Origin of the sequence: Bifidobacterium angulatum DSM 20098 = JCM 7096 (assembly GCF_001025155.1) — a bacterium.
GTDB lineage: Bacteria > Actinomycetota > Actinomycetes > Actinomycetales > Bifidobacteriaceae > Bifidobacterium > Bifidobacterium angulatum.
The window spans coordinates 1,499,456-1,557,126 of the sequence record NZ_AP012322.1 but is presented as its reverse complement, the minus strand read 5'-3'; the positions used below and the strand labels follow the sequence as shown (position 1 = coordinate 1,557,126).

The window sequence follows — 57,671 nt, the reverse complement described above, 5'->3', positions numbered from 1 at the left end:
TGGGAATACTGGTCGGCGGATGGCCGGAGGGCATGCGTGAGGATCTGACGGTACGATTGTCCGGCCGAATCGACCGCAAGGAGATGCGGCGGCTACGCGATGGCAGCCAGACCATCCGTCTTATCGACTACAAAACAGGGCGGAAACGCCAGCTTGCGGAGATTTTCAATGATCTTCAGCTGGTCTGCTACCAGTTGGGGCTTATGTTCCCCGAGCATGGCAGGGCGGGGGAGCGGCCTCATATCGCGCAAAGCGGCCTGTTCTACGTGCAGGATGACGCCGCTCCGGCCTCCAGCTATTCACCGGAAAGCGCCTTCCAGCCGCCGTTGTTCCTCAACGGGGCGTTGAACGCCGAAGGATTCGTGGCGCGTGACCACTACCCGCGGTTGGACAAGTTCACGGATATTCCCCCATTGCCCGCGGGCAAGCCGAGTGCGCTGGATGCGGTGGACGACAATGCATGGCAGGGGTTCCTCTCATGGAACGGCACACAGGCCATGTGGTCGCTGACCATGATCGCACGCGTATTCTACGCGGCTGCGGCGAGCCGCTCGCATGTGATCGTCGCGCATCCCACAAGGCAGCATAAGGGGCATTGCCGTATGACGGATGTATGCCCTGCATGCGCGGGACAGGTCGATACCGTATTCGAAACGAGGCAGGCATGAGCACATTCACCGATAGTCCGGAACAAGCCAAAGTCATCAACGCTCCGGTCGGCAGCGACGTGCTTGTGGTCGCCGGTGCGGGATCAGGCAAAACCTACACCATGACGCGTCGCATCGTGTCGCTCATCGAGCATGGCGTGGCTCCCGAACGTATTCTCGGCCTCACCTTCACCCGTAAGGCAGCGGGCGAGCTGCTGTCCAGGGTCTCCGCGGCGGTGCTTGCCGATGACGAGCATGATCAGGATCGCATGTTCCTCAAACCTGCGGTGTTCACCTATGACGCGTTCTTCCAATCCATTGTGCGCCAGTACGGTCTGCTCGTGGGCTTCGACCAGAACACACAGCCGTTGAGCGAGGCCGGGGCGTTGCAGCTGGCGGCCAATACGGTCGAACGTCATATGGATATGCTGCAGGGCAAGGGACTCGGTTCATTCAGTCAGGTCACGGCGCATGTTCGCGCGCTAAGCGATGCCATTGCCAGTTCTATGATCGGCGGCGATGTCGCCGACATGCCTTCGGCCATAGCGAAAGTGCGCGCCTGGGATGACGCTTTCGTCAAGCAGGTGCGATCCGTCATCGAAGGCGAGGATATTCCCGAACAAGCGGTGAAACTCAAGCGTCAGAAGCGGTTGAAGAAAGACACGGACGAAAGCTGGGCGCAGAAGGTCGCCTCATATCAGCGTGACGCGCATGCGGCCTGCGTCTACACGTGCGCCTCGCTTGTGCAGACCGCCGAACAACGCAACGTGATGCTCGATCTGGTAGAGGCCTATGCCGCGGAGAAACGACGGCTGAATATGGCGGAATTCAGCGATTTCACCATCGCCGCATACCAGCTCGTCACTCGTTTCCCCTCCATCGGGGCCCGCTATCGCAAACGGTTCAGCCATGTGCTGCTCGACGAATACCAGGACACATCCACCACGCAGGCGGCGCTTATCGCCACCCTGTTCCGAGGCGAAGGCACCGCTGTGAGCGCGGTGGGCGACCCCTTCCAATCGATCTATGCCTGGCGAGGAGCAAGCCCCGGCGCTTTCCGCATGTTCCAACGCGATTTTCATCTGCCACCCGAACGCAAGCCGTATTCCCTAAGCGTTACCCGGCGCAATGCGAAGCTGGTACTGGAAGCCGCGAACAATCTCACCATGCCGTTGCGTGGCACGCCAAGCCGTCCTAGCAGTTCGCCGATGCGGGAAGTGGACGTGAACGAGCTCGCCCCCTTAGACAATGCCCCATCCGGCACGGTTGGCGTGCTCGGCTACGAGACCTTGGGGCAGGAGATCGACGGTGTGGTGCGATTCTGCCATGAAGCCATCGCGCGCAACACCCATGCCGGCCAGAGTGGCGAACATAAGGGAAGCGTTGCGGTGCTGTTCCGTTCGAAGGCAAAAATGCCGTTGTTCCAGCAGGCGCTGGAACAGTCCGGTCTGAGCGCTGTGGCGGTCGGATATTCCGCAATGCTCGAACGCCCCGAAGTGCGCGATATTCTCTCGCTGCTGCGCGTAGCCTGCGACCATAGCGACAGCGCCTCGCTGATGCGGCTGCTCGCCACCCCACGCTTCGGACTGGGAGCCACGGCCCTGGCCGCTCTTGCCGGTATTGCCAATACGCTGAATCTTGAATCCCAATATCGAGCCCTGGTCATGGCCGGTCTGGTCCCGGCGGACGCGCCGCGCGGGCAATGGGACGCTCTGGTCCGAGAACATCGCGATAGCGTGATCAACAGCGTGTTCGTAGCCGATCTGCTGCTGCGCGACGATCTGCCGGAACAGTTGGAACGCTGCTCCCGCATCGACGAACACGATGCTCGGACGATCATCCGCGCCGGCGCCGTGCTGCGCACGGTGTGCGACGCGATCGGCAGGCCCTTGTCGGATGTGGTGCGTACCGCGACGCAGGCGCTGGAACTGGACGTGGATGCCGTGGTCGCGCAGGCGTTGCATGGCGACGGCACGGTAAACCCCACTGTCGCCCGAATCCCCGTGGAGGCCATCATCGATCTGGTGGACACGTACCTATCGGAGATCGCGGCCGGTCAGGCGCCGACATTGCGCGGATTCATGGCGTGGACGGATACGCTGCGAACCATCGAAGACGAGACGTCCACCCTGAACGCCGATAGCGGTGCCGATGTCGAACTCATGACGATCCACCAGTCCAAAGGGCTTGAATGGGATGCGGTCGCGGTGGTGGAACTCGGCGAAGGCGTGTTCCCCAGCAAGCAAGGCGATTCGCTTGCCGTCAAGGTCGACGAACGCCATCCGGGCGGGTGGCACGACGGCGTGTGGGAAGCTCCGGAATACTGCGAGACCGCCACGTCATGGCTGACGACAATCGACGCGGTCCCCGTGCCGGTGCGCGCCGATGCCGGCATTCTGCCACGATTCCCGCATGATGCGCCCGGCGAAGCGGATCCCATCGAGTCCTTGGAACTGCTGGACGCGGCGGAAACCATCGATGACGAAGTGTTTGGCACACTGCGTGCCTTCGATGATGAGATCGGAGCCATGGATCCGGATTCCCTGTACCTTACACAGGTCGAGGAATACGGGCGCCGCTACCATTGCGATGAACGACGACTCGCCTACGTGGCGCTCACCCGAGCTCGCAGGGATCTGCTGCTCACCTATTGCCAGACTGGAGAGGAAGGGCGCGACCCGCGCGTATTGGGCGCCAAAACGCGAAAATCCAAGCCGTCGGTGTTCTGGCAGGAAGTGCATGACTCGTTGCGCATCCATAACGATATCGCGACAACTCCATCGAACCTGCCGGAAGGGGCCGATGAGCAGATCGCCTTGCCGGAAGGGTACTTTGTGGGCGATCACGCCCGCGAATACGAGGATATGGTCGTTGGCGCGGCCTGGCTGGAAGAACCCGAAACGCACGATGCCCAAACCAGTCTTCCCTGGCCGGCGCGTCTCAGCCGGGAAGTGGGCGACTCGCTGCTGCAAAGCGCAAAACAGGTGCGGCAGGCCATGACCGGAGCTGATGCAGACGACGCCGCATCCAATGCCACATCGGATGTGGATTGCCATAATCCTGAAAACAATGGGCAAAGCCTATACGACAAGGCCCGCATGTTGGTAGCGGACGAGGATCTGATGACCGGCATGCTGGACGGTGACGCCCTGGATGCGGCGGTCAGACGGAAAGCCCAACGCGTCATGGCCGCTTCCAGGCAGAGCGTAACCGGATTGCAGGCGCTCGCCGGCGGGTTGAGCGGTCGGGATGAGACACGGTTCTGGCGTGGCATTATCCGCCCGATACCATCCGTGGCGTCCCCCGCGGCCTCGGCCGGCACGAGATTCCATGCCTGGGCGGAGCGTTTCATGAACGCCATGCACCCAGAGGAAAGCGGAGAATCCAGAAGTGGCATGCTGCAGGAGCTGGATAAAGCCGTACAAGCCTGCCAGAGCGGCGACGCGGATTCGTCCGTGCTGGAATGGGAGCGTCGCCTTGCCTCGTCGGCTTGGGCGCAACGCGTGCCGGTCTGGGCGGAACGCCAGATCGTCGTATCCATAGGCGATCTGAACGGTCAGGTGGTTAACGGCAAGCTGGACGCCGTGTTCTTTGGCGGGCTTGACCCGCAGGATCGGACGAAACGGTTCACCATCGTCGATTGGAAGACGGGGCATCGCCCGACCAGTAGTGAAGACACCGCCCGCAAACTCCTCCAACTCGACATGTACCGTCTGCTGCTCGCCGAAATCGAGAACGTACCGTTGGAAGCCATCGATGCCACGCTGTATTACGTGAGCGAAGCCGACGAGTCGTTACGCGAGTTGCATGCTGAAATGAAGCCTCGCAACGCCATCATCGCCGAATTGGGGGCAGGTGTTCCGCAAGCGTCGGACGATGACTAGCCCGGGATGCCGAACGGTTCGGAATGCCGATGATCCTGCTGTCGGGAGAACACATGACAGCATGGCTGTGGGCGGCGATCGCCGTTGCGATTGCCGCCCACAGCCATTGGCGTTCTATTCGAACGGGTACTTCAACCCCCAACGCCCGCGGATCTCATCCATAAGCTCCATAATGCGCAGCGTATCGGCGTGAGGCATTTCCGGGCATTCCGTCCGGCCGTCAAGAATCGCGTTGGCCGCAGCCGCAACCTCATACTCGTACCCGGTGAGCTGTTCGGGCACCGCGATGCTATGGCGAAGGGAATGATCCGTGTTGTACACGTCGATGCGTTCCGGATTGTTGATATTCGTCACCACCGCATACCCGTTATCGCCGCAGATCACGCCGGAACGGTCCGACGCCACGGCTCTGGAACTGGTCGCGGTTGCCAACAGGCCATCGTCATAGGTCAATACCGTGGTATTCGTGGCATCCACGCCGGTGCTGTACGGCACCATCGTGGTAACGATGTCGGCAATGGAACGTCCATGGTCGGCACCCACCGCCATGTCGATGAAATTCAATGTGTACACGCCCACATCGAGCAGTGCGCCTCCGGCGAGATCCGGATTCGTGATACGGTCACGCCCATGCAGCTCATAGCTGAGTTCCGCGCGTACCGATCGTATGGTGCCCAATTCGCCGCTATGCACCAGTTCGTTGATAAGATCACGACTCGGCTGGTAGCGTGTCCAAATCGCCTCCGTGGCAAGCAGTCCGGTCTCCTCCGCCACATTGAGCAGTGCCCGAGCCTGCGCAGCATTGGCAGTGAACGCCTTCTCCACCAGCACGTTCCTGCCGGCCTTAAGACACATGATCGCCTGTTCGGCATGGAAATTGTGCGGCGTGGCGATATACACCAGGTCGACATTGTCGTCCGCGGCCATATCCGCATAGGATCCATACGCCGTATCGAATCCGTATTTCGCGGCGAATGCCTCGGCTCGCCCCTTGTCGCGCGCCGCCACGGCATACGGGTGGATCCAGCTGGAATACCGGCTGTCTTCCGCCATCTTCACCAGCGTTGTGGCCATGGTGTTGGCAATCGAACCTGCGCCCAGAATGGCGACATTCACTTTTCTGCCGGTGCGTTCCGCCTCGTCACGTCTGCCGTTGAGCATACTCATGGTGTTCCTCCTATACGAATGGATGCCGATGCTCTGCTTATTGTATGAGGATTCGCCGATGCATGGCTACCTGTGTGTGCTGCGATCCGCCGTGCCATCATCACGTATTCACACGTATTGCGGTTGCGTTCGCTTCGTCATGCGGATAGTCATGCGGATAGTCTGCGGATACCGGCGGCCCGGAGCGGCAAGCGGCATGGACAAGCGGGGCTCGGTGTCGCATGGTGTGAATACAAGGTGTCGCATGGTGTGGATACAACGGGACTATGAGTGAAGCAATGCAGCCTGTTATGTCCCGTCGTGCCCGTGAGGTGCAACCCTTCCGCGCCATGGTGTTCGGCGAACAAGCCGATCGAATGATCGCCAACGGCATCGATGTCGTCAAACTCAGCCTGGGCGAACCTGATTTCGGCGCGCCACCAGCCGTTCGAGACGCCATGCGCGAACAATATGACGGTCGCGCCCTGCCATACACCGCGGCCATGGGATTACCGGAACTACGCCAGGCCATCGCGGATTTCTACCGTGAACGTCACGGTCTGACCATCGACCCCAAGCGCATCGTCATCACCTCAGGCGGCTCGGCGGCACTGTTGCTCGCCACCGCCCTCACCGTCGATTCCGGCGATGAGGTGCTTATCGCCGACCCCTCATACCCCTGCAATCGCGAGCTGGTGAAAAGCTTCGAGGGAACCGTGGTGGACGTGCCCACCAGCGCCGCCACCCGCTTCCACCTCACCCCGGAACTCGTCGCCCAATACCATACCGACCGCACCAAGGCGGTTATGATCACCTCGCCGTCCAATCCCACCGGCACCACCATCGACTTCGATGTGCTCAAGGGCGTGTGCGAGTATGCGCGCGAGCATGGCATGTGGCGCATCGTGGACGAAACCTACCTTGATCTGGCCGATCGCGAACCGGATGGCAGCGAAGTCAAATCCGTGCTCGAATGCGACGACGAGGCGATCGTGTGCAACAGCTTCTCCAAGTTCTTCGGCATGACCGGATGGCGTCTCGGCTGGGCCGTCATGCCCGATGACGATGACGTGCTCGAAGCCGTGGACGACCTGGCCACCAACTACTACCTGTGCGCACACACCCCCACGCAGCACGCTGCGCTCGCCTGCTTCACCCAGGACAGTCTGGATGAATGCGAGCGCCGCCGCCAGGAGCTGCTGACCCGTCGGCGCATTGTGGTCGACGGGCTCAAGCGCATCGGACTGCCGGTGGAGGTGGAGCCGAATGGTGCGTTCTATGCGTATTTCAACATCACGTCCACTGGTTTGGATGCGTGGACGTTCTGCGAGCGCGCGTTGGCCGAGGCGCATGTGGCGTTGACGCCGGGGCGTGATTTCGGTGCCGCGACGGCTGACACGCATGTGCGGTTGAGTTATGCCGCTTCCCAGGAGGCGTTGAGGGAGGGGCTTGATCGTTTGGGGCGCTGGCTGCCTACGCTGTGAGCCGGTTGCGAGCCGGTTGTGATTCGGTTATGAGGGTGTGGCGCGTGGTTTGTTCCGTGCGTCGCACCCTGTCTCGTTCTTGGGGATGAGCCTTGTGGGGCGAATCGTTCCGTTGACTGATGATGGTCGCTGGTGATTCTCGGTACTGTTCACATCAATACGTCGGTAACGACGGTGATGGTGGGGCGTCTGATGGCGTTCCTGTGAGCGAACCGAGGAATGATGAAGAAGGCGTTTTCCGCGTTGGCGATTGCGTTGGCGATTATGGCGGGCGTGGTGTTCGCCGGGTATCAGTGGACGAAGTACCAGTATGGTGGCGAGACCTATTATGCTTTGGTGGGCGAGTCTTGGGCTGGCGAGGGGCGGAACCGTGTGGTTGTGCAACGGCGTGGCGGCAAATGGGTGGAGCCTGTCGTGAAGTCTGCGGCGGGGCGTGTTGCGCATGTGCGTGATCTGGTTGTCTACGATGGTGAGGGGCGGCGGAAGGTGTGCAGGCTGCCGTTGCATGCCAAAGTCGGTAAGGCTTTGCGGCAGGGTGGTTATGTTTCCGTGGTGCAGTGCCGTCGTGGTTTGATTTGGAAATGCGTTGATAGGAGCGCTGTTCCGTATAAGGCGTTGGAGAGGATCGACGCCTGAATCGATTCGCCGTGTGATTTGGCCGTGCAGCCGTTTGCGTAGTCGTCTGTGCTGTCCGTTCGCACGCGTGCGGTTGCCTGCCATGGATAAGCTGAATGCGGACGCCCGCCGATAGCGGTCGACGGCAGCCAGAGGCGATCATGCGAACAGGCGTGCGATGGGCCGTTGTTACGGTCGGCCCATCGCACGCCTGTGCTGCTATCTACTCGGCTTTGCCGAGTCCGGTGGAGCTGCTCACTTCGTGTCGAACTTCTGCGCTTCGGGCACGGATCCCAGCGATTCCTCGTTGTTGGCCCATTCGGTGCTCCAGCCGTCCACGAACGCGGACTTGACCTTGTCCCATGTGCCGGTGCCTTGCGCGTATTCGACCAGTGCGGCGGCAATGTCGTCCTGCCACTGCTGGTCCGGAATCGTGAAGCTGCGGACCTCGGTCTTGCCGGCGTCGGTGTAGGCGCGGGCGGCTGCGGTCAGCGGGTTGTTCGGTTGGAACTTGTCGGTGAAGGTGGTGAACGGCACGGAGAAGCCCATGTCCTGGGAGAGGATCTTCTTGGCGGAATCGTCGGTCACCATCCACTTGATGAAGTCGAGCGTGGCCTTCTTGTCCTTTTCGGAGGCGTTTTTGTTCACCGCCCAGCTGGCGTCGTACACGCCTGCGGGTCCACTGTTCTCCTCGCCCTTGATGCCCATGTAGTAGGGCAGCATGCCCAGGTCGTCGTCGGCCACCTCGTTGTTCTTGATCTGGGAGTATGCCCATACGCCGTTCGGGTAGAAGGCCACCTTGCCCAGGGCGAACTCGGAGGTGACATCGTCGTAGGTCTTGGAGCTGATCAGGCCGGATTCGGTCGGGCTGTTCTTCAGTTCAAGGTCGAACAGATCCTTGTATTGGGCGAGATGCGTGCCTTTGATGGTCTTGGAGAACGTGGTGTTCATGTCCTTGTATTCGTAGTACAGCGGAATACGCCCCATATGCGCGGTGAACCGGTAGGTATCGGACGAGTCGAGGCCGGGCGTGGCGAAGGCGCCTTCAAGGCCGAGATCGTCCTTGTGCTGCTGGATGGATTGGGCGACGGCCTTGAGTGTCTTGTAGTCCTTGATGTCGTCGGCGCTCTTGATCACCGCATAATCCTTGGCGCAGTAATCCTTGATGATCTTCTTGTTGTAGATGATGCCGTACCATTCGGCGGCGTACGGCAGCGTGTAGGACTTGCCGTCGATGGTGTAGGAGTAGGCCTTGCCTTCGTCGTTGAGCATCTTGAACACTTCGGTGTCCTGCAACGGTTCGATATGCTTCTGATACTTGGCGAACTGGTCGAAGCCGGACACGTTGAACATGGTCGGCGCGTTGGATTTGGCCAGTTCGGAGGTCATGGTCGCATCGTAGGTGCCGGCGGCGCCGGTCTGCACGTCGACCTTCACGCCGGTTTTCTTGGTGTACATGGAGGCGAGCTCCTTGTACTGGTCCACCACTTCGGCCTTGTTGTTCATAAGGTACACGTGGCCTTTGTCGGAGTCGGCGCTGGTGCCGCCGCATCCGGCGAGCGAGAATCCCATGGCGAGGGACGCCGCCACTGCGACGATCCTGGTGGCATTGCGGTTCATGATGTTCTCCTTTTTCCTTGTTGGCTGAAGACAGTCGTTGTCTGTGTGGGGGAGAGGCCGGGCGTGCGTCATTGCAATGCCCGAACCTCGGGTTCCCTCCGTGTGTGGGGTGTGTGTCGCCCTGCGCCGGAGGGAGCGCAGGGCGGGGAGTGACGATCAGTTCAGCGACATCCAGACGGTGGTGTCTTGCGGCAGGAGTCCGTCGTCGGTGAGCGGGCCTGATGCCAGCAGAATCGTGCCTTCTGGCAGGTCCGCCGGCGACATGCTGAAGTTGGTGATGGAAGCCCAGCCGTTGGAACGACGGTAGGCGATCACGCCGCCACGCTGGCCATCCGCGCCGTCCGGCAGGTCGGATGAACGATCCTCGTCAAGCCAGGTCAGCGACGTGTCGGTGGGCATCATCGTGTGACGCAGCTGCAGGGCCTTGCGATACAGGTTGAGCATGGATGCCGGATCGGAGTCCTCCTTGTCGGCGGCGTAGTCGGCGAACCATGCGGGTTGCGGCAGGTGTGGTTTTTCGGCTGGCTGGCCGGCTTCGCTGGCCGTCACGCCGGCTCCCGCGACCTTGGCCGCTGGGGAGAATCCGAAGGTCCCGCCGTCTGCGCTGGTGTCCGCAGCCACCCAGGGCAGCGGCACGCGGCAGCCGTCACGACCCTTCTCCGACTGGTTGCGCACACGGTGGAACGCGGTCGGGTCCTCGAGTTGATCCCACGGAATGTCGGCCACTTCGGGGAGTCCGAGTTCCTCGCCCTGATACACGTATGCGGATCCGGGCAGCGCAAGCTCCATCAGGATGGCGGCGCGAGCGCGACGAGAACCCTTCTCCCGATCCTCGGTGTAACTCGTGCCGTCACGTAGCAGCCAGTCCTTGGCAAGCTGATGGTGCGACGACGAGGGCACCTGCGGCAGGCCGTAACGGGATGCATGACGGGGAACGTCATGGTTGCTCATCACCCAGGTCGAGGTGGAGCCGGAGCGTTCGGCCGCGGCCAGGCCCTCCTCAATGGCGGTGTGGAAGCTGTCCCGGATCCAATCCATCTTGGCGAACTCGAAGTTGAACACCTGGCCCAGCTCGTCCGTCGAGGCGTACAGGTACTGGCGGGACGGGTGCACCCACGCTTCGGCCACGGCGAATGCGGGCGGGTTGTACTCGTTGAACACCTTGCGCCATTCGCGGTAGATGTCGTGCACCTCGTTGCGGTCGTACAGCGGGTGGGTGCCGTCAGTGGCGGACATGTCATCGCCGATGATCGTGAAATCGTCGAGGTCGTCGCGCTCGAGGTCCTTGGCCAGGCCGTGCGCCACGTCCACGCGGAAGCCGTCGGCGCCATGGTCGAGCCAGAAGCGCAATGTCCTGATGAAGTCGGCGCGCACCTCGGGGTTCTTCCAGTTCCAGTCCGGCTGTTCCTTGGTGAACATGTGCAGGTACCACTGGCCGTCGGGCACACGGGTCCAGGCGGGGCCGCCGAAGCTGGCGATCCAGTCGGTCGGCGGCTGGTCGCCGTTGGGGCCTTTGCCGTCGCGGAAGATGTAGCGGTCGCGTTCGGGGGAGCCCGGGCCGCCTGCCACTGCCGCCTTGAACCATTCGTGCTGGTTGGAGGAATGGTTGGGCACGATGTCGACGACGATTCTGATGCCGGCCGCGTGCGCGGTTTGGGCGAGCTCATCGAAGTCGGCCATGGTGCCGAGCTTGGGGTCCACGTTGCGGTAGTCGTCCACGTCATAGCCGCCGTCGGCAAGCTGGGAGGGGTAGAAGGGGCTCAGCCAGATGGCATCCACGCCCAGTTCCTTGAGATAGGGAATCTTTGCGGTCACGCCGGCGATGTCGCCCAGGCCGGAACCTGTGGTGTCCTTGAAAGAACGTGGGTAGACCTGGTAGACCACGGCCTGCTTCCACCAGAGTGACGGGTCTGTTGCGGCGGTATTCGTATCGATGCTGGTCATTGTCGGCTCCTTCCTCGTTGACGGTGCATGCTGCGATGCGCGTGACGATGACGTTGTGACAACGCTTACACCACGTCTGCCTGAAAATACGGGGGTTGCTGTGGGAAGTTCCGTTGTCGTGCTGTATTTTGTTGGTACTATGAATGATAGCGCTTACATTTTTTGTATGCAATACAGTACGTATATGGCGTGTTTCCCAATGAAATCAAGGGTTTCATTATCATGGAAGCGATGAACAATGGTAGGAGGTGACGGTATGGCACGAGCCACGATCGCGGATGTGGCCAAACTGGCAGGAGTATCGCAGGCGACGGTGTCCCGCGCTTTGCGCGGCGTGGACAAGGTCGCGCCAGCCACACGCAGGAAGGTCGAGGAGGCCGCAGACCGGCTGAGCTTCACGCTGTTGAAAAGCGCTTCCGCATTGGCCTCCGGCAAGACCATGCGCATCATCCTGCTCTGCTCGGGCGGGCTCAACGAATGGTTCAACGCCAATGTGCTGCAGGGCGCGTACGAGGTGCTGTCGCCGGAGGGCTATGACATCTGCCCGTCGTTCATCCGCGGCAGGGATGAGATGAACCGGTATTTCGCCCAGCTTCCCAAGGACCGCAATGCCGACGCCATCATCATCGCGTCGTTCCAGCTGGACGAGACCCAGCGCGAGCAGCTCAGATCCATCGACATGCCTGTGATCGGCGTGAACATTCCCGCCGAGTCCTCGTGCGACGCGTCGGTGTGCATCGACAACTTCAGCGGCATGGCCAAGGGCGTATGCCTGCTGAAATCGCTTGGACATGAGCACATCGCCTTTGCCGGCGACTATATTCCCGGGAATATGGTGTATTCCGCAAGCCAGCGCGTGGAGGGCTTCCTCGAAGCGGCCGAACGGAACGGGTACGGTGAGGACGATGCCTCGATCGTGATGTGCAGTGAGCATTCGGCATCGTATGGCAAGCCGCAGCTCGCCGCCGAGCTGGTCGCCAAGATACTGTCGTCGCCGAACCGCCCGACCGCGGTGTGCGCGGAGACCGACCAGATGGCGATTGCCCTGATCAAGGAGCTGAAACGGCAGCATCTGCGCGTGCCGGATGACATTTCGGTGATTGGCTTCGACGACGCGGACATCGCCGAGGTGGCGGATCTGACGACCATCCGTCAGGACCCGCTTGAGCTAGGTCGCGTCGCCGCATATAAGACGTTGCAGCTGTTGAAAGGCGAAAGCCCGGCCGAACCGCACGAATCGCAGGAACCGATGCTGGTGTTGCGGGATACCACGAGCCGTGTGCCGTTGTCCGAAGCCTGACGGTGCGCCTTGCGCATTATGCCGTGTCAGGGGGTGGCCGTGCCGATGGTTGCATCAATGCGAATACGGCGGTACGGCAGATATGAAAAAGTGCCCCAGATAGGAATCGAACCTACGACACCTTCTTTAGGAGAGAAGTGCTCTATCCACTGAGCTACTGGGGCAACAGCGTTTACATTGTACACGCTTCGGAGCGAAGTCAATGCCGCGTCGTGTCTTTTCTGTTGCCGAATGAGCGCAACCGCGGCTTGGCGGTTGTGCTCAGGGCGTAATCTCGTGCACATTGCTGGCAGGAAGGCGAGCGTGGGTGGTGCTCGGCATTCGGCGCGGGTAAAGTGACGGTGCAGTAGGCGGCCGTTGCGGGATGAATCGCTGGCCGGAGCGGAAAGGGAAGCATGGTTTCCTCTCAAGGTAAGCGGAAGAACGACGGTCGGCCGGCGAATGCGAAAGCGGCGAATGCGAAGGTCAAAACGGTGAGGCATAAACACAGGCTGGCTGGTGCCCTAAGCGGCGTGCTGACGGTTGCGGTGCTGGCGGAAATCGTGATGCGTCTGCTTCCCGCCGATCTGCAGGCGTTGCCGTATGTGCCGCTGGTACTGTTCTTTGTGCCGTGGTTCATAGGCGTGGCCGCGGTGGCGCTGGGGCTTGCGGTTCTCTCACGTCGTATGGTGGTGGCGCTGCTCGCCCTTGCCTGCCTTGTGGTGAACTGCTGGTGGCAGTACCCGTTCTTTGCGCCGTCGCGTCCGGTGTCGGTGGCCGCCACATCCGCTGTTGCGCATTCCATTGCGGATACCGACGATCAGTATGCGCGTGTGATGACATTGAACGTGTATAAGGGCGAGGCGGATGCGCAGGCGATTGTCGATCTGGTGCGTAACGAGCGCGTCGAGGTGCTGGCGTTGCAGGAGACGACGAGCGAGTTCATCGAAAAACTGAAGAACGCTCATATCGAAACGTACCTGCCGTATTCACAGGTTTCCACGATGGACGGGGCATACGGCAACGGGTTGTGGTCGGCGACCCCATTGGCCGATCCCGTCGATGACGCGGTGAATTCCAGCGCATCGTTCATGCCCGGCGGCACGGTGGCGTTTGTCGGAGGGCAGAAGCAGGTGCGGTTCGTGTCCGTGCACACCACCTCACCGTGGCAGGGGGATTGGCGGCAATGGAAGCGCTCCCTGGACGAACTCGGACTGAAACGTGCCGACGAGGGCACGCGATACGTGTTCATGGGTGATTTCAATGCGACGATGGATCATGCGTCGATGCGTGAGTTTTTGGGCACGCGGTTCCATGACGCCGCCTACGGGTCGGGGCATGGGTTCGCGTTCACCGCTCCGGCGAATCTGTTTGCGGTGCCGACGCTGACCGCTGCCGATCATGTGGTGGTCGATAGCGATATGACGGCCGGTCAGGTGCAGGCGAAACGGGTCAGCGGTTCCGATCATGCCGCCCTGCTTGCCACCATCGATGTGGGTCGCTGATCGGTCGTGGCTCTTTTCGGCCTCTGTCCGCATACGGCTACGCTGACCCTGTCCCTTGTGTGACGATTTCCGTTCGGCCTGCGCATTGAGCTACGCCAATGGCTCTTGTGCGTTGCTGTTTGTGCACATCGTCCGTATTTCGCCACGCTGGATGACTCCTCGGTGTAGTCGGATCCCATATGCCACCCGTATTTGGCTACGCAAATCCGCACAAGAAGAGAAGCAGGGGGCTTCCATATGACATGTGAGACCGTAGGCTTGGCTGCTGAGCCGTGAAGTCTGTGCAGCGGTGCCTTGAGTACGTCGAACATGCCGCGAGTGCAGGGAAGCAGGGGCTTCCGTATGATGCGTGAGACCGTAGGCTTGGCCGAACGGCCTTGAGTGTGTCGAACGCATCATGCGGAAGTCCCGCCATATCGCCTGCGTCGGGCGAGCTGATTACACAAGCTCAGTCATATTAGGTTGCACAAGCGAAAATACGCCGTTCAGTCCAGGTTCGACTGCGTGCCCGCGGTGTCGGCTGTGGCAGCCTGGGCGTTCTGCGCCGCGTCGAGCTTGGCGCGTACCTCATTGAGCAGTGTCTGTGCGCGCTGGGCCAGTGCCTCGCCGACCTCCCATTGGCGCATGGACTGGTCGAGGTTCAATCCTCCTGCCTCCAGCGCCTGCACGGCTTCGATAAGCTTGTCTCGCGCCTCTTCGTAGGGCATCTGCGCGATGGCCTTGCGCTCGTCGTTGGTGAGTGTGGATGCTGCGGTGTTCTGGTCTGCCATGGTTTCGTTCCTTTATGGTTGCGTCGGCTGTGCCGGGTGTTTGTGTTGTGTCTGTTACGGAGGTGCGGGTGGATGCTATTCGGCGCTGTCCACGGTGGCGGTGACGATGCCCTTCTTCAGGGTGAGCGTGAGCCTGCTGCCGGGCGAGGTGCGTTGCGCATCGTCCAGAACATGCCCGTCCGCATCCTGTACGACGGCGTATCCGCGATTCAGCGTGGATTGCGGACTGAGCGCGGTGAGCGAGGCGTGCGCCTTCTCAATGGTGAGCGAGGCGTCGTCGATGATGCGGCGCATGCCGATATCCATGCGACTGCGCGCATCGTCGATCAGACGCTGATGCGGCTCGAGCATGGTGAGCGGCTGCGTCAGGCTCGGACGGTTCGCGTAGCCTTCGATGAGTTTGAGTTCGGCGTCCACGCGCCCGGAGATGCGCATGTGCATCTGGCGGATGGCGTTGTCGATGAGCTGGCATTGCTCGCGGATGTCGGGCACCACTTTTTTGGCGGCGTCGGTCGGTGTGGATGCGCGCAGGTCGGCTGCAAGGTCGATGAGCGTCCAGTCGTCCTCGTGCCCGATGGCCGAGACGAGCGGCGTATTGCAGGCTGCCGCGGCACGCACCACGCCTTCGTCGGAGAATCCTACGAGGTCTTCGAAGGCGCCTCCGCCGCGCGCCACGATGATGACGTCCACATCGGGGTCGGCGTCCAGTTGGCGAATCGCGGCGATGATGTCGGGCGGGCATTGCGCACCCTGTACGTGCGCGTGGAGCACGGTGAAGCGTACCGCCGGCCATCGCAGGTTCACGTTGGTGATCACATCGCCTTCCGCACGCGCCTGCGGCGCGCAGATCAGGCCGATGCACCGGGGGAATTCCGGCAGTGGTTTTTTGCGGTCGGCGTCGAACAGGCCTTCGCCCTTGAGCTTCTTGCGCAGCTCGTCGATCTGCTCTTTGAGCCCGCCTGCGCCGATTTTGCGGATATCGTCGCCGATGAAGCTCAATCTGGTCTGCTTGACCCAGATGTCGGCGCGTCCGTGGATGACCACGCGGTCGCCTTGGCGGAACTGTGAGGCCGCTGCGGCGAAGGCGCGCCAGCCGGATACGGAGATGGCGATGTCTTCGAAATCGTCTCGTACCGTGAGGTAGGCGGATCCTGCGCGTCTGGTGTTGATTTCGGTGATCTGGCCGCAGATCCATGCCGCCGGCCATTTCTCCACGGCGGTGTGGAATTTCTGGCTCAGCACGCTTACCGGCCAGGGGTTTTCCGCAGTGGTTTCGCGTGCCAGTCGTGGCAGTTGGTCGAACGGACGGGGTATCGGTGCGCCGGTCATGTTCGGGTCTTGGTTCATGGGAACCACTATAGATGCGGGGTCGAATCGTCCTGTGATTCGCTGGCTGCAATTGGGGTCGTCGACTGCCTTTTCGGGGTGTACCGCGTGTCGCGTTCTGCCGCCTTGCGTCGGGGTCGATCGGGCGGCTGCCGCGGGTGGATTGTTACGTTAATCACACAATCTTCTTTTTGGCGGTATTATGCCGAAAAACACTAGCCCTAGTGTTTATCCGGCGTGCCGGAACTATATGTAGGGGTACAGTACATGAGGCAATACAAACGAGACGCTAAGATGCAAGGCGTGAAAGGGCGCATAGGCGCCCGGGAAAAGGCAGGAAGATGACGATGGAAACAACCGGCACGACAACCGTTACACCCTCTACCAGCACGGTGCAGGTGGAGAAGCGTGATGGTCGTATCGTGGATTTCGATCCGATCAACATCATTGCCGCCGTAAAGTCCGCATTCGCCGATCTCGATAAGGAGGTCGGCCCGGAAGAGGAGGCTCTGATCCGTGATCTCGCCAATCAGGTCGAAGGCGAGATCAAGGAACGGTATGCGGGACCGGCCAAGATCGAGGATATCCAGAACCTTGTCGAGCATGCGCTGATTGAGGATCACCTCTACGACGTGGCCCGAACCTACACCAACTACCGACTCGACAAGGACATCCAGCGTGCCAAGGCCACGGATGTGAACGAGGCTGTCGCCCGCTTCATCAACAACGATCCGACGCTGATTCATGAGAACGCCAATAAGGATTCCAACGTGTACGCCACGCAGCGCGATCTGCTGGCGGGCGCGGTCAGCAAGGCCGCGGCGCTCAACATGCTCCCGCAGGTGGTGGCCAACGCGCACATGAAGGGCGATATCCACTTCCACGACGCCGACTATTCGCCGTTCACCGCGCAGTCCAACTGTTCGCTGCCGAACTTCTGGGACATGCTGGCCAACGGCTTCACCCTGGGCAACGCCCCGATGGCGTCTCCGAAGTCCATCGCCATCGCGGCTACGCAGATCACGCAGATCATGAAGGATGTGGCTTCCAGCCAGTACGGCGGCCAGACCGCGAACCGCGCCGACGAGCATCTTGCCCGGTATGCGAAGAAGGATTACGAGAAGTTCCTCGAAGAGGCCCGTGAGAACATCCCCGACGGCATGCCGGTCGAATTCGCCCGCCGTCAGGTGGAGAACGCCAAGCGCAACGAGCCGAGCAAACTGCATTTCGGCTCCCGTGAACCGCTGCCCATGGATACGCCGTTCCACACTGATGTCGACGAGTTGGAGCAGGAGCGTGAGATCCTGGCTAAGATCCGTACCCGCAAGGCCATCTATGACGCCATGCAGACCATGGAATACCAGATCAACTCCAATCGTGTGTCCAACGGCCAGACCCCGTTCGTCACGGTCGGCTTCGGTCTTGGCACCGATTGGTTCGCCCGCGAGATCCAGCGTGCGATTCTGCTGAATCGTATTCGTGGCCTCGGCAAGGACCACCATACCGCGATTTTCCCGAAGCTTGTGTTCACCATCAAGCATGGGGTGAACTGTGAGCCGGAGGATCCGAACTACGACCTCAAGCAGCTCGCCCTGGAATGCGCCACCAAGCGTATGTACCCGGATGTGGTGTTCTACGAGAACATTGTCAAGATCACCGGTTCCTTCAAGGCGCCGATGGGCTGCCGTTCCTTCCTGCAGGGCTGGGTCAACCCCGAGACCGGCAAGGACGAGGAGGACGGGCGTATGAATCTTGGCGTGGTTTCCGTCAATGTTCCGCGTATCGCCTTGGAATCCCACGGCGATAAGGACCGCTTCTGGAAGCTGTTCAGCGAGCGTATGGAGGTCGCCCATCAGGCGTTGCAGTTCCGTATCATGCGGTGCAAGCAGGCGACCCCGGTGAACGCTCCTACGCTGTTCCGTTACGGTGCGTTCGGGCGTCTGGGCGCCAACGACAATGTCGATGTGCTGTTCAAGAACGAGCGTGCCACCGTATCGTTGGGCTATATCGGCCTGGCCGAGGCGACCGCCGTGTTCTATGGCAAGGATTGGATCCGCGACCATGGCTGGGATCCGGAAGGCAAGGAGTTCGCGCTGTCCATCGTCAAGCGCATGAACGAGCTGTGCAAGCAGTGGAGCAAGGCGGAGGGCTACCACTATTCGGTGTATTCCACGCCTGCCGAGTCGCTGACCGATCGTTTCAACCGTATGGATCGTGAGAAGTTCGGCAGGGTCGATGGCGTAACCGACCACGACTTCTACACCAATTCCTTCCACTATCCGGTGTGGCTGCAGCCCACGCCGATGGAGAAGCTCACGTACGAGAAGGACTTCCCGTACTATGCGTCCGGCGGTTTCATCAACTACTGCGAATATCCGTGCCTGCAGGACAACCCGAAGGCATTGGAGGCCGTATGGGATTACGCCTACAACATCGGCATCGGCTATCTTGGCACCAACACGCCGATCGACCACTGCTTCGTATGCGGCTTCCAGGGCGATTTCGAGCCGACCGACGAGGGGTTCAAGTGCCCGGAGTGCGGTAACTCCGATCCCGACAAGTGCAATGTGACCAAGCGTACGTGCGGCTACCTGGGCAACCCGGTGCAGCGTCCGATGGTGCATGGCCGCCATGAGGAGATCGCGCATCGTGTGAAGCATATGAGCGGCGAGACCGGTCATGTGACGCTGAGCGACGGTTCCGAACACGAATGGTTCGAGGAAACCAAATAGGATGACGCGTCCTGCCGGCCTGCGGCTTGGTGTGGATGTGTGATGACGTGATATGAGGGCGTCCGGCTGACAGGGTTGCCGGTCGCCCTCAACGTTGTTGTCGGAAAAGCGGCGGCGGCTGCGCTGCGGACATGATGATGGGAGTGCACATGGAGGATTTTCGCAAGGTCAGAACCGAGCCCAGGCGTCATGATTTCGCCGTCGGCGAGACGGGGCGCGGGCCATCCATACCGTCGCGTGGGCTGGCCAACGATCCGCGTGCGGGGCAGTGGGACGGCAGGCGCATGTCCAAACGCATGATCGCCGACTATAAGACCTTCATCGTCACTGATGGCGAAGGCGTGCGCAACTCCCTATATGTGTCCGGTTGCCCGTTCCATTGCGTCGAATGCTTCAATGCTTCGATCTGGGATTTTCAGGCCGGCCATGAGTATACACAGCGCCTGGAAGACAAGATCATCGACGATCTGCGCGCGCCGTGGGTGCAGGGCATCACGTTTCTCGGCGGCGAGCCGATGCTTGCCACGCCGGTGCTGATTCCGCTGGCCAGGAGGATCCGTCGTGAATTCGGCCATGACAAGGATATCTGGAGCTGGACCGGGTACACGTGGGAGGAGCTGATGCGCGAGGGGGAGACGCCTGATAAGCGCGAGCTGCTGGAGCTTCTCGACATTCTGGTGGATGGCCGGTATCTGAAGGATCAGCATGATTCCCTGCTGCAGTTCCGCGGGTCGCGCAATCAGCGCATTCTTGACGTGCCGAAGTCGCTTGCCGCGGGCAAGCCGGTGATCTGGGCGAAGCTGCACGATCAGGAACGGCAGGTGTCGGAGATCTACCGTAAGGATCGCGACGCCGGCGAGGGCGCTCAGGCATCCTGATCGTGTTGAGGCGCCGAGCTAGGCGGAATCATCGTTCCTGGTTGCGTTCGGTCGGCCAGATCCAAGGCGCAACGCGCGGCGGGGCATCGGCATTGGCCTGCACGGCTATCGCCGGGAATCCCGGCCCGTAGGGCTTGCGCCGATGCCCGTCATTATTGCGTTATTGATTGGCAGCCTGGCTTTCGAGCCACTGTTTGGCTGCGCTAATCGCCTGTTCCAGGGTGCTTTTGGCCGTCTCATAGGCGTGCGAGTCCATGATGGTCTGGTCATTGGCAAGATTCTGCGCGGCTTTCAGTCCTGTGCTCAACGCGTTGCTCGCCAGCTGTTTGAGGGTATTGTTCAGTTCGCTGTTGTTCAACTGGTCGAGCAGTGTGCGTGCGGAATCGATGGTGCTTTGCAGCTCCTTCCTGCTCTGTTCCAGTGTGCTGTCGGTTCCGTCGCCGGTGCTTCCGCTGCCGGTGTCCTTCTTGCCTGTGGAGGATCCGCCGTCGGCGTCTTGCCGTGACGAGGAGCCGCCTGCGGCGAGTTTCGAAGCATCCTTTTTGAGGCTGTCGATGGATGTGCGCAACGAGTCGGTGGCGCTGGCAACGGTGTCTTTGACCAGGTTGAGCTGGGTGATCGTCGCGTTTGCGGCGCAGCCTTCGGCGCTTACCGTTTGTTCGGCGCTGCTCGATGCGTCGGCGGCGGCATCGAGAATATCGCTTACGCCAAGCATGTTGCGCAGCAGCTGTTGGATTTGTGACGAGGATCCGCCGGTGTCGAGCAGTTCCTTGCGTACCTGGGTGAATTCGCTGACTGCGTTGCGGCAGTCGGACAGCGCCTGCTCGTGCCTGCTGTGGTAGACGTAGGCGCCAACCAAGCTGGCGACAATGGTTATAACCGCGATAACGGCTATGATGATCGACCAGCGCCTGCGTTTTGCGGGAACCGGTGCAGGGGCGTTCTGCTGGGGTTGGGGAGAATATGATGCGGGCTGATATTGCGCGTTTTGATATTGCGGCTCGCCGTACTGCGGGTATTGAGATTGCTGGGTGTATTGAGATTGCTGAGAGTGCTGCGGCAGTGGCTGGGTGTCCGCAGTGGTCTGCTGGCCGGTCTGCGCCGGAGAGGCGGGCACGGCGATCGGCTGGGTCTTCTGCTCGTCCATAGAATCATGTCTCCTTACCTGTGGCGGCTCGATGGGCCGCATGTCGCCGATACGACGATTGTGCCACCATCACGGTGGTTGTGGCTGCCTCCTTGCGATGAATGCGGTGAAAGTCCACATTTTCATGTGATCGGGCCGGTCCCGCCGGCATACGCATGGTGCGATTGCGCTTGCGGCAATGATGCCACGGGAAGCGGTATATGGAATATCACGGTAGGCTCGAATCATGCATATGAACGATCAGGAATTCGAAGCCGCCATCGAAGAGGCATTGGCGGCGATTCCCGCCCGATTCACCGAGGCGCTGAGCAATATCGGCATATCGTGGGATTATGAGCCCACGGCGGCGGAGCTCGGCAGCCTGCATTGCTCCGAAGGCGAATTGCTTGGCCTGTACACCGGCGTTCCGATCACCCAGCGAACCACGTCATATAGCGGCGTCATGCCCGACATGATCACCATCTACAAAGGGCCGCATGAGCGCATATGCGATACGCGGCGGAACATGGTCGAACAGATTGAGAAAACCGTCATCCACGAGATCGGCCATTATTTCGGCTTCGACGACGATTACCTCCACATGCACGGCTATTAAGTGCTTGTGTTCGGAGGCGAAGACGATACATGCCGTGTGTCGTATCCCTACCATTGGCCGGGGTATGGCGAAACCCTTATAGGTCAAAAGGTAACGACAACGTGCAGACGGTATTCCGTGAGCAAAATCACTTGACATAAAAAGCGTTAGGTGAGTGGTCGGACTAAGCTAGTTCTCCAGCAAGTCGGCGTTACCGCCACCGGTACCTGAGTATCCGGCCGGATATGTGAAGGGCATAAAAGGCGGCATGAAGCCGAAACCCGAGTTGTAGAGGAATACATGGCTGATACCGCACCTATCGTGAGCACACTGCAGTCCGCGAATCCTGATGCGAAACCGTTACGCGTGGGACTGGATATCGGCTCAACCACCGTCAAGGCCGTGGTGCTCGACCAGGCCGATTCGCTGTCTCAAACGCTATTCTCCGACTACCGCCGTCATCACGCCAACGTTCGTGCCACCGTGGCCGGACTGCTGGCCGACATCCGAGGCATGCTTGAGAAAAGCGGGCGCGGCGACGAGCCGATTCGTCTGGCCATCACCGGCTCCGGCGGTCTGGCGCTCGCCGACAGCCTCCACGTGCCGTTCGTGCAGGAGGTCATCGCCGAAACCGAGGCGATCGACAAGGAATATCCGCAGGCCGATGTCATTATCGAACTTGGTGGCGAAGACGCCAAGATCACCTATTTGAAGCCCACGCCCGAACAGCGTATGAACGGTTCATGCGCAGGCGGTACCGGCGCGTTCATCGATCAGATGTCCACTCTGCTTGACACCGATCCGTCCGGTCTGAACGAGATGGCGAAGGATTACGAGAACCTGTATCCGATCGCCTCGCGCTGTGGCGTGTTCGCCAAAACCGATCTGCAGCCGCTGATCAACGATGGTGCGGCAAAGCCCGATCTGGCAGCCTCCATCTTCACCGCAGTCGCCACACAGACCATTGCTGGTCTCGCCTCCGGCCGTCCGATCCACGGCACCGTCATCTTCCTTGGCGGCCCGCTGTTCTTCATGTCCGAACTTCGCGCGGCGTTCAAGCGTGCGCTCGACGGCAAGGTGGACGAGTTCATCGTCCCCACCGACGCCCACCTGTATGTGGCCTATGGCGCGGCATTGCAGGCAGAGCAGAACACCGACGACGAAGGCAACCATTTCGAGGCCAAACCGTTGGGCGATTTCCTCTCCCGTTTGGAGGAACTGGAGAACCTGCCGTCCAACACGCCCACCATGCCGCCACTGTTCCCCACCGAGGAGGACCGCAAGGCGTTCAACGAGCGTCATCACCGCGAACACGTGCATATCGGCAACCTCGATGGCGCCACGGGTCCGCATTTCCTGGGCATCGACGCAGGGTCGACCACCATCAAGGCAACCCTGGTGAACGATGACCGTGAGATCGTATGGTCCAGTTATGCCAACAACGAAGGCAGCCCGCTGACCGCCGCCATCACCATCGCCAAGAAGATCCAGGCCGCATTGCCAGCCGGAGCGTGGATCGCACGTTCCTGCGCCACCGGGTACGGTGAAGGACTTATCGCCACGGGTCTGCATCTTGACGAGGGCGTGGTCGAAACCATGGCCCACTACCGTGGCGCCGAAATGGTCAGCCCCGGCGTCACCGCCGTCATCGACATCGGCGGCCAGGACATGAAGTATCTTGCCATCACCGACGGCGTGATCGATTCCATCGCGGTGAACGAGGCATGCTCCTCCGGCTGCGGCTCCTTCCTGCAGACCTTCGCCATGTCGATGGGACTGAGCATCGAGGAATTCACCCAGAAGGCGCTCGCCTCCACGCATCCGGTCGACCTGGGTTCGCGCTGCACCGTGTTCATGAACTCGTCGGTCAAGCAGGCGCAGAAGGAAGGCGCCAGCATCGAAGACATCGCCGCGGGCCTGTGCTATTCGGTGGTGCGCAACGCGTTGTACAAGGTCATCAAACTGCGTGATTCCGGCGAGCTTGGCGACACCGTGGTCGTGCAGGGCGGCACGTTCCTGAACGATGCCGTGCTGCGCGCATTCGAACTGCTGACCGAACGCCAGGTGACCCGTCCGAACATCGCCGGCCTGATGGGTGCATATGGTGCGGCCCTCACCGCGCGCATGCATTACGTGGATGTGGCGGACGAAACGGATTCGCTGGTCGCGGCAGATGGCAGCGCATTGAAGGATGATGCAGAGCGGAACGCGCAGGACGACGAGCATACCGTCGTCATCGATGGCGTGAAGCACACCGCCAGCTCCATCCTGACCGGCGACGCGCTCGACGCGCTCACCATGACCACCGAGCGCGACGTGTGCAAGCTGTGCCAGAACCATTGCAAGCTCACCATCACCACCTTCGCAGACGGCGCCCGTTATGTGACCGGCAACCGTTGCGAACGCGGCGGCGACGCCAAGCGCAAGCGTTCCGACAGGCCGAATCTGTACGACTACAAGTACAAGCGTTGCTTCGCCTACCGCCGTTTGACCGACAAGAAGGCCACGCGCGGCGAGATCGGCATTCCGCGTGCGCTCAACATGTACGAGAACTATCCGTTCTGGTTCACGCTGCTCACCTCACTGGGCTTCAAGGTCGTGATTTCGGGCCGCAGCTCGCATGAACTGTTCGAGACGGGCATCGAATCGATCGCCTCCGAGAACATCTGCTACCCGGCCAAGCTGGTGCACGGCCATATCAAGTGGCTGCTCAACAAGGGCATCACAACCATCTTCTACCCGTGCGTAAGCTACGAGGAGAATCTTGTGCCCAACACCGACAACCACTACAACTGCCCGGTCGTGGCGAACTACCCGGTGGTCATCGGCGCGAACATGCCCGAACTGCGCGAGGAGGGCGTGCACTACATGCGCCCCTATTTCAATCTCGCCAATCATGAGCTGATGATCGACCGTATCGTCGAGGAGTTCGCATGGGCCAACGTGACCCGTGAGGAAGCCGAAACGGCGGTCAAGGCCGCGTACGCCGAAGACAAGGTGTTCAAGCATGATGTGCAGCAGGAGGGTCTGCGCGCACTGGCGTACATGAAGGAGCACGACTGCCGGGGCATCGTGCTTGCCGGGCGCCCGTACCATGTCGATCCGGAAATCAACCACGGCATCCCCGAAACCATCTGCTCGCTGGGTATGGTGGTCCTGTCCGAGGACTCCATCTGCGAGTTGCAGCCGGGGGAGAAGCTCAGCCTCAGCGAATTCCTGGCCGACGGCGACAACGATCCGCGCGCGAAGAACGCCGATGGCTTCCGGCATGTCGGCGACCGCAAGGTCACCAAGATGCCGTTGCGCGTCACCAACCAGTGGGCCTACCATTCCCGCCTGTATGCGGCGGCCAACTTCGTGGCCTCCTACCCGGGGCTGGAACTCGTGCAGCTCAACTCCTTCGGCTGCGGTCTCGACGCCATCACCACCGACCAGGTATCGGAGATCCTGGCGGATAAGGCCGACGTGTACACCATGCTGAAAATCGACGAGGTCTCGAACCTGGGTGCGGCGAAGATCCGTCTGCGCTCGCTCAAGGCCGCCGTCGAAGAGCGTGAGCGCAATCATAGGCGTGCGTTGCCGGCCGCTATGCCGGGCAAACTCGACCAGCCTGTCGACGATGCCGCAGTCGCCGAGGCCAAGGCAAAGCTTGAAGAGGCGAAGTCCCAGCTTGCCGCCGCCGAAGCCCAACTCAAGTCCGCAGAACGGCAGGCCGCGCCCAGGCAGGGTGAATTCCGCAGGACCGGTTCCGAAGCCCCCACTCCGGGCCGTCAGGTCATGCTCGACACGGTGATGAAGGCCAATCCGAAGCTCACCGAAGCCGTCAGGCAGGCTTCCCGGCGTGCCGCTGCGAACGGCAAGGGCTCTGGCGCTTCCGCGCATAATTCGGCCACCATGTCGAAGTATGCGAACCGCGTGCCTTTTGGCAAGGATATGAAGGATTACACCATCGTGGCTCCGCAGATGAGCCCGATTCACTTCTCCCTGGTGGAATCCGTCATCCGTTCAGGCGGCTACAAGTTCGACATTCTTGAACATGCCAGCCGTGAGGATGTGGAAACCGGTCTCAAATATGTGAACAACGACGCCTGCTATCCGGCCATCATGGTCATCGGCCAGCTGGTGGATGCGATTCTGGAGGGCAGGTACGATCCCGACCATACCGCGCTGGCCATCACACAGACCGGCGGCATGTGCCGTGCCACCAACTATTTCGGTCTGATTCGCAAGGCGTTGGTGGATGCCGGCTACCCGCAGATTCCGGTGATCGCCATTTCCACGCAGGGCATTGAGGACAATCCGGGCTTCAAGGCCACGCCCGCGTTGCTGCATCGTGTCATCAAGGCGCTGATCATCGGCGATCTGCTGATGAAATGCCTGTACCGCGTGCGCCCGTACGAGGTGACGCCCGGCAGCGCCAACAAGCTGTACAAGACATGGGACACGATCGTGCGCGAAACGCTTGAGCATCATGGTCATTCCAAGACGGCGAAACGGTTCATCGGCAAGGGTTACCTGCCGTATCCGACGCTCGTCAGGCAGATCGTGAAGTCCTTCGACGCGCTGCCGCTCAGGAACATTCCGCGTAAGGTGCGTGTCGGTGTGGTGGGCGAGATCCTGGTCAAGTATCAGCCGGACGCCAACAACCATGTGGTCGATGTGATCGAATCGCAGGATTGCGAGGCCGTGGTGCCGGGCATCATGGAATTTATGACCACCCGCCCGTACATTTCCGATTGGAACGACCATTACCTGGGCATGGGCGGCAACAAGCTCGGCTACGCCGCGATGCGCAAGGGGCTCGACCTGTACAATGCGCCGGTGCGTAAGGCCATCGGTCTGGCGCACGGCAAGTTCTCGCAGGATCTGCCGATGCCGGAGCTGGTCAAGAAGGCCGGCGAGGTGACATCGGTGGGCGTGCAGGCGGGCGAAGGTTGGCTGCTGACCGCCGAGATCCTCGAGCTCATCGAGTCGGGCTGCCCGAATGTGGTGTGCGCGCAGCCGTTCGCCTGCCTGCCGAACCATGTGACGGGCCGTGGCATGTTCGGCAAGATCCGCCGTCTGCACCCGGAAGCGAACATCGTGTCCATCGACTACGATCCGGGCGCTTCCGAGGCGAACCAGCTTAACCGCATCAAGCTGATGATTGCCGCCGCCAAGAAGATGCACAAGAAGCAGCAGGAGCAAGGCGGCGAATAGTTTCGCGCTGCATGACTCGTGACGAAAGCGGATAGCCGTATATGCATATGGCTATCCGCTTATTAGTAGCATCTTGCCTGGGGAAAGACGGCTATGAGATTTCCATCGGGCAGTCGCCAGCCTGATGACGGGGCGAATCCAGGCAGTGTCCATCAGACTATCCATCATGCGATGTTCATTATATGGAAGTTTTTCATCCGCGAAATGGACTTGATATTTTGCGGCGGTAAGGTGCTTCCAACGCATACGGCATGGCGTATCATGCCCGTTTCCTGCAAAGGCGGGCAGAGGCGTGCATGCTGAGCAATACGAGATGCGTGTGAATCGGTACGGAAGGAAAGGTCTGATGAGCGAGCAGGACAAGCTGGATGAAGCGGTGGAGCATGCCGTCGAGGTGGCAGCCAATAAGTCCGCGGAGAAGGAGATCCGTGAACTGAGCGACTTCGAAAGTGCGATCGACGAGACGCTGGCCACGGGCTATCTGGATGACACCCTGACCGTCACGGATGCGGACGGCGTTGCCCAGGTGCTGCCGGTGTTGGATTCCGAACCGATCTCCCACCTGGTCAAGGGGCTGGAAGACGTCGGCGGGAGCGCGAACGTGTTCGTACACACCGCGGATGGCGTGGTGGCGCTCAGTGTGGTGGAATGCAATCCGAACGCCGAAGAATAAGATCAATAAGGCTTTCGCTCATATCGCGCCGAGGCTGTGGCGGTGGCGGCCTTGCTCATCCGGGCATGACGGCGATTTGTGTCGTGTAGCGCCCCTGCGGTTGCATGCCGCCTGCCATCAGTTTTTCATATAGCCAATTCGCGGATTTTCGGCACGCTTGGGGAATTCCGCGAATACCATATAGCCCATGGTTACTCCCAGAATCAGTTATGCGCATCTGCTCGCCGAGCCGAACCCCAAGCATGTCGATAGTCTGTTGAAGTTCTTCGAGAAGGGGTGCTCCAAGCGGGGAACCGGCGGTTTCGGTGTGGAGATCGAGCATCTGCCGGTCCATAACGCCGATGACACCGCCGTCAGCTATTACGAGCCGAACGGTATCGAAACGCTGCTCAAACGCATCGCGCCGTATTATGACGGCAGCAAGGAATATTGGGAGAACGGGCATCTGGTCGGCCTTGGGCGTAAAGGCTTGTCGGTGTCGCTGGAACCGGGCGGTCAGATCGAGACGTCCATTGGCGTGCTGCATGAGCCGCAGGAGCTCAACGCCTTGTACGGCGAATTCCGCAGTCAGGTCGATCCCATCGTCGAGGAGCTTGGCTTCAGGCTCGTGCATTACGGCTACCAGCCGAAGTCCAGTTTCGCCGACATTCCCGTCAACCCCAAGGATCGCTATGATGCCATGACCGATTATCTCGGCAGGGTAGGGGAGTTCGGGCCGTGCATGATGCGGTGCTCCGCCTCCACGCAGGTGAGCATCGACTATGTGGACGAGGCCGATTCCATTGCCAAGATGCGTGTCGGTACCGCCATCGGGCCGATTCTGGCGTGGTTCTTCCGCAACAGCCCGTATTTCGAGGGCAAGCTCAACACGTATCCGCTGCTGCGTCAGCGTATGTGGGATTTCCTTGACTTCCAGCGCACGAATGTCATCCCCGGTCTGTTCGATCCACGGTTCGGCTGGGAGGATTATGCACGTGACGTGCTGTGCACGCCGCTCATGTTCGCCGACTTGACGCATACTCCCGAAGCGGTGGACGCCGGTGCGACCGGCAAGGAGCTGCATCGTGTGGCCTTCCGTGAGAACGCGGGGGAGGTGTACCCCGATCGCGAGCTCAACGACTACGAGATCAACCACATCATCTCCACGCATTTCAATGAGGTACGCCTGAAGAACTTCATCGAACTGCGTCATTGGGATTCGCTGCCGGTTGAGCGTGCGGAGCGTTTGACGGAGATCATCGCCTCCCTGTTCTATGTGCCGGCCAATCGTATTCGCCTGGAAAGCTATTTCGACGGGCTGCGCGAGGAGGATGTATTCGAGGCCAAGGCTAATCTGCAGGCGCATGGGCGTGAGGCCGCACCGTATGGCCAGCCGCTTGACTTCTGGCGCGAGTTCCTGGGGCTTGAGGGGTTGCTCGACGATATTCCAGGAGATCCGAAGCACCCCGAGGTGTTCCAGGGCTGAGCCATCTGATCGATGTCCTTTCGTGGCGTTATCCAACCATGCCGTGACCATGGGCCGCTCGCGCAACGTGTGGGGGCCGCATCTGGTTCGCGTGGAGCTACGATGGCGAAGCCTGGACCAGAATCGGCCCGGACTTCGACACCACCACCTTCTCCGACGAATACTGCAAATACGGCGAATTCACCGGCACTATGGTCGGCATCGCCGTCACCGACGCCGCACTGCACGAGAAGACAGCCGACTTCGACTTCCTCGACTACGAGGCGGACGAGACGAAGCCTGTGGACTGAGGTTCGGCCGACCATGCCGACATATGGTTGCGCATGGCACAGAGTAGTTGCATATGGCACAGAAGGAATGCGCGGATGATTGCTATGGCGGTCATCCGCGCATCCGCATTACGGGGCGGGCTGGGCCTGTTGCTTTCCCTCACGATAGACTCGGGGGATATGAGCAAAGAAGAGCAGACGGCGAAGCGTGTTCGCAAGGCGCCGGAGGAACGCCGCAAGGAGGTCCTTGACGCCGCGGTCCGGCTGATCGGCGAGCGGGGATTCAACGGCATCTCCATGCAGGACGTGGCCGACGAGGTGGGCATCTCCAAGCAGGGCGTGCTGCGGTATGTGGGCAGCAAAGACAATATGCTGGCGATGGTGTACCGCGAATACTACAACGCCTCCGGCAACCCCGAGGATTTCCGCGCAAGCGGCATGCCCGGCAGCGGGCCGGGCGCGATGCTGTTCCCCGCATACCTGCGGTTCCTGGTGCAGTACAATTCCCAGCGGCGCATGTTGGTGCAGCTGTTCTCCATGCTGCAGGTCGAATCGTTCAACCCACAGCATCCGTTGCATGAGGAATTCGCGCACAGGCAGGACTCGATCTGGGAATACTACTGCGGATTCGACTGGAAGATCCCGCCGCGATTCGGCTCATGGAAGGACATGCGCCCGCTGGTGCGCCGCTGTATGGAGATCATGGACGGCGTGCAATTGCGCTGGCTGCGCGAACCGGCCATCGACCTGTGCGAGGAATGGGCCGACATCGAAGCGATGCTGTTCCCCTCGCCCGAATGGGACGGATACCGCTGACAAAGACCGGAGATTCGCGAAGATCCAAATAGCCGCGAATACGCCAAGGTGGGTGCGATTCATGTGAATCACACCCACCTTGACTATTCGTTATGGAAGCCTGCGGCTCAGGCGACTGTGAACGTGGTGCGCCTGAGATCCTTGCGGCGGCTCGAATGGCCGATCAGCACCTCGAACTCGCCCGGCTCCACAATGCGCCTGGCATCCGGGTCGACGATCGTGCAATCCGCAACCGGAATGTCGAACGCGACGGTCCTGGTCTCACCCGGTTCCAGCTCTACACGTTGGAACGCCTTAAGCTCGCGGTCCGTCCAGCTGTACGAGGTCACGATGTCGCCGATATACGCCTGCACGACCTCGGTGCCCCTGCGCTCGCCGGTATTGGTGAGCGTGATCTCGGCATGCACGGTGTCCGTCTTGGTGAACGTGCCGGAATCCGGAACGTTGGTGATCGTCGGCTCGCCATATGCAAAAGTCGTGTAGCTCAGGCCCTCGCCGAAGGCGAATGCCGGGTCCTGCGTAAGATCGGCGTAACGGTTGCCGTGCTGGCCGCGGATTTGGTTGTAGTAGACCGGCAGCTGGCCTGCGTGGCGAGGGAAGGTGATCGGGAGCCTGCCGCTCGGGTTGGTCTTGCCCAGAATGATCTCCGCAATGGCCTGTCCGCCCTTCATGCCGGGGTTCGGCGCCCACATGAACGCGGACGTGCCGTCGGCGGCGGATTCATCCACGATCACGCCATTGGTGCCGATCACGCATGCCGGCATCACCTGCGGCTTGGAACTCATGAGCACCACGACCAGCGGCTTGCCGGTTTCCTTGGCGACATCGGACAGCGCCTCAAGCAGCGCGTTCTGGCCACCGAGCAATTCCAAGGTGGCGGTGGAGCAGGTCTCGCCGACCAGCTGCACCACATCGCCCACGACCGCGACCACCAGATCGGACTGACGGGCGTTTTCCACGGCCTCGTCCAGCAGTGCCTGATCGATCGCGGCGGAGACGCCGAGCTTCGGGCGAGGCTGGCCATCCGGGTAGAACTTGCCTTCCGGGTCATCCACCAGATCGAGGATATTCGCGCCACGCGAATACACGACCTCGCAGCCTTCAGGCGCGAGCTGCTTGAAGCCGTCGAGCACGGTGGTGATCATGTTGCGCGGTTGGCCGTCCGGTATCCAGTTGACCTGGCCGGAATTGCCTGCCCAATCGCCGAGCTGTTCCTGGGCGTCATCGGCCAGCGGGCCCACCACGGCAATACGCTTGCCGGAAGTCGCAGTGAACGGCAGGGATCCGTTATTCTTCAGCAGTGCGATGGATTCGCGGGCGATCTGCAGGTTGAGCTCCTGGTGCTCGCTGGAGCCGATAGCCTCCTTCATACGCTGTTCGTCCGGCAGACGTGGGTCTTCGAACAGTCCCAGGCGGAACTTCAGTGCGAGAATGCGGGACACGGCCTCATCGATCAGCGATTCATCCAGCAGGCCGCGCTTGACGGCCTCGATGGCGCCCTCATAGAACTTCGGCGTAGTCATGATCAGATCGTTGCCTGCCTTGACCGCATCCGCGGCGGCCTGCACGTAATCGGCCTTGACCTTCTGCTCCCACACGGCGCGGCCGACGTTGTCCCAATCAGTGATGAGTGTGCCCTGGTAGTTCCAATCGCCACGTAGCTTGTCCGAGAGCAGCCACTTGTTGAAGGTGACGGGCACTCCGTCAATGGATTCGTAGCCGAGCATGAAGGTGCCGCACCCCTCCTTGGCCACACGCTCGAACGGCGGCAGGAACCAGGATTCCAACTTGCGGTGGCTCAGATCGGCCTCGGATGCGTCGCGGCCTCCCTGGGTTTCGGAGTAGCCGGCGAAATGCTTGGCGCAGGCCAGAATCGCATCCTTGGCAAGTGGCTCGCCGGCCTTGGCGCCGCCTTGGTAGCCTTTGACGATGGCGGAGGCCATCTCGCCGATCAGATACGGGTCTTCGCCGAAGGTCTCGTCCACGCGGCCCCAGCGGGTGTCGCGGGCGATGCACAGTACGGGGGAGAACGTCCAATGCACACCGGTGGTGGATACCTCCTCGGCGGTGGCGCGGCCTGCGGCTTGCACCTTGGCAGGGTCGAAGCTTGTGGCCATGCCCAGCTGGGAAGGGAAGATGGTGGAGCCGGGCCAGAAGGAATAGCCGTGGATGCAGTCGTCGCCGATGATCAGTGGGATGCCGAGGCGTGTCTTGGTATTCACGGTTTCGACCGCGCGGGGCAGATCGGCTGGGCTGGTATGCAGGATGGAGCCGACATACTTGTTGATGATGATGTCATCCAGATTGCCGTTTCGGGCGTCGAGCTGCATCATTTGGCCGACCTTCTCTTCGAGGGTCATACGGCCGAGTAGGTCGGCGATGCGTTCCTGGATGGGCAGGTCGGGATTCTTGTAGGGAAGATTGGTGTTGGCCATGGGTGCTCACTTTCTCCATTGAAGCGAATTGCCTTTAAATACCATTTGGTAGTTTAGACTATCGCATAGATCCTCGCAAGCCGCCACGCGGCGGTTTCGCATGCGGTGCGCAAAGGATATTCGGTCAGGCAATGACTCTCATAAAAGTCGGCTGCAACCTAAAGCCGAAGGCGGTATTGGATGTGCGGTCTGATGCACATGCAATTTCGCGTAACTTTTCTTCCTTAAACATATGCGGAGCGATATATGCGGGGCAAACAGCCCGTAATTATGCGTCGTCAGATAAGGAGCATCGTGAGCATAGTCGGCAAACAGCAACATAACCGGGAAACGCGGTCAAAGCAGTCAAGCGGCACCATAGGCGAGGGCAGGCTCACCATCGTGGTGGTGGCGCTCGCATTGCTCACCTTCCTTGGCATTCTGTCAGAAACCTCACTCAACATCGCCTATTCCGCACTGATGGGTGAATTCTCCATCTCCGCCGACGTGGTGCAATGGCTCACCACCGGCTACCTGCTGCTGCTTTCCGTGGCGATTCCGACCTCGCCGTTCATGGTGCGCACATTCCCCACCAAAAGCCTGTTCGTCACTGCGGTGGCATTGTTCTCTGTCGGCACGGTGGTCGGCGCGCTCGCAGCGAACTTCACGATGCTGCTTGCCGCGCGTCTTATCATGGCGCTCGGAACCGGCGTCTCGTTGCCGTTGTTGACCAATATCATCCTCGACAAGGCCCCGTTCCACAAGCGCGGCATGATGCTTGGCCTGGTCAGTCTCGTCACCTGTGCGGCTCCGGCCATCGGCCCCGTGTTCGGCGGTCTGGTCATGGAATTCCTCAACTGGCATTGGATCTTCTACGCTATGATCCCGTTCCTTGTCATCTCCTTCGTACTTGGTTGTGCCACGGTTCCCGATATCCGTCATGGCGAGAAGGGGTATCTGTCGGTGCCGTCGTTGGTGTTGGTGGCTGTGGGATTGGCCGGCATCATCGTGGCGGTGAGCTTCTTCGCTCAGTGGAACGGCGATTGGCGATTCTGGACGGTGCTTGTTGGCGCGGTGCTGGTGCTGGCCGTGTTTGCCGCAGTACAGTTGCGTATGGCGCATCCGTTGATCGAAGTGCGCACATTCGCATACCCTGGTTTTACGTTCGGCATGGTGATTCTGCTCATGTCGTCCGGCGGTGTGCTTGGCGTGAATTTCCTGCTGCCGATTCTGCTGCAGCGTGGTCTGGGGCATACCAGCATGATTGCGGCGTTGATTCTGCTGCCTGGCGCTGTGGTTGGCGCGATTTCCGCACCGTTGATCGGCGGTGCATTGAAGGCGCATTTCCCGCCGAAATTCATTGCCTGCGGTTTTGTGGGCGTGGCCATAATGGATGTTGCAATGATGCTTGGCAGCGCCCATGAATGGTCGGTTGCCGTTGCCTACGCGCTGTTCATGGCCGCATCCGGATTCGTGCTCGTGCCCGACCAGACCCATGCGCTGAACCAGTTGCCGGCCGAAATGAACGCCGACGGCTCCGCGGTGATGAACACCGTGCAGCAGCTTGCCGGGGCGGTCGGCACTGCGGTCGCCTCCACGCTGATCGCCGAGTTCGCCGGTGCGAACGCCGCTGCTGGAATGAGCCAGTCGGCGTCTTATGTGGCGGGGTTCTCCACCAGCATGTGGGTGTTTTTCGGCATGGCCGTGGTCGGTGAGATTCTTGCCCTGCTCATGTTCCGCTTCTCCAAACGTGCGGTATGAATTGTGTGATGTCGCTTGGGTGGTGACTGGCTGATGTGCCGGTCATCCGCTCAAGTTTTTGATATTTTTGATATTTTTGATATTGGCGATATCGGTTGGCGATAGTGGGGAAGGGCAATGCTGCACATAACGCAACGAAAGATGAATCCTTTTAAACCGACTGCCGGTGGTGAACCGCCATTATTGATCGGGCGCGAAAGAGTCGTCCGTGATTTCGACAAGGGGCTGGATAACGGTGTAGGCGCTCCAGGCCGAATTATGCTGATTACGGGCGCAAGGGGGACGGGAAAAACGGTGATGCTGACCGTTCTCGGAGATAAGGCCCGTGCGCATAAGTGGGATGTGATTGAAGAAACCGCGTCTGATGGCTTGTGCGAACGTTTGGTGAGTGAATTATGCTCTAAGGATTCGTTGATCGACAAATTAACATTTGCCCCATCCATCACCATTGCCGGGGCGAGCGTATCGCTTGGGGAAGCTGAATTGTCTCCGAAGCGTATGCCTGAAACACTTCGAAAAGCGATGTCTGCGCGGCTTGACGCTTTGGAGAAGCGCGATGCAGGACTCATGATTTCCATCGACGAGACCCAGGCTGCAAGCCGTGCCGATCTGATTGCGATCGCAACCGCGATCCAGCATCAGATTCGAGAAAAACGCAATGTGTCGATTGTGTTTGCCGGACTGCCACAGATGATTTCCGATTTGTTTGATGATGAGGTGATTACGTTTTTAAGGCGTGCTCGTACGAATGTGCTTGCGAATGTGCCGATTGATGAGGTCAAAGAGTCGTTCGCGCAGACTTTCGAGGATTCCGGAATGTCTTTGGATACCAGCCTGGTGGAAAAAGCCGCAGTGGCGACTGCCGGATACCCGTATATGATTCAGCTGGTCGGCTACTATATCTGGGATGCCGCTGATGCGCGAGAATCCACGGTGATTTCCAAAGAAGATGTAAATGAGGGCATTCGTGAAGCTCGTGTCGATTTGGACAATGCGGTCTGCGTTCCTGAATTGCACGGGCTGTCAAAGAACGATAAGGCGTATTTGGAGGCGATGGCGGTTTCCGATGGTCCAAGTGGGACCAGTGAAGTTGCCAAACGAATGGGGCGGAGCGCGAAGTATGCGGCCACGTATCGTAAGCGATTGCTGGACGCCTATGTTATTCGGCAGACCGATCGCGGCGAGGTTGATTTCGCGGTTCCGTTTTTGAGGGAATACTTGCGTGGGCATATGCAAAAAGGTTAGTTGGAGCGGTGTTTTTCGGCATGGCCGTGGTTGGTGAGATTCTTGCCCTGCTCATGTTCCGCTTCTCCAAACGTGCGGCGTAGCAGAGTATGGCTGGTATGGGGCGTGTTGCCGGTAGCATGGCATGAACTGTAGTGTTGTGATGACACTGGTTACGAGACGAAGGAGCCCCATGAAAGTCGCAAGTGGCAATGTGCTGTGGCAGCAGCGTAAGCGCAATTGGTGCCGTACACCGTTCACCTTCACCGTGTACACGCTGGCCGATAAGGAATTGAGCGTTAAAACGGGCGTGCTGAACGAGAAGTTCAATCTGGTCAAACTGTTCCGCATCGTCGATATCAGCGTGGAACGCACGTTCCTGCAGCGTCTGTTCGGCATGAGCACGCTGGTTCTGGACACGCGCGACCAATCGTCCGGCAATGGTGTGGTGGTGCTGAAGAATATCGTGCACGGCTTCGAGGTGCGTCAGATGCTGCAGGATGCCGTGGACGCCTCCCGCAGCGAGAACGGCATGACGGCCCGTGAATTCATCGGCGGTCCTGCCGGCTCTGGCCTGGAAGGACCGGGGTTTGACGGCGGCTTCGATGATTTCGATGCGGAAAACTACGCAGGAGTTCAGTGAAGGAGTGATTGAGCAGGATTCAAGAAAAGTCAGTTCTTCTGTTCTGCCGATAAACGTCATGTATAAAATCGTAATTTGTCAAATCGTAATTTGATAAATCACGATTCTATTGTTGTACACCGATGTCCCCATGCTTACGCCATGCTGCGAAGCAGGCTGGCGATTGAAGCGCAGGTACTTTTCACGTTGCGCTTCGTGTCGGCGAGCAGTTCCGGCAAACTGGCCGATCCGGGTGCGATGCCGAAGGTCGCGACGATGCCGACTTCACGCAAAGCGGCCATGGTCTGTGGGTCCCGTGCCACTTTGCCTCCGATGGCAATGGCCGGCTTGCCCTGCGATTGCGCCAATCGTGCGATGCCACTGGGCACCTTGCCATATGGCGTCTGGCTGTCGATGGCGCCTTCGCCGGTGATGACCACGTCGGCCCACGCGCATGCCTCGCGCGCATGCAACAAGTCCAGTACCAGTTCGATGCCGGGGCGCATGCTCGCATTGAATAGTCCAAGCATGCCGCCGCCGGTGCCGCCCGCCGCACCCGATCCGGGCTGGCTGGCGATGTTACGGCCATTGAGGGCTTTGATGGCATTGGCGAGCTTGCTCAGACCCGAGTCAAGTAGTGCGACCTGCTGCGCGTCCGCGCCTTTCTGCGGCGCAAACACCGCAGCCGCGCCGTTCGGCCCGGTCAGTGGATTGGTGACGTCGCATGCCAGAATGATGGGGACATTGCGCACTTCGTCGGGAACGTCGGTGCCGTCTATACGGGCGAGCCGATGCAGTGCACCGCCGCCGAGCGGCAATTCGCAATCGCGGTCGTCGAGAAAACGGTATCCGAGCGCCCGGGCCAGGCCGGTGCCGCCGTCCGTGGTGGCGCTGCCTCCCAAACCAAGCACAATACGCGTTGCGCCGGCATCGATCGCGTCATGGATCAATTCTCCGGTGCCATAGGTGGATGCCGCCAACGGGTCGCGGTCGGCGGGGGAGACGTGTTCGATTCCGCTTGCCGCAGCCAACTCGACTACTGCGGTGCGTATGCCTGTCTTGCCGTCGGTCTCCATGTGGCTTCCCCCACCCAGGAATCCGTATTGCGCGCAGATCGGCCGTCCCAATGCGTCGTGCACGTGTGCCGGTTTCAGTTCGCCCCCAGTGGCCCGGACCAGTGCAGTGGTCAATCCCTCGCCGCCGTCGGACAGCGGCATCATACGGCATTCGGCATCCGGGTCGCCTGCCAGCACTCCGCGTCGCATCGCTTCCGCCACGGCCTGCGCCGATGCGGCCTCTTTGAACGAATCCGGCGCCAACAGGTATTTCACGGCTTTCCTCCAGTCGTTGCCGATATGCCGACCAGTCCATCGTATAGCCGTGATGGGCGGCCTGGTTCGCGGCAAGGCGGTTTTCGCGGTGCAACGCGCATGAGAACGATAACAGCGATACGATGGTGATGATGTGAAGCAACCGCGGCACAACAGTGCGAAGGAGAATTGTTATGACTTGCAATACAGGGCGTCTGGCAGGCAAGGTGGCCATGGTCACCGCTTCGACCCGAGGCATCGGCTATGCGATTGTGAAGCGTTTCGCCGAAGAGGGTGCCACCGTGTATATGGCGGCGCGCAACGCGGAACGTGCGCAGGCGAAGATACGAGCTTGCCGCCGCCAATCTGCCGGGAACGGCGAAGTTCGTGTACAACGATGCCTCCAAGGATGAGACCTACGTGTCCGCTGTGGAACAGGTCGTGGCCAATGAGGGCTGCATCGACGTGCTCGTCAATAATTTCGGCACGTCCAATCCCGCCAAGGATCTCGACATCGAGCACACCGACCCGCAGGAGTTCATCGACACGGTGGATATCAACCTCAAGTCCGTGTTCATTACGTCGCAGGCCGCGCTGAAATATATGGTGGAGCGTAAATCCGGCAGCATCATCAACATCTCCTCGATTGGCGGCGCCGTGCCGGATATTTCGCAGATCGGCTATGGCGCATCCAAGGCGGCCATCAACTATCTGACCAAGCTTATCGCCGTGCATGAGGCGCGTAAGAACATCCGTTGCAATGCGGTGCTTCCTGGTATGACCGCCACCGATGCCGTACAGAACGCGCTGAATGACGAATTCCGTGAGTTCTTCCTGCATCACACGCCGATCCGCCGTATGGCCACGCCGGAGGAGATCGCGAACGCGGTGTTGTATTTTGCCTCCGACGAATCGCAGTTCACCACCGGTCAGATTCTTGAGGTGTGCGGCGGCTTCGGTCTGGCCACGCCGGTGTTCGGCGATCTGCAGGACAAGTCGCGCGCCGCAGCCTGATCTGCGATTTCTGCCACGTCCCGATTCTTCCAGTGGCTGGATGATTTGTTCTTCTGGGTGGTCTTTTAGTGTCCGGATTCCTCCAGTGGCTGGGAAATCCGGACGTTGGGAGGTCTTCTAGAGTCCGGTTTCCTCCAGCGGCTGGGAAATCCGGACGTTGGGAGGTCTTCTAGAGTCTGGATTCCTCCAGTGGCTGGGAAATCCGGACGTTGGTAGGTCTTCTAGAGTCCAGATTCCTCCAGTCACTGGGAAATTCTTCCCGTCACTGGAAGAATCAGGCGCTAGCGGCAGCCTTCCCACTGCGGCAGTGGGAAGAGAACATCCTCGCATCGCGCCCACATGGCATTGAGGTCCTGCCCGGGCTTGCGCAGCCAGCGCAGCTGAATGCCGTCCATCATGGCGAATCCGGCGCGGAGCATCTGTTCGGCATCGACCCCGGCTGGCACGCGCCAGCGAATGTTGCGCGCCACATCCACCACATGTTCCTCGCGGGTGGCGAAATAATCGTGCGCCGGGTGATCGGGGTTCAACGCTTCGGCGCTCAGCGTGGAAAACATGTGCACCAGTTTGGGGCGTTTGGCGTTGATGGCCACGACTCTGCGCCACATGTCCGCGATCAGCGGTTCGGCCTCGCGCACCATGTTGGCGGTCACGTCCTCGGTTTCGCGGTCATACATTTCGTTGAGCACCGTGGTCAGCAGGCCTTCCTTGCTGCCGACGTAATGCAGCACGCCTGCCTTGGTAAGACCGACCATGGTGGCGATTTTCTGCAATGAGGTGCCGTAATAGCCGAGTGTGCCGAATGACTCCACTGCTGCGTTGAGTATTGCCGTTCTGCGGTCGACGTCCTCGTTGCCCATGGTCGCTCCCGTTGTGATTGATGGTATTGCTGCTGACGGATGGAAAGCTGTAATTACTTTACGGTTGGTTGATTGATATTTCAAAGATGATTGGCGTGTTGGGCAAGCTGTTTTGATAAAGTACCTACCAATCGGTTGGTAGTGGGTTCGCCGACGAGCCTACTGCCGAACACAACGAATCGCATGAAAGAGGTACCATGAGCGGCAATACCTATCCCTCCGTCAACGACCTGACCCTTGAAGAGAAAGCCTCCCTGACGTCCGGCGGCGACGCCTGGCATCTGCAGGGCATCGAATCCAAAGGCATCCCCGGCTACATGATCACCGATGGCCCGCACGGACTGCGCAAATCCCTGGCGTCCAGCACCGGCGAAACCGATTTGAACGATTCCGTGCCGGCCACCTGCTTCCCGCCTGCGGCCGGCTTGTCCAGCTCCTGGAATCCCGAGCTCATCCACAAGGTGGGCGAGGCCATGGGCGAGGAATGCATCCAGGAGAAAGTGGCGGTCATTCTCGGCCCCGGCGTCAACATCAAGCGCAACCCGCTTGGCGGCCGTTGCTTCGAATACTGGTCCGAAGACCCGTATCTTGCCGGCCATGAGGCCGTGGGCATCGTCGCCGGCGTGCAATCCAAGGGCGTGGGCACCTCGCTCAAGCACTTCGCGGCCAACAATCAGGAGACCGACCGTCTGCGCATCAGCGCCAACATCTCCCAGCGTGCGCTGCGCGAGATCTACTTCCCGGCTTTCGAATACATCGTCAAAACCGCCCAGCCGTGGACCATCATGTGCTCCTACAACCGCATCAACGGCGTGCACTCCGCGCAGAACCGCTGGCTGCTCACCGACGTGCTGCGCGATGAATGGGGTTTCAAGGGCATCGTCATGAGCGATTGGGGCGCCGATCATGATCGAGTCGCCTCCCTCAACGCCGGGCTCAACCTGGAAATGCCGCCAAGCTACACGGACGACCAGATTGTCTACGCGGCTCGCGACGGGCGCATCCAGCCCGAACAGCTTGACCGCATGGCCCAGGGCATGATCGACCTGGCGAACAAGACGCGCGCCGCCATGAGCATCGACGGCTACCGCTTCGACGTGGACGCCCATGATGAGGTGGCGCATCAGGCCGCCGTCGAATCCATGGTGCTGCTCAAGAACGATGACGCGATCCTGCCGGTCGCCAAGGACGCCAAGATCGCGGTCATCGGCGAATTCGCCCGCACCCCGCGCTACCAGGGTGGCGGCTCGTCCCACATCACCCCGACCAAGATGACCAGCTTCCTCGACACCCTCACCGCGCGGGGCGTCGATGCCCAATTCGCCCCCGGATTCACCCTCGACCTCGAACCGGCAGACAAGGCGCTCGAAACCGAAGCCGTGGAAACCGCCAAGAACGCCGATGTGGTGCTTATGTTCCTAGGACTTCCGGAAGCCGCCGAATCCGAAGGCTTCGACCGTGAAACCCTCGACATTCCCGCCAAGCAGATCGAGCTGCTCGAAGCTGTCGCGGCGGCGAACAAGAACATCGCGGTCGTGCTTTCCAACGGTTCCGTCGTCTCCGTGGCCCCATGGGCGGCCAATGCCAAGGGCGTCCTCGAATCCTGGCTGCTTGGTCAGGCGGGGGGTGCCGCGCTCGCCGATGTGATCTTCGGCGAGGCAAGCCCGTCCGGCAAGCTGGCGCAGAGCGTTCCGATGAGCATCAACGACGATCCGAGCATGATCAACTGGCCGGGCGAGGAAGGGCACGTCGATTACGGTGAGGGCGTGTTTGTGGGCTACCGCTATTACGACACGTATGGCAAGGCGGTCGATTATCCGTTCGGCTACGGCCTGAGCTACGCCACCTTCGAGCTTTCCGGCATCAAGGCGGAGAAGACCGGCGCCAACACCGCCCGTGTGAGCGTGACCGTCGCCAATACCTCCGATGTGGACGCCGCCGAGACCGTGCAGGTGTATGTGGCGCCGGGCAAGGCCGCGGTGTCTCGCCCGAGGCATGAGCTCAAGGGATTCCGCAAGGTGTTTCTCAAGGGCGGCGAATCGGCCGAGATCTCCCTCGATCTGGATGAGCGCGCCTTCGCCTACTGGTCGGAGAAGTTCGACGACTGGCGTGTGGAGGCCGGCGAATACGGCATCGAGGTCGGCACGTCCAGCCGCGACATCGCCGGTGTCGCCACGGTTGCGCTTGACGGCGACGGCAAGGCCGAACCGTTGACCGAGTGGTCCACGTTCGGCGAATGGTCCTGTGATCCGGTCGGTTCCAAGGTGGTGTCCGCCATGTATGAGGCCGGTGGGAACGGCGAGCTGCCGAAACTGCCCGACAACGACATGATGCGCATGTTCCTCAATTCCACGCCGATCAATTCCATGTCCACGATCGTGGGCGAGGGCGGCAAGAGAACCGCGGCCTTCATGCTTGACGAATACGCCAAGCTCGCCAAGTAGAAGACCGGGACGGTAACGATAATTACGCATTGAAGGATTATCTGTCTAGAGATAACCTGATGGAGATGCATGGCCGAGGGGTCTGATCCGCGATGGAACCGGTGCGGGTCGGGCTCCTCGGCCTTTCTTTTGGATGGACGTTATGCAAAGCCGCAGTGCGGGTCGAAAGCCATGCGACACGCTGGAATGTTGTATATGCAACTGTTGTATGTACAACGATTTACACTGGCGGATTGTGACAACAGAAGCGAACATGGAGGTGGATCCAGTCAATCCCGCATTCGCCAAGGCTTGGGAGCAAGGCGTATGTAAGCCGCCGAGCGTCGCCATTCGGACGCTGCACAATGTCATCAACCGGTATCTTGCGGTCACTCGACCGCAGGAAGTCGAGGAATTGAGCAGTGCCAACATTGACATCATCAGGTACCTTGTACGCAACGCCGACCGCGACGTGTTCCCGCAGGATGTGGAACGACGTTTCGGCATTACCCGGTCGACATCGTGCAGGGTTCTGGGACTGATGGAACGCAAGGGGCTGATCGCGCGCGAGCCGGTGCCGCAGGACGCGAGACTGAAGAAAATCGTCCTCACCGACAAGGCTCGGCATATCGACGATGAGCTATACGGCAATGCGGTGGCCATGGAAAAACTACTGCTACAAGGCCTGAGCGACGCTGAAATCCTCGGATTCATGCACACGCTCGACGTGATGCAGACGAATCTGATCCAAACCGGGGCAATCGGAAACGAAAACCGGTATTCCAGCCTGGCGCTACACGCCGAAGAAATAGACGAATCACAAGCAGAGGAAACAGGAAAGGAACAATAGTGACGGCAACAACACAAGCCGCGGCGCAGCCCCAGCAGGCTGCGCAGGCCAAGCGCCCCAAGCGGCATATGCTGCGTACGCTCGGCAGATCGCTGCGCGAATACAAAAAAGTCAGCATTCTCACCCCGGTGGCCGTGGTCATCGAAGGCATTCTCGAAATTCTCATCCCCACGGTAATGGCTTCGCTCATCGACGAAGGCATCAGCGGCGGCAGCATGCCGGCCATCATCAAATTCGGCCTGATTCTGCTGCTGTGCTCGCTGTGCTCGCTCGCCGCAGGCTTCCTCGCCGGCAAGTTCGCCGCGATCGCCGGCGCCGGCTTCGCCAAGAACCTGCGCCACGACGAGTTCGAAAAGGTGCAGGGCTTCAGCTTCACCAACATCGACCGGTTCTCCACCGGTTCGATCATCACCAGGCTTACCACCGACGTGACCAACCTGCAGAACGCCTATTCCATGATCATCCGTATGGGCGTGCGCGCCCCGATCATGATGGTCGTGGCCTGGATCTTCTCGTTCCGCATCAGCCCGTCGATCTCCCTTGTGTTCCTGGCCTGCATCCCGATTCTCGCCATCGGACTGTGCGGACTTGCAGTGTACGTGCACCCGGTGTTCGAACGCGTGTTCCACACCTACGACAAGCTCAACAATGTGGTCGACGAGAACCTGCAAGGCATCCGCGTGGTCAAGTCCTACACCCGCGAATCCCATGAGATCACCAAGTTCGGCCGTATCTCCCAGCGCATCTACAAGGACTTCAGCAAGGCCGACCGCGTGATGAGCTTCAACAACCCGCTCATGATGGTCTGCGTGTACGTCTCGATGATCCTCATCGCATGGATGGGCGCCAAGCAGATCGTGGCCTCCGGCAACAATGCCGCGCTGGGCCTGACCACCGGCGACCTGACCGCATTGGTCACCTACGCCATGCAGATCCTCATGGCCATGATGATGCTGTCCATGATCTTCGTCATGTGCATCATCTCCCAGGCTTCCGCGGAACGCATCTGCCAGGTGCTCAACGAGGAAAGCACGGTGACCAATCCGGCCGATCCCGTCAAGGAAGTGGCCGACGGTTCCATCGAATTCAGCGACGTCAACTTCCGCTACTCCGATAATTCCGAAAAGCCGGTGCTTGACAACATCAACCTGAAGATCCGCTCCGGTATGACCGTCGGCATCGTCGGCGGCACCGGCTCCGCAAAATCCAGCCTGGTGCAACTCGTGCCGCGCCTGTACGACGTGACCTCCGGCTCGCTCAAGGTCGGCGGCGTCGACGTGCGCGACTACGACATGGAAGTGCTGCGCGACCAGGTCGCCATGGTATTGCAGAAGAACGTCCTGTTCTCCGGCACCATCGCCGACAATCTGCGCTGGGGCAACCCGAACGCCACCGACGAGGAGATCCGCCACGCCTGCCAGCTGGCCCAGGCCGACGGCTTCATCCAGGAATTCCCCGACAAGTACGACACCTACATCGAGCAGGGCGGCACCAACGTCTCCGGCGGTCAGCGCCAGCGTCTGTGCATCGCACGCGCGTTGCTGAAGAAGCCGAAGATCCTGATCCTCGACGATTCCACCTCTGCGGTCGACACCAAGACCGACCAGCTGATCCGCGCCGCGTTCCATAACGAGATCCCCGACACCACGAAGATCATCATCGCCCAGCGCATCGCATCCGTGCAGGAATCCGACATGATCCTCGTCATGGAGGAAGGCCGCATCACCGCATCTGGCACCCATGAGGAACTGCTGAAAACCTGCGACGAATACCGTTCCATCTACGAGTCGCAGACCAAGAACCAGGCACAGCCTGAGGAACTGCAATGAGAGGAGGTACGGAAATGAGCAAGAAAACCGCTGAGCAAACCATGCAAACCAAGCCGGGCGCAAAACCGCCGATGCAGAAAGCCGCGCCGGGAACCACCAAGCGCATCTTCGGCTACATCTTCCAATACAAGTGGCATGTCGTGGCGATCGTACTGTGCATTCTGGTCGGCGCGGCCGCCCAAGCCGGATCCGCACTGTTCCTGCAGTCGCTGATCGACAACTACATTCTGCCGCTGGTCGGCGTGAAGAACCCCGACTGGAGCCCGCTGCTACGCGTCCTGACACTCATGGCCTGCCTGTACGCCGCCGGCACCTTCTGCAGCTGGCTATGGCAGTGGCTCATCGTCACCGTCGAACAAGGCACCCTGAAGAAGATCCGCGACGACATGTTTGCCCACCAGCAGACACTGCCGATCCGCTACTTCGACACCAACGAGCACGGCGACATCATGAGCCGTTACACCAACGACACCGACACCCTGCGCCAGGCCATCAGCCAGTCCTTCCCGCAGATGTTCTCCTCCGTGATCTCCGCACTGGCCGCACTGGTCTCCATGCTGTGGCTGTCGGTGCCGGTCACGATCTTCGTACTCGTGTTCGCCGCGATCCTGTTCGTAGTCGTGCGCGCCATCGTCTCCCGCTCCGGCCGCTACTTTGTCAAGCAGCAGATGTGGATCGGCGACGTGAACGCCTTCGTCGAGGAATCCGTCAACGGTCAGAAGGTCATCAAGGTCTTCAACCATGAGGACGCCACCCAGAAGACCTTCGACGAGAAGAACGAGGAACTGTACAAGGCCTCCGCCGAAGCGAACACCTGGGGCAACGTGACCATGCCCGTCGTAGGCAACATGGGTTACATCCTCTACATCCTGCTCGCCATCGTCGGCGGATTCATGGCACTGTCCGGCGTGGGCAACTTCGGCCTTTCCGGCGCGGGAACACTCACCCTCGGCACCCTCATCTCCCTGCTGACACTGTCCCGCTCCTTCGTCAACCCGCTCGGCCAGGTCTCCATGCAGTTCAACATGGTGATGATGGCGCTCGCCGGCGCATCCCGCATCTTCCAGCTCATGGACGAAAAGCCCGAGGATGACGGCGGTTCCGTGACACTCGTCAACGTCGAACTCGGCGAGGACGGCCGCACTATGACCGAAGTCGATCACGAGACCGGCCACTGGGCATGGAAGCGCGAGGAAGGCGACGATGGCATGCGCTCGCTCAAGGCCGCGCAGTCGTTGAGCCCCAAGGCCGCGGAAGTGGCAAGGAAGGCACGCGAGAACGCGATCACCTCGCCCGACGGGCGTCTCACCCTGCTGCAGGGCGACGTGCGCTTCACCGACGTGACCTTCGGCTACGACCCGAGTAAGCCCGTGCTGCACGACATCACCTGGTTCGCCAAGCCCGGTCAGAAAGTCGCGCTGGTCGGCGCCACCGGTGCCGGCAAGACCACGGTGACCAATCTGATCAACCGTTTCTACGACATCCAGGAAGGCATGATCCTGTACGACGGCATTTCCGTCAAGGGCATCAGAAAGCCCGACCTGCGCAAGTCGCTCGGCATCGTGCTGCAGGACGTGAACCTGTTCACCGGCACCGTGATGGACAACATTCGCTACGGCAGGCTCGATGCCACCGACGAGGAGTGCATCGCGGCCGCCAAGCTCACCAACGCGGACAGTTTCATCCGCATGCTGCCCAACGGATACCAGACCGTGCTCGAAGGCGATGGCTCCGGCCTGTCCCAAGGCCAGCGCCAGCTGATCTCCATCGCCCGCGCCGCTGTGGCCGACCCGCCCGCTATGATCCTGGACGAGGCGACGTCCTCCATCGACACCCGCACCGAGGAAGTGGTGCAGGCCGGCATGGACAACCTCATGAAGGGGCGCACCGTGTTCGTGATCGCACACCGCCTGTCCACCGTGCGCAACTCCGATGTGATCATGGTGCTCGACCATGGCCGCATCATCGAACGCGGCTCGCACGACGAGCTCATCGCACAGAAGGGCGAATACTACCAGCTGTACACGGGAGCCGTGGAACTGGAGTAAACGGGGGCCGTTCAGCTCGTTGTACATGAAGAGCCAATGCTCTAGGCGAATACGGTGATGGCCGTGTCGGGAGCCACGCATGCGTGGCTCCCGACACGGCCATCACCGTACCTGATTGGGATTGTAAGTAGGTAGATAGTTCATGGTGGCGGTCATGCCGAATAATTCGAGAGCCGTGCCATGGCTGATATATAGACGCGCATAAATATGCCGACGAGGCAACCTGTGGTTGCTTTCCAACAGCGTTTGTTGCGGGAAGGCAACCACAGGGAGAGCGCATTGGCCGGCGCAAGCTGGGAACCGCTCAGCAGCGGTCATACGAGAAACGACGAATGCGCTTCAAGCACTCGACGCTTTCCGGCAGCCACGGCATGCCGATCACAAACACGTGCCCCAACGACTCATGCCGCTTCGGCTTCGGATCATACAATTCGAAATCCGCACCCTTGCGCGACAATGCGCAAGCCAGCGCAAGATTATCCGCCTCCAGAAAATCATCACTGCATGTGGTGATGAACAACGGTGGAAAATCAACGTTTCCCACTAGTCCCTCAACCGTCAGGAACTTCGGATCTGCGGCGTCAAGACCGGCGAAGAAGCCCGCGCCCAGCATGTGCTCAAGGTGCTCGCGGTCGGAGGGGTCGTACATGGAGCCTGCCTTGCCGTAGGTCGCGGCGACCGTTGCAGCCGAGGCGAGACTGTATGTGCCGCACACCGGGGCGGCGCCGGCGAATCCGATGTCGCTCGGTTCGTCCACGCCGAATGCGGCTGCGGCTTCGGCATTGTTCTCGATGGCGAGCGTCAGCATGGTCAACGCGCCGCCTGCCGAGTCTCCGGTCAGGAATATCGCGTTCGGATCGACCGGGTAATCGGCCAGATGCGCTGTGATCCAACGCAACGCCGCCTGCACGTCGGCCAATTGCCCGCGCAGATTGGTCTGGGGTGCGGGGCGGTAGCTCAACGAGAACACGGCGAATCCCTGATCGGCCAGATGCACGTTGAAGTTGCGGTTCAGTTCCTTGTATCCGTAGGTGAATCCGCCGCCGTGGATGTCGATGTATACGGGCAGCGTCTTGCCGCCGCGCAGCACGGCGTCGTGCGGCAGGTAGAGGTCGAGCAGATGGCCGCGGCATTGGCCTGATGCCTTGTCGTAGCCGCCGTCGGGCAGGTAGGGGATGTCGGCGATGGTGTCGATGCCTTCCGGCGTGTGCCAGAGTTCGGAACGCGAGGTGTCGCACAGGATGGAGCCGTAGCGCATGCCTTTTATGCCGATGGTTTGTTCGGGGGAGAGGCCTTCCAGGTCGCCGTCGGTTTCCGTCCAGGCTTCGGCGTTCCGCAGCATGGCCGGTGTGATTTCAGGGAATGACGCGAGCGTGCCAGTGGCGCTTTCATTGGTTTGGTTTGCTTGGGAATGAGTGTGTGCTGAGTCTGCCATCTTTGCCATCCTTGGGTGTTGTGCCGTTGCGTGAGCGGTGCTATGCGCATCGCATTTACTAGCAGTGTAGTCTCACGAGGTTCCCAAGTAACAGAAAAGGCTCCCAGATGGGAGCCTTTCGTAGTGGAGCGGACAACGGGACTCGAACCCGCGGTCTCAACCTTGGCAAGGTTGCGCTTTACCAACTAAGCTATGTCCGCAACGAATTTCTGCCGTGAGAAGCAGAAATTCAGTGGGTGATGTAGGAATCGAACCTACGACCCCTTCCGTGTGAAGGAAGTGCGCTAGCCGCTGCGCCAATCACCCGCGGGATGTTCCGCTCACTCTCGTGAGCTTCTCATCCGCTTCGCGTGGGCGATACAAGATTCGAACTTGTGACCCCTTCCGTGTCAGGGAAGTGCGCTACCTCTGCGCCAACCGCCCGAAGCGAGTGTTAGAATAAGCCCGCTTCGGTCGGAATGTCAATTACCGGCGTGTCGCAACGGTCTGTTGTCTCGAGTTCAAGGCGATGCGGCATGCATGGGGGAGCGATGTGCAGCATGGGTGTCCAATCCTTGCAAGCGCGATCTGTTCGGTTCGCACGGCGTGGTACAGTAAAGCGCTGAAACGCGAAAGCGACAACACGCTACAAAGCATCGATCCGTTATCAGCGGGGAGCTTTCGGAAGAACGGCGTGGATTGCGAGCCGAAGAGGCGAGCGGTCCGGCCTAGTAGAACCGACGGGATCGGCCCGACACAGCCGAGCATCAAGCGGTCACGCGGTGTTGCGGTAAGCAACGGCCGGCTGTGGCAAGCGAGGTGGTACCGCGGTGTGCCGGGAAACCGGCGGATCGTCCTCGTACATAGACCAACGAAGTGATAAGTGACGAGGAGCATACGGTGAGCGAATCCACCAATCATGTGTATCCGAAGGCTGCTGCCGGCGAGCAGAGCGCCAACGTCGCGCCGAACCCCAGCTTCCCCAAGCTGGAGGAGTCCGTGCTCGACTATTGGGACAAGGACGATACCTTCCAGAAGTCCATCGACCGCCGTCCGTCCGGCGATCACAGCCAGAACGAATTCGTGTTCTTCGACGGCCCGCCGTTCGCGAACGGCCTGCCGCATTACGGCCACCTGCTGACCGGTTACGCTAAAGACGTCATCCCGCGCTATCAGACCATGAAGGGCCACAAGGTCAACCGTGTGTTCGGCTGGGATACCCACGGTCTGCCCGCCGAGCTTGAGGCGCAGAAGGAACTGGGCATCGATTCCGTCGATCAGGTCAAGGAAATGGGCATCGACAAGTTCAATGATGCCTGCCGCGCCTCCGTGCTCAAGTACACCAACGAGTGGAAGGATTACGTCCACCGTCAGGCCCGCTGGGTCGACTTCGAGCACGGCTACAAGACTCTGAACATTCCGTACATGGAATCCGTGATGTGGGCGTTCAAGCAGCTGTACGACAAGGGTCTGGCCTACCAGGGCTACCGCGTGCTGCCGTACTGCCCGAAGGATCAGACGCCGCTTTCCGCGCACGAGTTGCGCATGGATGCGGATGTGTACCAGGATCGTCAGGACACCACCGTGTCCGTGGCTGTGAAGCTGCGCGACGAGGAGGACGCCTACGCCGTCTTCTGGACCACCACCCCGTGGACCGTTCCGACCAACTTCGCCATCGTGGTCGGTGCCGACATCGACTATGTGGAGGTGCGCCCGGCCGAAGGCAAGTTCGCGGGCAAGAAGTTCTACCTGGGCAAGCCGCTGCTCGGCTCCTACGAGAAGGAACTCGGCGAGAACTACGAGATCGTGCGCGAACTCAAGGGCTCCGAGATGGAAGGCTGGCGCTACTACCCGGTGTTCCCGTACTTCGCGGGCGATGAGAACGCCGTGGAAGGCAAGGTGCCGGGGCCGGAAGGTTATCAGATCTTCACCGCCGATTATGTCGACACCGTTGAGGGTACCGGCCTGGTGCATCAGGCTCCCTACGGCGAGGACGATATGAACACGCTGAACGCCAAGGGCATCAAGAGCGTGGACGTGCTCGACGCGGGCTGCAAGTTCACGTCGCTGTGCCCGGATTATGAGGGCATGTACGTGTTCGACGCGAACAAGCCGATCCTGCGCAACCTGCGTGCCGGTGACGGCCCGCTGGCCCGCGTGCCCGAGGAGCAGCGCGCCATCCTCTTCCAGGAGAAGAGCTACGTGCACTCCTACCCGCACTGCTGGCGTTGCGCCACGCCGCTCATCTACAAGCCGGTGAGCTCCTGGTTCGTGTCCGTGACCAAGATCAAGGATCGTCTGCTGGAACTCAACCAGCAGATCAACTGGATTCCGGACAACGTGAAGGATGGCCAGTTCGGCAAGTGGCTCGCCAACGCACGTGATTGGTCCATCTCCCGCAACCGTTTCTGGGGTTCCCCGATCCCGGTATGGGTGTCCGATGATCCGAAGTACCCGCGTGTGGACGTGTACGGTTCGCTGGACGAGCTGAAGGCCGACTTCGGCGACTACCCGCGCGACCATGAGGGCAATGTCAACATGCACCGCCCGTACATTGATGAGCTGACCCGCGTCAACCCGGACGATCCGACCGGCAAGAGCCACATGCACCGCATCAGCGACGTGATGGACTGCTGGTTCGAATCCGGTTCCATGAGCTTCGCCCAGTACCATTACCCGTTCGAGAACAAGGAAACCTTCGAACAGCATTTCCCGTGCGACTACATCGTGGAGTACATCGGCCAGACCCGTGGCTGGTTCTACGTGCAGCACATCATGGCGACCGCCCTGTTCGACCGCCCGGCGTTCAAGAACGTGATCTGCCATGGCATCGTACTTGGTTCCGATGGCCAGAAGATGAGCAAGCATCTGCGCAACTACCCGGATGTGAACGGTGTGTTCAACGATTTCGGTTCCGACGCCATGCGCTGGTTCCTCATGAGCTCGCCGATTCTGCGCGGCGGCAACCTGATCGTGACCGCGGATGGTATTCGTGACACCGTGCGTCAGGTCATGCTGCCGGTGTGGAGCTCCTACTACTTCTTCACTTTGTACGCGAACGCGGCCGGGTATGATGCGCGCACGCTGCGTGCCGACGAGGTGGCAGGCCTGCCGGAGATGGACCGTTATCTGCTGGCCCGTCTGCGCCGACTGGTGGAACAGACCCAGGATTCGCTGGACAACTTCTACATTTCCGACGCGTGCGATGCGGTGAGCGATTTCATCGACGTGCTGACCAACTGGTATATCCGCAACACCCGTGAACGTTTCGGTGCGGGCGACGAGCAGGCGTTCAACACGCTGTACACCGTGCTCGAAACCTTCATGCGCGTGCTGGCCCCGCTGGCTCCGATGGAAGCCGAAGCCGTGTGGCGTGGTCTGACCGGTGGCGAATCCGTGCATCTGGCCGATTGGCCGTTCCTGAAGGATAAGCTGACCGGCGAAACCACCGAATTGGGTGCTGTGCTGCAGGATGACGCCGCGCTGGTGGCTGCGATGGAGAAGGTGCGTGAGGTTGTCTCCGGCACGCTTTCCATGCGTAAGGCCAAGCAGATTCGCGTGCGCCAGCCGCTCGCCAAGCTGACCGTGGTGGTTGAGGCCCCGCAGGCCGTGGCCGCGTACACCGATATTCTGAAGTCCGAACTGAATGTGAAGGACGTTGAATTCTGCACGCTGGAGGATGCCGGTTCCCAGGGCCTGACGATCGTGAACGAGCTGCGCGTGAACGCGCGTGTGGCCGGCAAGCGTCTGCGTAAGGACGTGCAGTTCGCCATCAAGGCGTCCAAGAGCGGTGCATGGCATGTTAATGCGGACGGTGCGCCGGTGTGCGAGACGCCGAACGGTGAGATCGCGCTTGAGGAAGGCGAATACGAGCTGATCAACCGCGTGGAGGAGAAGGACGCGCAGGAGGCTGCGAACTCCGTGTCCGCCGCGCTGCCGACCGGTGGCTTCGTGATCCTCGACACCGAGCTCAACGATGATCTGCTGGCCGAAGGCTACGCCCGCGACGTGATCCGCGCCGTGCAGGAAGCCCGTAAGGCCGCCGGCCTGGAAATCTCCGACCGCATCACGCTGAAGGTGACCGTGCCCGCGGACGATGTGGCCAAGGTCGAACAGTTCAAGGACCTCGTGGCGCACGATACCTCGGCCGACAGCGTGGCTGTGGAAGCCGGCGCCGAAGGCTCCGAGCTGAGTGTGGAAGTCGCCAAGGCCTGAACGCTTATGAGCCTACGTGGGTATGGACTTGCGTAGGCTCATATATGGACTTGATTCGTGCCTGCGCATGTGCCGCGTATCGCTGTGCTGGCCGTGCGGTGGTACGGATCGCCGAGCGAGTGGTTCTCAGTGTTGTTCATGTGAGTCAAGCACACATCAGAAGTAGTACTTGAGAAGCAGTCGCGCTGCCGGGAGCCGGGTTCATGGGGTATGCTCATGAACCCGGCCCCCGGCTTTTTCTTTTTGCCGGCGAGCTGGAGCTGGGCTATGCGTGGTGGCGTTGCTTTTCCTGCTTGCGTGCGCTTATGTATCCCGGCCCGGTTTCCGCTGCTGGCAAGGTAGAAAATGTAAAGTAGGAATGGTAAGAAATGTCAAATAGGATTGGTAGGAAATGTAAAGTAGGCGCGTGAAAAACCTACTGGTTAAGCCAATTCCGCAAATCAATGATTTCCTGATCACACAGGCCATGCGCCATGCCAGGGTATTCGAACACCGTGCAGTTGCCCGTTGCCGTAAGCTTCGTTCGTGCACACTGCTGGTCGGCAGCGGGAATCGTATGGTCATCGGTGCCATAGCACAGCGCAAAACGAGTACGGCCCGCAGAAAGCTCGCTATCCGCCTCGCCCTTGAACGAGGGGCTGAGCAGAATCGCCGCATCGAACACGTCAGGGTGCTCCGCGACCATGCGATACGAGAGATATCCGCCCTGCGAAAAACCGATCAGCACCTTACGGAACCGTTGAAAAGCCGGGGCATCCAACAGTTTCACAACGCTATTGCCGATTGCTGTGCACGCGTTGCGGCGCTCGCTGACCGAGCAGCCGTCCGGGTACCAGTAGTAGCTGCCGATGTAGGGGCGTTCGTAGGTGCCGCGGAACGACAGATAGTTCGGGTGGCTGGGGTAGTCGGTGTGGTCGGATTGATGTGCGGCAGGGGAGTGAGCGGCAGCGGCGTTGCTGGCAATGCTGTTGGTTGTGGCGTTGCTGTTGGGGGCGTTGCCGTCGCAACAATTGATGCCGTAGATTGCGTTGATGATGCGGATCATTTCGGATTCGTCGTTGCTGTACCCGTGAAAACCAAGGAACAGCAGATTGTCGGATGTGGAAGCGCTCTCCTCGAAATCGATGGACCCCGTGACGTGCAGCTGCATGGTGTGCTCCTTTGTTTCCCTGTATATGCCATTATCGCGGGTAGGTGGAATTTGGCGCTTCCTAGGAAACGATGACGGGTGGCTTTCCCTGCATGTTGGTTGCATTGCGGAGAGGATGAGCGGGATGGTTGCAGCGGCAGGCGGCAAAAATATGTCGTATGGCGTGTCTTTGGCCATACATAGTCTATGCTGGCCTTCACAAGCATAAGCCGGAGCGACAATGAGCCAAAGGTGGCAAGTGCCTGCAAGGTTTGCTTTTGAAATGGGATTAAGGGGGGATTGCATGTCTGCCGATGGACTGGGGCTATCTGATCGCACAAGATCGATTTGGGGAAAGACGAATCGCGTGGATGACTCCGAATGGTTGCCGCTATACGTGCATATGGCTGATTCCGCCGCAGTGGCGACGAAAATCTGGGATACTTGGGTTCCTCAGGGCACTAAGGACGTGATTGCCCGAGATCTTGGCGGGGATGAAAAGCTGGCAAGGAAACTGGCGGTGTTTCTGGCAGGCGTGCATGATATCGGCAAGGCGACGCCGGTGTTCCAGGCGAAGCCCATTACTTTCGGCGCGGAGGCCGAAAGCTTTGCCTGGAAGGCCGAGAAAGCCGGTCTTCCCATGATTGCCGGCTTAAGGGATTGCAATCACCCTACGCATCCCATTGCAGGCGAGGCAATCCTTGAAGGGTACCTCATGCGCGTTCATGGTTGGGATAGAAAAACAGCCAGACAGTATGCGTGTGTTGTCGGTGGGCATCACGGTATCCCTCCGGATAAAAGCAAAGTCGAAGATGCAGGACTGGAGAAAAGGAGATCCGGCTTAGACTCCACCGAGTGGGTTGCGGCTCAGGACGAGCTCATTGGTTTCATCGCAGGCATAGCCGGTATAGGGCAAAGCGAATGGGCGTCCCTCTCCGATATAAGATTCAGCGTCCAGTCGGCTGTGCTGGCAACGGGGCTGGTCATTATGGCGGACTGGATTGCCAGCAACAGCGATGATGGCATGTTTCCCCTAGTGCGAACAGATCCTTGGACGGATGATGATGAAATGTCATCTCTCCTGGGCGACCGGGAAGGCGACGACATCCAGTCGTGGTCTGGTCTGCGGAGCCGGGCGAACAGGGCGTGGGCATATGTGCAATTGCCTCACGCATGGGTGCCGGAAGATGTTCCCTCGTCTTGCCAAGAGCTTTTCTCGACACGCTTCAGACTCCCCGAAGGCGCGAAGGTCCGTCCTGTCCAGGAGGAAGCGGTTCGGATCGCCAACAAGACCAAGCAGCCTGGGATTATGGTGATTGAGGCACCCATGGGTGAGGGAAAGACGGAGGCTGCGCTCGCCGCCGCCGAAATCTTGGCGCAACGCACCGGGCGAGGCGGCGTATGCGTGGCATTGCCGACGATGGCCACCACAGACGCGATGTTCACCCGAGTGCATCACTGGCTGGAAGCATTGCCATCCTGCGATTTCTCCAATGAGAAGACGGTCTGGCTGGCTCACGGTAAAGCACAGCTGAACAACGATTTCCGGAGCATCATCGCTTCGTCGCATCGCCGATTCTCCTCTGTCGATCAGGATGAAAATAAGTGGGGAAATCCAAGGAAACAGATCGACGTGCCGCCGGAAACCGTTGTTTCCGACTGGCTTTGGGGCCGCAAGAAAGGCGCGCTCGCCAATTTTCTTGTCTGTACGGTCGATCAGGTATTGATGGGTGCTTTGCAGATGAAGCATGTGGTGCTCCGTCAACTTGCGATGGCGAATAAAGTCGTCATTATCGACGAATGCCACGCGTATGACGCCTATATGCAGGAATACCTCAAGATGGCCTTGGAATGGCTTGGTGGCTATCGGACTCCGGTCATCCTGTTGTCTGCGACATTGCCTGAGCAGCAGCGTGCCGAAATGGTCGAAGCATATCTGAAAGGCTGGGGTAGTACAGAATGCAAATCCGGCAGTGCCACAGGGAAGCCCAGCATCTTGGAGATGCTACGTGCAGGCGACAGCCAAATCGAATGCAATGGTTCGGTTCATTCTTCTACGCCGCGAGGAGAGAAGCGCGTCATTTCGGATGCTTACCCTTTGCTGACCTATACCGAAGGTCATGAAATCAAGCATGTGGATGTAAAGCCGTCCGGTAGATCGATGGACGTTCGGTGCGAGATCATCGATGACAATGATGAGGCATTGCTTGGCTTGATGGACATATTGCTCGCGGATGGTGGCTGCATCGGCGTGATTTGCGATACGGTCGGGCGCGCGCAGCAAACGGCCGAATTGCTGGGCGGTCGTTATGGCAACGATCTTGTAAAACTGACGCATTCCCGTTTCATGGACATCGACCGCATGTCCAATGAGCGTGAACTTCGCGGCCTGCTGGGCCCTGAGAGCACGGTTGGGAATGGGAAACGCCCGGAGAAGCTGATAGTCGTCGGCACTCAGGTGTTGGAACAGTCGTTGGACATCGATTTCGATGCGTTGATAACGGATATTGCGCCGGTGGACCTGATCATGCAGCGTCTGGGGCGGGTGCATCGCCACCACCGTGGCGATGGTGAATGCGATCGTCCCCGATCCCTGCGCAAGGCGACATGCTATATCCGTGGCATTAAAACGTGGGAATCCGATGGGCCTGAATTCGCCAAGCGAGTGGATAGCGTATATGAGGCTGCTGCCCTGATGGAGGCTCTTGCGGTTTTAAATCTGCGTGATGCTGTCGCCTCCTGTGATCAACGGCTGCCGCAAGACATCGCGCATACTGTGCGAAGTGCGTATGGCGATGATCGTCGTACCCTCATACCCTCCGCATGGTTGGCGCGATATGACGATGCTTGTGCGAAGCGGGATGCGAAAAGAGCGAAGAAAAAGAAAAAAGCCGGTACATATCTTCTGCAGTCGGTGAAGTCGATGAACCAGAATCGATTGCTGGTGGACTGGTTCTCTACGCAAGTCGATGAAAACGACGAGGACAAAGGGCAGCGCGCGGTAAGGGATACGCAAGAGACTGTGGAGGTGATGCTGCTGCATGAATGCGACGGCGAGATACGTTTGATGCCTTGGGTGGGGAATGAGCGTGCCGGCGTGGAGAATGGTGCCGTTATCCCGACGACAGTTATGCCGGATGATGCCGTCGCCAAGGTCGCGGCCCAATGCGCGGTGAGATTGCCGATGGGATTATGTTTGCCGGACAAAATCGATGCTCTGATTGCTGCGCTGGAAGATGGATGCGCCTCCGAAGCTGCGTGTTGGCAGGAATCCCCTTGGCTTGCGGGAAAGCTGGCATTGTTCCTGCACGAGAAGACGAACGGTTTCGTGTCCTCCGAGCTGTGCGGGAATGCGATCGCTTATTCGCGTGAGACGGGGTTGACATATCACAGGAAAGAGGATAATTAAGATGGGACAAAGGTGTATTGTCCTCGTTGAAAGACGAAGTCAAAGCTGATAGGGAGGGGAATCGATGGCAGACAATATCTTTTCCTTGCTGGACGAGCCTTGGGTGCAGGTTGTCTATCGTGACGGGCATCCTGGCGAGATATCGTTGCGGCAGATTTTCTCGGATGCTCCGGATATCAAGGAGCTGTCGGGTGACATCCCGCAGCAGAAGCTTCCGCTGATCCGACTGTTCCTTGCGATTCTGTATCGCGCATACCGTGTCGTCGGCGTCAACGAGGAGCAGATGCGCGAGCTGTGGAAAGAAATCTTTTCTTCGAAACACTTCGATATGGATATCGTGAGTCGGTATCTTGATAAATGGGAAGACCGCTTCTTCTTGATTGGGGAACGCCCGTTCTTTCAGATTCCCGATCTGGAATACGTGGGCGCAAAGCCTTATTCCCCAGTTTCGGAAATGATCGCTGACGTTCCCAAGCCGGACAAGTACCTGTTCTCGATGCGAAGCATGGAAGAGACCGACAGCATCTCATTTGCTGAGGCAAGTCGATGGCTGGTGTTTATGCAGGCATACGACATTGCAGGAATCAAAACGCCGGTAAAGGGAAACACGTATGTCAAAGGAGGAAAGGTCTATTCTCCCAAGGGGATGAGTACGGGATGGTTGGGTGCCATTGGCGGTCTGTATGCGGAAGGACGGAACCTTTTTGAAACGTTGATGCTCAATTGGGTTCTTTATGATACGAAATACGATTCCGAACGATATCGTCTATTCGGCAATGAGCGAGATGTCCCAGTCTGGGAGCAAAACAATATACCTTCTCCCGACTTGGATAATCAATCCACATTTGCCGGACCTGTACAGGCGATGACATGGCAGTCGCGTCGTCTTCGGTTGGTGCCAAACGAAGATGTTACAAGAATCGTCGGTGTGGTGTATTGCTATGGGGATGTTGTGTCTCCAGATGATACCGATGGTTTTGAGAAGATGACTGCCTGGAGAAGTATTCCGCAGCAGAAGAAGGGACTTCCAACGCATAAGCCAGTTATGCACGATGCGAGCAAGGCATTGTGGCGTGGCTTAGAACCTATCCTTTGCGTGAAGGATGATGATGATTGCAGGCCTGGACTTATCCGGTGGTTGGAAGAAATCCGCACTGAGATATTCGATTCTGAAGA

37 protein-coding genes and 4 tRNA genes (2 of these 41 running past the window's edge) are annotated in these 57,671 nt (G+C 59.9%); 26 read left to right on the top strand and 15 right to left on the bottom strand.

Annotated elements, in window-relative coordinates:
* Together BBAG_RS06230 and BBAG_RS06225 are read left to right on the top strand one after the other, a co-directional pair.
* Positions 1-668, top strand: the 3' portion of a protein-coding gene (locus tag BBAG_RS06230; protein ID WP_070099558.1) for a PD-(D/E)XK nuclease family protein. Its footprint begins 3,499 nt before the window's first position; only the last 668 of its 4,167 coding nucleotides appear in the window; its start codon lies beyond the left edge, outside the window; the stop codon is at positions 666-668.
* Positions 665-4,531: an ATP-dependent DNA helicase gene (locus BBAG_RS06225; protein ID WP_003827077.1), complete on the top strand. Its 3,867-nt coding sequence runs from the start codon at positions 665-667 to the stop codon at positions 4,529-4,531. Before BBAG_RS06230 ends, BBAG_RS06225 begins: the two co-directional genes overlap by 4 nt.
* A 114-nt stretch (positions 4,532-4,645) precedes the next feature.
* Here BBAG_RS06225 and BBAG_RS06220 read toward each other — a convergent pair whose 3' ends face one another.
* On the bottom strand, positions 4,646-5,698 hold the full coding sequence (locus BBAG_RS06220) for a Gfo/Idh/MocA family protein (protein WP_003827076.1): 1,053 nt from the start codon (positions 5,696-5,698) through the stop codon (positions 4,646-4,648).
* A 290-nt stretch (positions 5,699-5,988) separates the two neighbouring features.
* On the opposite strand from BBAG_RS06220, the gene BBAG_RS06215 reads away from it, so the two are divergent.
* A complete protein-coding gene (locus BBAG_RS06215) occupies positions 5,989-7,161 on the top strand; it encodes a pyridoxal phosphate-dependent aminotransferase (RefSeq protein ID WP_193352293.1) in 1,173 nt (390 codons plus the stop codon).
* A 222-nt stretch (positions 7,162-7,383) separates the two neighbouring features.
* A complete protein-coding gene (locus tag BBAG_RS06210) occupies positions 7,384-7,797 on the top strand; it encodes a hypothetical protein (RefSeq protein WP_033509071.1) in 414 nt (137 codons plus the stop codon).
* Between the two features lie 234 nt (positions 7,798-8,031).
* Here the strand turns inward: BBAG_RS06210 and BBAG_RS06205 are convergent, their stop codons facing one another.
* Together BBAG_RS06205 and BBAG_RS06200 are read right to left on the bottom strand one after the other, a co-directional pair.
* Complete coding sequence (locus tag BBAG_RS06205) at positions 8,032-9,396, bottom strand: ABC transporter substrate-binding protein (RefSeq protein WP_033509069.1); 1,365 nt, start codon at positions 9,394-9,396, stop codon at positions 8,032-8,034.
* A 156-nt stretch (positions 9,397-9,552) separates the two neighbouring features.
* Complete coding sequence (locus BBAG_RS06200; protein WP_003827071.1) at positions 9,553-11,340, bottom strand: glycoside hydrolase family 13 protein; 1,788 nt, start codon at positions 11,338-11,340, stop codon at positions 9,553-9,555.
* Between the two features lie 256 nt (positions 11,341-11,596).
* On the opposite strand from BBAG_RS06200, the gene BBAG_RS06195 reads away from it, so the two are divergent.
* Positions 11,597-12,640, top strand: coding sequence for a LacI family DNA-binding transcriptional regulator (locus BBAG_RS06195; protein WP_033509089.1), 1,044 nt, complete (start codon positions 11,597-11,599; stop codon positions 12,638-12,640).
* A gap of 91 nt (positions 12,641-12,731) precedes the next feature.
* Here BBAG_RS06195 and BBAG_RS06190 read toward each other — a convergent pair.
* Positions 12,732-12,804, bottom strand: a tRNA-Arg gene (locus tag BBAG_RS06190).
* A 231-nt stretch (positions 12,805-13,035) separates the two neighbouring features.
* On the opposite strand from BBAG_RS06190, the gene BBAG_RS06185 reads away from it, so the two are divergent.
* Positions 13,036-14,124, top strand: coding sequence for an endonuclease/exonuclease/phosphatase family protein (locus BBAG_RS06185; RefSeq protein WP_003827069.1), 1,089 nt, complete (start codon positions 13,036-13,038; stop codon positions 14,122-14,124).
* Positions 14,125-14,609: 485 nt separating this feature from the next.
* Here BBAG_RS06185 and BBAG_RS06180 read toward each other — a convergent pair whose 3' ends face one another.
* Positions 14,610-14,894, bottom strand: a complete 285-nt coding sequence (locus BBAG_RS06180) for an exodeoxyribonuclease VII small subunit (protein WP_003827068.1) — start codon at positions 14,892-14,894, stop codon at positions 14,610-14,612.
* Positions 14,895-14,969: 75 nt separating this feature from the next.
* Positions 14,970-16,241, bottom strand: a complete 1,272-nt coding sequence (gene xseA, locus BBAG_RS06175) for an exodeoxyribonuclease VII large subunit (RefSeq protein ID WP_003827067.1) — start codon at positions 16,239-16,241, stop codon at positions 14,970-14,972.
* Between the two features lie 320 nt (positions 16,242-16,561).
* Between xseA and nrdD the strand changes: the two genes are divergently transcribed.
* Positions 16,562-18,952, top strand: coding sequence for an anaerobic ribonucleoside-triphosphate reductase (gene nrdD, locus BBAG_RS06170; RefSeq protein ID WP_003827066.1), 2,391 nt, complete (start codon positions 16,562-16,564; stop codon positions 18,950-18,952).
* A 149-nt stretch (positions 18,953-19,101) separates the two neighbouring features.
* On the top strand, positions 19,102-19,830 hold the full coding sequence (nrdG, locus tag BBAG_RS06165; protein ID WP_161786200.1) for an anaerobic ribonucleoside-triphosphate reductase activating protein: 729 nt from the start codon (positions 19,102-19,104) through the stop codon (positions 19,828-19,830).
* 160 nt (positions 19,831-19,990) lie between these two features.
* Here the strand turns inward: nrdG and BBAG_RS06160 are convergent, their stop codons facing one another.
* Positions 19,991-20,977 carry a hypothetical protein gene (locus BBAG_RS06160; RefSeq protein WP_003827063.1) on the bottom strand — a complete coding sequence of 329 codons (987 nt, stop codon included), beginning with the start codon at positions 20,975-20,977 and terminating at the stop codon, positions 19,991-19,993.
* 226 nt (positions 20,978-21,203) lie between these two features.
* Between BBAG_RS06160 and BBAG_RS06155 the strand changes: the two genes are divergently transcribed.
* From BBAG_RS06155 to BBAG_RS06135, 6 genes are all read left to right on the top strand, one after another.
* Entirely contained in the window at positions 21,204-21,572 is a 369-nt protein-coding gene (locus BBAG_RS06155) for a metallopeptidase family protein (RefSeq protein WP_003827061.1), read from the top strand.
* A gap of 279 nt (positions 21,573-21,851) precedes the next feature.
* Complete coding sequence (locus BBAG_RS06150; RefSeq protein WP_003827059.1) at positions 21,852-26,750, top strand: acyl-CoA dehydratase activase-related protein; 4,899 nt, start codon at positions 21,852-21,854, stop codon at positions 26,748-26,750.
* A 346-nt stretch (positions 26,751-27,096) separates the two neighbouring features.
* Positions 27,097-27,423: a hypothetical protein gene (locus BBAG_RS06145; RefSeq protein WP_193352290.1), complete on the top strand. Its 327-nt coding sequence runs from the start codon at positions 27,097-27,099 to the stop codon at positions 27,421-27,423.
* A 187-nt stretch (positions 27,424-27,610) separates the two neighbouring features.
* Complete coding sequence (locus tag BBAG_RS06140; RefSeq protein ID WP_003827052.1) at positions 27,611-28,888, top strand: glutamate-cysteine ligase family protein; 1,278 nt, start codon at positions 27,611-27,613, stop codon at positions 28,886-28,888.
* Between the two features lie 80 nt (positions 28,889-28,968).
* Positions 28,969-29,178, top strand: a complete 210-nt coding sequence (locus BBAG_RS08350) for a beta-xylosidase family glycoside hydrolase (protein WP_272944771.1) — start codon at positions 28,969-28,971, stop codon at positions 29,176-29,178.
* Between the two features lie 159 nt (positions 29,179-29,337).
* Complete coding sequence (locus tag BBAG_RS06135; protein WP_033509079.1) at positions 29,338-29,973, top strand: TetR/AcrR family transcriptional regulator; 636 nt, start codon at positions 29,338-29,340, stop codon at positions 29,971-29,973.
* Between the two features lie 107 nt (positions 29,974-30,080).
* Here the strand turns inward: BBAG_RS06135 and BBAG_RS06130 are convergent, their stop codons facing one another.
* A complete protein-coding gene (locus tag BBAG_RS06130; protein ID WP_003827047.1) occupies positions 30,081-32,408 on the bottom strand; it encodes a glycoside hydrolase family 3 N-terminal domain-containing protein in 2,328 nt (775 codons plus the stop codon).
* Positions 32,409-32,654: 246 nt separating this feature from the next.
* On the opposite strand from BBAG_RS06130, the gene BBAG_RS06125 reads away from it, so the two are divergent.
* The 3 genes from BBAG_RS06125 (at position 32,655) to BBAG_RS06115 (ending at position 36,015) form a co-directional block, all read left to right on the top strand.
* Positions 32,655-34,148, top strand: a complete 1,494-nt coding sequence (locus tag BBAG_RS06125; RefSeq protein WP_003827045.1) for a DHA2 family efflux MFS transporter permease subunit — start codon at positions 32,655-32,657, stop codon at positions 34,146-34,148.
* 117 nt (positions 34,149-34,265) lie between these two features.
* A complete protein-coding gene (locus tag BBAG_RS06120) occupies positions 34,266-35,393 on the top strand; it encodes an ATP-binding protein (protein ID WP_003827044.1) in 1,128 nt (375 codons plus the stop codon).
* 172 nt (positions 35,394-35,565) lie between these two features.
* Positions 35,566-36,015 carry a PH domain-containing protein gene (locus tag BBAG_RS06115; RefSeq protein WP_003827041.1) on the top strand — a complete coding sequence of 150 codons (450 nt, stop codon included), beginning with the start codon at positions 35,566-35,568 and terminating at the stop codon, positions 36,013-36,015.
* A 134-nt stretch (positions 36,016-36,149) separates the two neighbouring features.
* Here BBAG_RS06115 and BBAG_RS06110 read toward each other — a convergent pair whose 3' ends face one another.
* Complete coding sequence (locus BBAG_RS06110; RefSeq protein WP_003827039.1) at positions 36,150-37,325, bottom strand: glycerate kinase; 1,176 nt, start codon at positions 37,323-37,325, stop codon at positions 36,150-36,152.
* Between the two features lie 173 nt (positions 37,326-37,498).
* Between BBAG_RS06110 and BBAG_RS08675 the strand changes: the two genes are divergently transcribed.
* Positions 37,499-37,717, top strand: a complete 219-nt coding sequence (locus tag BBAG_RS08675; RefSeq protein ID WP_003827038.1) for an SDR family NAD(P)-dependent oxidoreductase — start codon at positions 37,499-37,501, stop codon at positions 37,715-37,717.
* Entirely contained in the window at positions 37,635-38,318 is a 684-nt protein-coding gene (locus tag BBAG_RS06105; protein WP_197540490.1) for an SDR family NAD(P)-dependent oxidoreductase, read from the top strand. The genes BBAG_RS08675 and BBAG_RS06105 overlap by 83 nt, the downstream gene beginning before the upstream one ends.
* 281 nt (positions 38,319-38,599) lie before the next feature.
* Here BBAG_RS06105 and BBAG_RS06100 read toward each other — a convergent pair whose 3' ends face one another.
* On the bottom strand, positions 38,600-39,178 hold the full coding sequence (locus tag BBAG_RS06100; protein ID WP_003827034.1) for a TetR/AcrR family transcriptional regulator: 579 nt from the start codon (positions 39,176-39,178) through the stop codon (positions 38,600-38,602).
* Positions 39,179-39,375: 197 nt separating this feature from the next.
* On the opposite strand from BBAG_RS06100, the gene BBAG_RS06095 reads away from it, so the two are divergent.
* From BBAG_RS06095 to BBAG_RS06080, 4 genes are all read left to right on the top strand, one after another.
* Complete coding sequence (locus BBAG_RS06095; RefSeq protein ID WP_003827032.1) at positions 39,376-41,622, top strand: exo-alpha-(1->6)-L-arabinopyranosidase; 2,247 nt, start codon at positions 39,376-39,378, stop codon at positions 41,620-41,622.
* A 235-nt stretch (positions 41,623-41,857) separates the two neighbouring features.
* Positions 41,858-42,451, top strand: a complete 594-nt coding sequence (locus tag BBAG_RS06090) for a MarR family winged helix-turn-helix transcriptional regulator (protein ID WP_231855852.1) — start codon at positions 41,858-41,860, stop codon at positions 42,449-42,451.
* Between the two features lie 68 nt (positions 42,452-42,519).
* The gene (locus BBAG_RS06085) at positions 42,520-44,280 is read left to right on the top strand and encodes an ABC transporter ATP-binding protein (protein ID WP_407921666.1); all 1,761 of its coding nucleotides are present in this window, start codon (positions 42,520-42,522) and stop codon (positions 44,278-44,280) included.
* Positions 44,281-44,321: 41 nt separating this feature from the next.
* Positions 44,322-46,328 (top strand): ABC transporter ATP-binding protein, encoded by a 2,007-nt coding sequence (locus BBAG_RS06080; RefSeq protein WP_033509077.1) that lies wholly within the window; start codon positions 44,322-44,324, stop codon positions 46,326-46,328.
* A 304-nt stretch (positions 46,329-46,632) separates the two neighbouring features.
* Here the strand turns inward: BBAG_RS06080 and BBAG_RS06075 are convergent, their stop codons facing one another.
* The 4 genes from BBAG_RS06075 to BBAG_RS06060 form a co-directional block, all read right to left on the bottom strand.
* Entirely contained in the window at positions 46,633-47,670 is a 1,038-nt protein-coding gene (locus BBAG_RS06075) for an alpha/beta hydrolase (RefSeq protein ID WP_047750286.1), read from the bottom strand.
* 217 nt (positions 47,671-47,887) lie between these two features.
* Positions 47,888-47,963 (bottom strand) — tRNA-Gly (locus tag BBAG_RS06070).
* A 33-nt stretch (positions 47,964-47,996) separates the two neighbouring features.
* A tRNA-Val gene (locus BBAG_RS06065) sits at positions 47,997-48,069 on the bottom strand.
* A gap of 45 nt (positions 48,070-48,114) precedes the next feature.
* Positions 48,115-48,186 (bottom strand) — tRNA-Val (locus BBAG_RS06060).
* Positions 48,187-48,642: 456 nt separating this feature from the next.
* Here BBAG_RS06060 and ileS point away from each other — a divergent pair.
* Positions 48,643-51,957 (top strand): mupirocin-resistant isoleucine--tRNA ligase, encoded by a 3,315-nt coding sequence (gene ileS, locus BBAG_RS06055; protein WP_033509061.1) that lies wholly within the window; start codon positions 48,643-48,645, stop codon positions 51,955-51,957.
* 415 nt (positions 51,958-52,372) lie between these two features.
* Here ileS and BBAG_RS06050 read toward each other — a convergent pair whose 3' ends face one another.
* Positions 52,373-53,107, bottom strand: coding sequence for an alpha/beta hydrolase (locus tag BBAG_RS06050; protein WP_033509059.1), 735 nt, complete (start codon positions 53,105-53,107; stop codon positions 52,373-52,375).
* 220 nt (positions 53,108-53,327) lie between these two features.
* Here BBAG_RS06050 and cas3 point away from each other — a divergent pair, with 220 nt between their 5' ends.
* Both cas3 and casA read left to right on the top strand, forming a co-directional pair.
* Positions 53,328-56,495 (top strand): CRISPR-associated helicase Cas3', encoded by a 3,168-nt coding sequence (gene cas3 / locus BBAG_RS06045; protein ID WP_407921657.1) that lies wholly within the window; start codon positions 53,328-53,330, stop codon positions 56,493-56,495.
* A 64-nt stretch (positions 56,496-56,559) separates the two neighbouring features.
* On the top strand, positions 56,560-57,671 hold the 5' portion of the coding sequence (gene casA / locus BBAG_RS06040; protein WP_003827012.1) for a type I-E CRISPR-associated protein Cse1/CasA. The gene runs 610 nt beyond the window's last position; 1,112 of the gene's 1,722 nt are visible here — the first part of the coding sequence; the start codon lies at positions 56,560-56,562; the stop codon falls past the right edge of the window.

Excerpts from the sequence above, each read along its gene's own strand:
- nrdD (WP_003827066.1), top strand. The coding sequence starts at position 16,562 with ATGACGATGGAAACAACCGGCACGACAACCGTTACACCCTCTACCAGC.
- BBAG_RS06205 (WP_033509069.1), bottom strand. The coding sequence starts at position 9,396 with ATGAACCGCAATGCCACCAGGATCGTCGCAGTGGCGGCGTCCCTCGCC.
- BBAG_RS06160 (WP_003827063.1), bottom strand. The coding sequence starts at position 20,977 with ATGGACGAGCAGAAGACCCAGCCGATCGCCGTGCCCGCCTCTCCGGCG.
- nrdG (WP_161786200.1), top strand. The coding sequence starts at position 19,102 with ATGGAGGATTTTCGCAAGGTCAGAACCGAGCCCAGGCGTCATGATTTC.
- BBAG_RS06225 (WP_003827077.1), top strand. The coding sequence starts at position 665 with ATGAGCACATTCACCGATAGTCCGGAACAAGCCAAAGTCATCAACGCT.
- cas3 (WP_407921657.1), top strand. The coding sequence starts at position 53,328 with ATGAGCCAAAGGTGGCAAGTGCCTGCAAGGTTTGCTTTTGAAATGGGA.
- BBAG_RS06180 (WP_003827068.1), bottom strand. The coding sequence starts at position 14,894 with ATGGCAGACCAGAACACCGCAGCATCCACACTCACCAACGACGAGCGC.
- BBAG_RS06075 (WP_047750286.1), bottom strand. The coding sequence starts at position 47,670 with ATGCTGCGGAACGCCGAAGCCTGGACGGAAACCGACGGCGACCTGGAA.
- BBAG_RS06085 (WP_407921666.1), top strand. The coding sequence starts at position 42,520 with ATGCTGCGTACGCTCGGCAGATCGCTGCGCGAATACAAAAAAGTCAGC.
- xseA (WP_003827067.1), bottom strand. The coding sequence starts at position 16,241 with ATGAACCAAGACCCGAACATGACCGGCGCACCGATACCCCGTCCGTTC.
- BBAG_RS06145 (WP_193352290.1), top strand. The coding sequence starts at position 27,097 with ATGAGCGAGCAGGACAAGCTGGATGAAGCGGTGGAGCATGCCGTCGAG.
- BBAG_RS06220 (WP_003827076.1), bottom strand. The coding sequence starts at position 5,698 with ATGAGTATGCTCAACGGCAGACGTGACGAGGCGGAACGCACCGGCAGA.
- BBAG_RS06155 (WP_003827061.1), top strand. The coding sequence starts at position 21,204 with ATGCATATGAACGATCAGGAATTCGAAGCCGCCATCGAAGAGGCATTG.
- BBAG_RS06185 (WP_003827069.1), top strand. The coding sequence starts at position 13,036 with ATGGTTTCCTCTCAAGGTAAGCGGAAGAACGACGGTCGGCCGGCGAAT.
- BBAG_RS06210 (WP_033509071.1), top strand. The coding sequence starts at position 7,384 with ATGAAGAAGGCGTTTTCCGCGTTGGCGATTGCGTTGGCGATTATGGCG.
- BBAG_RS06150 (WP_003827059.1), top strand. The coding sequence starts at position 21,852 with ATGGCTGATACCGCACCTATCGTGAGCACACTGCAGTCCGCGAATCCT.
- BBAG_RS06200 (WP_003827071.1), bottom strand. The coding sequence starts at position 11,340 with ATGACCAGCATCGATACGAATACCGCCGCAACAGACCCGTCACTCTGG.
- BBAG_RS06135 (WP_033509079.1), top strand. The coding sequence starts at position 29,338 with ATGAGCAAAGAAGAGCAGACGGCGAAGCGTGTTCGCAAGGCGCCGGAG.
- BBAG_RS08675 (WP_003827038.1), top strand. The coding sequence starts at position 37,499 with ATGACTTGCAATACAGGGCGTCTGGCAGGCAAGGTGGCCATGGTCACC.
- BBAG_RS06140 (WP_003827052.1), top strand. The coding sequence starts at position 27,611 with ATGGTTACTCCCAGAATCAGTTATGCGCATCTGCTCGCCGAGCCGAAC.
- BBAG_RS06125 (WP_003827045.1), top strand. The coding sequence starts at position 32,655 with ATGCGGGGCAAACAGCCCGTAATTATGCGTCGTCAGATAAGGAGCATC.
- BBAG_RS06080 (WP_033509077.1), top strand. The coding sequence starts at position 44,322 with ATGCAAACCAAGCCGGGCGCAAAACCGCCGATGCAGAAAGCCGCGCCG.
- BBAG_RS06195 (WP_033509089.1), top strand. The coding sequence starts at position 11,597 with ATGGCACGAGCCACGATCGCGGATGTGGCCAAACTGGCAGGAGTATCG.
- BBAG_RS06215 (WP_193352293.1), top strand. The coding sequence starts at position 5,989 with ATGTCCCGTCGTGCCCGTGAGGTGCAACCCTTCCGCGCCATGGTGTTC.
- BBAG_RS06115 (WP_003827041.1), top strand. The coding sequence starts at position 35,566 with ATGAAAGTCGCAAGTGGCAATGTGCTGTGGCAGCAGCGTAAGCGCAAT.
- BBAG_RS06095 (WP_003827032.1), top strand. The coding sequence starts at position 39,376 with ATGAGCGGCAATACCTATCCCTCCGTCAACGACCTGACCCTTGAAGAG.
- BBAG_RS06120 (WP_003827044.1), top strand. The coding sequence starts at position 34,266 with ATGCTGCACATAACGCAACGAAAGATGAATCCTTTTAAACCGACTGCC.
- BBAG_RS06130 (WP_003827047.1), bottom strand. The coding sequence starts at position 32,408 with ATGGCCAACACCAATCTTCCCTACAAGAATCCCGACCTGCCCATCCAG.
- BBAG_RS06050 (WP_033509059.1), bottom strand. The coding sequence starts at position 53,107 with ATGCAGCTGCACGTCACGGGGTCCATCGATTTCGAGGAGAGCGCTTCC.
- BBAG_RS06100 (WP_003827034.1), bottom strand. The coding sequence starts at position 39,178 with ATGGGCAACGAGGACGTCGACCGCAGAACGGCAATACTCAACGCAGCA.